The sequence below is a fragment of the Selenomonas bovis DSM 23594 genome, assembly GCF_000381005.1.
Taxonomy (GTDB): Bacteria; Bacillota; Negativicutes; order Selenomonadales; family Selenomonadaceae; genus Selenomonas_C; species Selenomonas_C bovis.
Genome location: NZ_KB908385.1, coordinates 1 through 57,671, shown reverse-complemented (window position 1 = coordinate 57,671; position 57,671 = coordinate 1). Strand labels below are relative to the sequence as shown.

Sequence of the window (57,671 nt, the reverse complement as noted above, 5' to 3'; positions counted from 1 at the left end):
GATGACCTGCTGTCGAGCGGTTTCTTCGGCCTGCTCGATGCGATCGAGCGCTACGATCCGACGCGCAGGAACAAGTTCGAGACATATGCGGGTGTACGCATCCGCGGCGCGATGCTCGATTACCTGCGGGCGAAGGATTGGATGCCTGTGACGATGCGTCAGCGTATCCGCAAGTACAGCGATGTTTCAGCCCAGCTTGCGAGCGAACTGGGCCGAGAGGCAACCGACGAGGAGATTCGCGAGCGCATGGGCATCGGCGAAAAAGAGTACCGCGTGATGCTCCGTGAACTCGGTGCAGCAACACTCATTCCTCTCGATGATTATCTGGCGGGCGGCGGGGAAAAGGCTGCAGAAGACGGTGGCCCGAGCGCGCAACTTGAAGCGACGGAGATCAAAGAGACACTGGCGGCGGCTATTGACCGGCTGCCCGAGAAGGAACGCATCGTCGTCTCGCTTTATTATTATGATGAGTTGACGCTCAAGGAAATCAGCAAGATCCTGCATCTTACAGAGGCGCGGATTTCTCAGCTGCACTCGAAGGCGGTCTTCCGACTGCGCGGCTCGCTGGCCCGCATGAAGGCGAACCTTCTGTAGCTGCACAATGCGGACAAGACGCTGTAGAGGGAAGGATGATGTGCTACATCAGAAAGGGGGTAGGTCACTCATGGAGGAAGAAAAGCATTACCCCGCCGTAGGCAGTGAAAAGGCAGGTTATTTGTTTGAATTTCGTCCGGATGGTGTCTACTTTACCGTCTGCCCGACGACGGGAAGCTCCATTCTCTACGAGCTCTCTGACATGAGGCAGATACTCGCGGACTACGGAGTCGATGATTATGATATCCTGACGCTGGCCAAGACGGTGCGTAAGGCAGACGGCGTGCCGGTCAAACTTTCGAGCCGCGTCGTGAGCAGCGACGGGATTGCCAGCGAAGCTGAGGTCAACAATAAGGCCATCTTGCCGACACATGATGCCGCGGAGGAATATGCGGGCATCGATGTCGATGTCAGCCGTGACAAGATTACGGCGACCATCAGATTCGACCTCAAGAAAGGCACGCGTTGTCCCACAGCCGACATGGTGCGGCAGGCGCTCAAGGAGAAGGGCGTTGTCTACGGTATCGATGAGGCTGCCATCGAAAAGGGAGCGCAGTCACTCGACAGTTTCGTCGCAGCGCGCGGCGTAGCGCCAGTCAATGGAGCAGACGCCCATATCGAGAAGAAATACGACCTCAGTTATAAGGGACGCCCGCGCATCATCGAGTCGGATCGTGTGGACTATAAGGATATGAATCTCTTCGTGCTCGCGAAGGCCGGCCAGCTGCTTGCGGAGCGTATTCCGCAGACGCATGGGCAGGAAGGCAAGGATGTCTTCGGTTTTCCTGTACCGGCGCGCAACGGCAAGCCCATTCCGCTCACGGTCGGGAAAAACGCAGAGATTCGTGAGGAGAACAAGATTTACGCGCTCATCGACGGTCAGATCGTTGAGGACGGCAAGCGCATCGGCATCGATCCGCATCTCTCGATTTCCGGCAGTGTCGGTGTAGGTACGGGCAACATAGATTTTGTGGGCAGTGTCCAGGTCTCTGGCAATATCGACGCCGGCTTCGTCGTCAAGGCGACGGGCGATGTCGAGGTCTCAGGCTTTGTGAGCGGGGCGGATGTCGAGGGACGCAACGTATTCATCTCAGGTGGTATCACGGGGCAGGGGCGCGGCAAGATAACTGCGAAGGAAGATGTCCGCGCTGCGTTTGCGGAGAATGCGCTCGTGGAGGCCGGACGCGATATTTACATCGCTGACGCCGTCCTGCATTCAACCATCAAGGCGGGTAAGAAGGTGGTTGTCGAGGATCGCCGCGGCCTGATTACAGGTGGCTATATCGCGGCAGGCGAGGAGATTCGCGCGAAGGTCGTCGGCAATCAGGCATTCGTCGTGACGAAGCTTGTCGTCGGCGTGAATCCCGCACTCTCGCAGCGCTATCAGCAGGCATGCCGCGAGTACAAGGAGGACAAGCAGCGCCTCTCGCAGATCACGCAGATGCTCAATACGTTCTCCAAGATCGATACTTCGCGTCTGCCAGAGAACCGCATCGCGCAGATTGCGGCGCTCACGCGCTCGCAGTTTCCTCTTGCGGGGAAGATCAAGCGCGAGGAAAAGCTCATAGAGGAACTGCAAGAGGAACTCGGAAAGATGGAAGACGGCAAGATTCGCGTCGCAGATATCATTTATCCTGGCGTCAGTGTCTCTGTCAATTCCATCAAGCGGAGCTTCCAGACGGAGGCGCGCGGCTGCACGCTTACTGTGCAGGATGATGAGGTGACCATCGGTCCTTATTGATGCAGCCAATGCAGGATCAGGCGGCTGCGCGCAGTGGGAGCAGCGCGCAGAGGAGAAGGAGGAATGGCGTATGGATGTCACGCCGCTCAGCATGCAGATGGTAGTGCCGCGCGTCTCAGATGCCCAGCAGGTGCAACATAACCTCAACCAGGCATCCGCCATGCAACAGGATTTTGAGGCGCTGCGCGAGAAGGCGGATGCCAAACGGAAGGAAACACAGGTCCGCACGAAGAATCATGCCGAGGATGGGAAGATCAAGGAGAATCCCGACCGGCAACGTGGGCAGGGTGGCTACAGCGGCCGGCAGGACAGGCAGGAAGAAGAGCAAGATGAGGCGCAGGAGGAAGCGTTCGCCGTCGATCCTGCGCGTGGACACCACCTCGATATCTCGCTTTGAAAAATACGCCGAGAAAATGGTACGCTGAGGAAATGCGTGTCGACGGAAGGAGAATGCCGTTCCTTCCGCAAGCTGGTTCTGTTTGGCATTTGCGCCGAGGCGTGACAAACGTTGCGCGACGATATTTTCTCGAGGCATAGCGGTTCTTTCCGCATCGTTGCAGTATGGAGCGGTTCGCTGCGCATCGCTAGCCTGGCAAGCGGCCGTTCCTGACGTGATGGGAGTTTGATGATTTTGATGACGTACCTTATGGCGCTTCTGATTCTTGTGGGCGCGGCCCTTGTCGGCCTGTCGAAGTTCCTTCAGCGGCGCAAGCAGCTGCCCTATCGACAGAAGGAAGAGCAGGAAGACATAGAGCGTTCTACATTGCAGTTCAAGCAGGAACTCGAGCGCTCCGGCAGCGAAATCATCGGGCGTCTCGGCGAGCATGTCGAACGCTTGGAGGCGCTGATCCGGGAGGCTGACCGGCGCGCGGATACGCTCGATCACCGCCTGACGGAACTGCACACGCTCTCGCAGTCGCTGGACGCGCAGACAGAGGAACTGCGGGCGGCTGAGCAGGAGGCGCGGCGCGAGCAACAGTTCGTTTCGCAGCTCATGGGAGAGCTGCGGGCGGCGGCGGCCGGTGCTGCGGCGGCGCGCGGCGCGGCACTGCCTGCGCCTGTCGAGCGCGTCGATGCTGATGATTTCACGAGCGTCCTCAGGCATTCCATCGCGCGCGATGAAGAGCGGCAGCTCGAGGGGCGAACCGCGCCTGCGACTTATCGGGCGTCCTCGGAGGCGATCCAGCAGGCAGCGCATCTCGCGCAGGCTGTTCATCCGAAGGAAGCAGAGGACACAACTGCGCCGCAAGGGGCGGAAAGTGTACAGGACACGAGTGCAAGTGCAGCACATGTGCGCGCGTTGCTCCTCGCAGGCTGGTCGCCTGCAGATGTCGCCCGGGAGACCGGCGTCGGGCGCGGTGCCATCGAGCTCATGCAGGAGATGATGCGCCGCCAGCTCGTGGGGAGTGACGGCTGAGGAGATGGGGACTCTGACAGGCGCGGTTTGCCAAGGTGCCCCGGCTGGCACGGCGGCGCGTCTGAGACGAAACTGCGTTCAGAACTGCCGCGTGGGCGGTAAGGGAAGCAGGTGGTGCACAGGGCGGATTTGCTTGTGACAGTCCTTTCTTGACATCATCTTTTTGAATGTGTATAATATTCGTTGTGATTTATGCAGCCAACGATCACCGGGATGTAGCGCAGTTTGGTAGCGCGCCTGCTTTGGGAGCAGGATGTCGCAGGTTCGAATCCTGTCATCCCGACCAGCCGCGCCAGTAGCTCAGTTGGATAGAGCAACGGCCTTCTAAGCCGTGGGTCGAGGGTTCGAATCCCCCCTGACGCACCATTTGCAGACAAGCTCCGAGGTTTCCTCGGAGCTTTTTTGATGAGGAGGGATTTTCCATGACGACGGAGGAGCGGCGGGCGCAGCTCTACGCCTTGCTCACGCAGGCGCAGCAACCATTGACGGGCAGCGCGCTCGCGCGGAAGTTCGGCGTGAGCCGACAGATCATCGTGGGGGATATCGGCATCCTGCGCGCCGAGGGCGCAGCCATTCTCGCGACGCCGCGCGGCTATCTCTTGCCGCGGCGGGAGAGGCAGGGGGTGATGGCGACGCTTGCCTGCTGTCACACGGCGGCGAGGATGGGCGAGGAACTCGATATCATCGTCGACGGTGGCGCCTGCGTACGCGATGTGGTTGTCGCGCATCCCGTCTACGGCGAGCTGCGCGCGGATCTCATGCTAGAGAGCCGCAGGGACGTGGCGGCCTTCCTGCGGCAGATGGAGGAGATGGCCGCGCCGCCGCTCTCCCTGCTCACGGATGGTGTGCATCTCCATACGATTGAGGCACCAGATGACGCGGCGGTGACGGATATCCGCGCGGCGCTCGCACGCGCGGGCTTGCTCGCGCCGCCTGCCACAGATGAGCCGTGAGCTCTGGTAGCGCTGAGGAAGCGCCGCCGGAGCTGGCATGGTGTGAGGCGATGCCGGGACGAGGATGCGCGCGAAGCATAGACGCGAAAAGAGTAACGTAGTATAATAGGCGGTATAGCGGTGCAGTCTGCGCGGCAATACCGGAGGGCGGAATGCCCGGGGGATTCACTGGTTCATTCAGCGCTTTCCTGGCGGAAAAGGAGCGTTCTTTTTGCAGCAGTTATTGCGGGAAATGCATACCTGGATGACGGCCTATATGAAGTCGTTCTACACGGCGGACAAGGAAGTCATGCAGGGCATTCTCATCAAGGAAACACATACGGGTTATGTGACGGCGAACATGGTGGCGCTCGCGAAACATCTCGGGCTCGACGCGCATGGGAGGCAGCTCGCGGAGATTATGGGACTCTTCCATGATGTCGGGCGGTTTCGCCAATACAGTCTCTACAAGACATTCAACGACGCGCAGTCAGAGGATCACGCGGCGCTCGCGCTCAAGGTGCTCGCGGAGCTGCCGCTCATGCGGCGTCTTGCTGCGGAGGATCGCGCGCTCGTGCGCTTCGCCATCAAGAACCACAACAAGAAGGCCATCGAGCCGACGGAGGACGCGCGATCTCTCCTCTTTGCGAAGATGCTGCGCGATGCGGACAAGCTCGATATCTACCGCGTGCTCGCGCCATATCTTTCCGCGAGCGGCGCGGAGGCGGCACCGAACTTCGTCGCGTCGTTGCGGAGCCAGGATGTGAGCCCCGCCTTCGTGCGCGCGCTCGTCGAGGGGCGGCAGGCCGACTATCACGCCATCCGCACGCACGGCGACCGCAAGGTCGTGCGCCTGCTCTGGGTCTACGACATCTATTTCAGCTGGACGATGCGCGAGATCGCGCGGAAGGGCTACATCGACAAGGTCATCCATGCCCTGCCGCACGGCAGAGAGCTCACGCTTGGCTTCGTGCGCGTCAAGTCCTATGTGGCGGCGAAATGCGCGCAGGAGGATGTGCCTGTGTCCTGCGAAATGGCTGTGCGGGAGCATCGCCTCCCTGATATAGAAAGAATATCTCAATAAAGGGGTTATTGTCATCATGGTAAATTTCATACAGAATGCGATTGAGGAAGACCTGAAGAACGGGAAATACACGGAGGGCATCCATACGCGCTTCCCACCGGAGCCGAACGGGTACCTTCATGTGGGGCATGCAAAATCCATCTGCCTGAATTTCGGCTTGGCCGAAGCGAACGGCGGCCTTTGCAACCTGCGCTTTGACGACACGAACCCGACGAAGGAGGACACGGAGTACGTCGACTCCATCCAGGAGGACATCAAGTGGCTCGGCTTTTCCTGGGGAGATCGCAAGTTCTATGCCTCCGATTACTTCGACCAGCTCTACGCATTCGCGGAGAAGCTCATCGAGAAAGGTCTCGCCTACGTTGATGACCTCTCGGCCGAGGAGATCAAGGCCTACCGCGGCACGCTCACGGAGCCTGGAAAGGAAAGCCCGTACCGGAACCGCAGCGTCAGCGAAAACCTCGACCTCTTCTGCCGCATGAAGGCGGGCGAGTTCGCGGACGGCGAGAAGGTGCTGCGCGCGAAGATCGACATGGCCTCGCCGAACATGGTCATGCGCGACACGGTCATCTACCGCATCGCACATGCCCATCATCACCGCACGGGCGACAAATGGTGCATCTATCCGATGTACGATTTCGCGCATCCGCTCTCCGATGCCATCGAGGGCATCACGCACTCTGTCTGCACGCTGGAGTTCGAGGAACACCGTCCGTTCTACGACTGGCTGCTCGATGCGCTCGATTTCGATCCGATGACGCGCCCGCGCCAGATCGAGTTCGCGCGCCTGAATCTCACGAATACGGTCACGAGCAAACGCAAGCTGCGCCAACTCGTCGAGGAGGGCTATGTGCGCGGCTGGGACGATCCGCGCATGCCGACCATCTCCGGCCTGCGACGCCGCGGCTATACGCCGGCCGCCATCCGCAGCTTCTGCGAGGAGATCGGTGTCGCGAAGGCGAACAGCCTCGTCGATGTTGCGATGCTCGAGCACGCGGTGCGCGAGGACTTGAATGAGCACGCCGACCGCGTGATGGCCGTGTTGCATCCCCTGAAGGTCGTACTCACGAACTACCCTGAGGACAAGGAGGAGTGGCTGCGCGCGGACAACAATCCGATGCACGGCGGCGCGCGCTATGTGCCCTTCTCGCGCGTGCTCTACATCGAGCAGGAGGACTTCATGGAGGAGCCGCCGAAGAAGTTCTTCCGCCTCAAGCCGGGCGGCGAGGTGCGTCTCAAGCATGCCTACATCATCAAGTGCGAGGAAGTCGTCAAGGATGCGGATGGCAACATCACAGAGCTCCGCTGCACGGTAGATCCCGACTCCAAGACGGGTGGCAAGACGGCTGGCCGCAAGATCAAGGGCACGATCCACTGGGTGGCCGCAAAGACGGCACTTGACGCCGAGGTGCGTCTCTACGACTACCTCATCGAGACGGATGCGGACGGTAACGTGCCGAAGGACTTCATCGGGGCGCTCAATCAGCATTCGCTCGAAACCATCGAGCATGCGTTCGTCGAGCCGTCGCTCCTGCATACGGCGGCGGGGACGCACTACCAGTTCCTGCGCGAGGGCTACTTCGTCGTCGATCCCGATACGACGCCTGAGCACCTCGTGTTCAATCGCGTCGTCGGCCTGCGCGACAGCTGGGCCAAGGCGAAGAAAAAATAAGACAGGCGTCTCGGAAGGAGTGACAGCAATGCCAAAGATACCGAAGAATCTCACGGACAAGGATATGTTCCGGGACTGGGTGGAGGAAGAGACGATGGAGGACAAGTTCCTCCAGGCGGAGAAGGCCGCCGACGCGCGGCGGCGTGCGCAGGCCGGCATCGAGCCGCCCGCCGAGCTCGGGCGCGCGGGCTTCACGCCGAAGCTCACGGAGGATCTCGGCAAGGCGCTCACGGAGCTGAAGCTCCAGCTCGCCATGAAGGGCGTCACGAAGTTCACCTACAAGGTCAAAAAGGATGGGGAGACCATCCTTATCACACCGAAATATAAGGAAAAATAACGCTGAAAATGCGGCATTATGACACAGGACGCCAGGACGCCCTGCGGGAAAAGTCAAGGAACCGCTGATGAAATGAGGTGCTCCGGATTTACGTGGATGCGCTGTACTCTTCGGAGACAAACCGCAGGCGTAGCCGAAGCTACGCTGAGGATGGTCGAGGGCGAGAGGACAGTGCAGACGCGTGAAGACGGAGTGCCGAATGAATCAGTGGTTCCTCAAGGAATAGGAAGTGTAAGAGATGAGTACAACGACGATCGCCGTCATCATCTTTGTGGCGGCGTACGCGCTGATTATTTCGGAAAAAGTTCACCGGACGATTGTCGGCATCTTTGGCGCGATGCTCATGATCCTCTGCGGCGTCATCGACCAGCAGACAGCCATCGGCCATATCGACTTCAACACGCTCGGCCTGCTCATCGGCATGATGATCATCGTCAACATCACGAGTGAGACGGGGCTCTTCAATTTCCTCGCCATCTGGGCGGCGAAAAAGGTCAAGGCGCGTCCGATTGCGCTGCTCGTCGCGCTCTCGGCGCTCACGATGGTCTGCTCGGCCCTGCTCGACAACGTGACGACGGTGCTCCTCACCGTGCCCATCACGTTCAGCATCACGGCGCAGCTCAAGGTCGATGTCAAGCCGTACCTCATATCGCAGATCCTCGCCTCGAACATCGGCGGCACGGCAACGCTCATCGGCGATCCGCCGAACATCATGATCGGCAGCGCGGTCGGCCTGAACTTCATGGACTTCGTCTGGAACCTCACGGGACTCTGCATCTTCATCTTCATCGTCGTCGAAGCGCTGCTCATCGCCATCTACGGGAAGGCGCTCAAGACGCAGCCGGAACTGCAGGAGAAGGTCATGCGCCTCAACGAGCGGAGCCAGATCGCGAATCCCGCGCTGCTCAAGAAATGCCTGTTCGTCATCGCTGTCACGATCTCGATGTTCGTGCTACACGGTACGCTCGGCCTGCAGACGGCGACGGCTGCGCTCTCTGGCGCGGGACTGCTGCTGCTCATCACCTACACGCGCAACGAGTCGATGATCGCGAAGGTCCTCTCGAAGGTCGAGTGGCTGGCCATCTTCTTCTTCGCGGGTCTCTTCGTGCTCGTCGGCGCGCTCGTCGAGACAGGTGTCATCAAGATGCTCGCCGTCGAGGCGATCAAGCTCACGAACGGCAGCGTCAACGCGACGGCCATGCTCATCCTCTGGATGAGCGCCTTCGCCTCCGCGTTCATAGACAACATCCCGTTCGTCGCGACGCTCATCCCGCTCATCAAGGATATGGGCCAGCTCGGTCTCACGAACCTCGACCCGATGTGGTGGAGCCTCGCACTCGGCGCCTGCCTCGGCGGCAACGGCACGCTCATCGGCGCGAGCGCGAACGTCGTCGTTGCCTCGATGGCGGCGCAGCGCGGCAAGCAGATTTCCTTCCTCGGCTTCATGAAGATCGCGTTTCCCGTCATGGTGCTCACGGTCGCGATTTCGAGCGTCTACGTATACATCCGTTATCTCTGATAGGATAGAAAGAGAGTGAAATATGGACAGAAATGAAGCATTGGACAATGCGCTGAAGAAAATTGAAAAAGACTTCGGCAAGGGTGCCATCATGCGCCTCGGCGACGCCAAGGCGAACATGAATATCGAGGTCATACCGACGGGCATCCTGCCGCTCGATGTCGCGCTCGGCGTCGGCGGCGTTCCGCGCGGCCGCATCATTGAAATCTACGGCCCGGAGTCGTCCGGCAAGACGACCGTCACGCTGCACATGATCGCGGAGGCACAGAAGAACGGCGGCATCGCGGCCTTCATCGATGCGGAGCACGCGCTCGATCCCGTCTACGCGCAGAAGCTCGGCGTCGACATCGACAACCTGCTGATCTCACAGCCGGACAGCGGCGAACAGGCGCTCGACATCGTCGACGCGCTCGTGCGCAGCAGCGCCATCGATATCGTCGTCGTCGACTCCGTTGCGGCGCTCGTGCCGAAGGCGGAGATCGAGGGTGAGATGGGCGACAGCCACGTCGGCCTCCACGCGCGCCTCATGAGCCAGGCCATGCGCAAGCTCACGGGCATCATCAGCAAGACGCGCACCGTCGTTGTCTTCATCAACCAGATCCGCGAGAAGGTCGGCGTCATGTTCGGCAGCCCCGAAACGACGACGGGCGGCCGCGCGCTCAAGTTCTACTCCTCTGTACGCCTCGACGTGCGCAAGATCGACACGCTCAAGCAGGGGCAGGAGATCATCGGCAATCGCGCGCGCATCAAGGTCGTCAAGAACAAGGTCGCGCCGCCGTTCAAGCAGGCGGAGTTTGACATCATGTACGGCGAGGGCGTCTCGAAACTCTCGAGTATCATTGATATGGGCGTCGAGCTCGAGATCGTCGACAAGAGCGGCGCCTGGTTCTCCTACGACGGCAACCGTCTCGGACAGGGCAAGGAGAACGCGAAGCAGTCCCTCAAGGACAATCCGCAGCTCGCGGAAGAGATCGAGGGCAAGATCCGCGCGAAGCTCATCGAGAGCCAGCAGCCGGCGGAAGATGCGACGGGGCAGCAACAGGAAAAGGCGCAGGCATCAGCCGCTGTGACACATGATGAGTGAAATGCTGCCGGGTGAGCAGGCGGCGGAAGCAAAGACCGCGAGGAAGCCTCGCGCGAAAAAGACCGCGCTCATGTATGCCGTCGACCTCCTCGCACGCCAGGAGCATAGCAGCGCGAAGCTGCGGGAAAAGCTCCTGCGCAAGGGCTACGCAGAGGAGGAGACAGAGGCCGCCATTGCGCGCCTCGTCGAGAAGCACTACCTAAACGACGCGGACGCCTGTGCGCGCCAGTTCGCCTATCTCTACAACGAGAGCCGCAGCTCCGTGCGGCAGATTGTCATGAAGCTCCTGCAGCGCGGCTTTCCGAGCGAACTCGTCAAGGCCTGCGTGCCCGCGGATACCTACGAGCGGGAGAAAGCGGCGGCACTGCGCGTGCTCGCGCTCAAGTATAAACGCAGTGCTGAGCCGCGCAAGATGATGGCGAACCTCTATCAGAAAGGCTTTGTGAGCGCGGTCTGCCGCGCGGCCGTCGAGGAATACGCCGAAGCTGAGGGCTTTGCATAAAGGAGAACCTATGGCACTTTACAATATCACGCGCAGTGACATCACGATGGAGAACATCCGCCGGGGATTTTTCAGCTGCGAGGGCAGGCTGAACCGCAGGCGCTATATTGAGCGCTTCCTTGCGGTCTCTGTCATCTGCCTCATCCTCGCGCTCTTCGTCTATTCTATTGTTTTCTACGCGACGGGCGACAAGACCGCGGCGGCAGGTATCACGTCCTCCGTCTCCGTGCTCGAGACGGTCGCCGTCTACACGCTCGTCGTGCGGCGTCTGCACGATCTCGGCTATGGCAAGACCATCGGTGTCGTCTATCTCGTCTACGGTTTGGGGCAGAGCGTTGCCGGCCGCTTCCTCGAGGGACTCGAGCCTGACAGCGCGCCGGTCGTCGCCTATGAGCTCGTCTGCCTTGCTGCGATGGTTTTCCAAATCTGTCTCATGGCTCTGCGGGGCGTGCAGGGGGACAACCAGTACGGAAAAGATCCTTTGGCGCATACCGTCGCCTGAGAGGAATCATCCCGCCGTGCAGCCGAAGCAATTCGGCTGCACGGCGGGATTTTTGTCGATATGGAGTCATGTTGTCGCACGGGAACGGCGGGATGTCGGCGATGATTCCCTCAGAAGCGGCGCTGCGTCTCTGCGCCAGGCTTTCTATGCCTTCTATTTAATTTTCGTATATTTTTGCGAAGACGATAATTTTTTATAGAAAATAAGAAGGAAATTTTCGGTCATTGTAGAAATATAAAAACATAAAGGGAAATGCAGAGACATTTTCAGGATGGCATGTATCATCTGTTGGGGTGGTTCTGAGAGGCCGCGGGATGGTATCTTTCTTCGTGATTTTTGCAATTGACAGAAAATTACGAGATGATGCAGCGATGGATGTAACAGAATGTGAACGAATGTAGCTGGATTTGATAATATTTGCAAAGATGTGTGTACTTTTCACGCATCATCTGCTTTGATAGTGTCAAAGATGTCCATGTTCGTAAAGGTGCAGAAAACGATGTGCCGCAGCACATTGCTTTTGATACCATGGGGGGTAATTGTTATGAGAAAGACTGAATGCTTGGCAATGATTTTGGCGGGCGGCCAGGGAAGCCGTCTGGGAGCGCTGACGAAGAACATCGCGAAGCCAGCGGTGCCGTTCGGCGGCAAGTATCGCATCATCGACTTCCCGCTCAGCAACTGCGCGAACTCCGGCATCGACAAGGTCGGCGTGCTCACACAGTACCGCCCGCTGGAACTGCATAACTACCTGGCCTCCGGCAGTTCGTGGGATCTCGACACAAAAGACGGCGGCATCTTCATCCTGCCGCCATACGCGCGCGACAAGGGCGCGGATTGGTACCGCGGCACGGCGGACGCGATCTATCAGAACCTCAACTTCATCGATCTCGCGGATCCAGAGTATGTGCTCATCCTCTCGGGCGACCACATCTATACGATGGATTACTCCTGGATGCTCGAGGCACACAAGAAGAACAAGGCCGAGGCGACCATCGGCGTCATCGAGGTGCCGTGGGAGGAAGCGCCCCGCTTCGGCATCATGAATACGGATGAAGAGGGCCGCATCGAGGAATTCGAGGAGAAACCAGCACAGCCGAAGAGCAATCTCGCGTCGATGGGCATCTATATCTTCAACAAGGCATTCCTCGAGAAATACCTCATCGAGGATGCGAAGGATGAGACGTCGAGTCATGACTTCGGCAAGAACATCATCCCGAAGATGCTCGCGGACAAGGCGCGCCTCTACTCCTACGCTTTCGAGGGCTACTGGAAGGATGTCGGCACGATCGAGAGCCTCTGGCAGGCCAATATGGATCTCTTGCAGGATGAGCCGCCGTTCGAGCTCAACGGCGAGTGGAAAATCTATTCGTCGAACGCCTCGATGCCGCCGCATTATGTCGGTCCGGACGCCAAGATCAAGAACTCGATGGTCAGCGAGGGGTCGATGGTGCTCGGCGAGGTGGAAAACTCCGTGATCTTCCCCGGCGTGCGCATCGGCAAGGGCGCAAAGGTCAAGAACTCCGTCATCATGCCCTATACGACAGTTGGGGAGAACGCCGTTGTCGACTACGCCATCGTAGCGCAGAATTGCGAGATCGCGGCGGAGGCGCGCGTCGAGGGCGCGAAGGGAGCCATCACGGTGGTCGCGGAGGGCGAGTCCGTCCAGTCGGAAGCCGGTTCCAAGCAAGCGGGCTGAGCAAGCCGCGTCGGCTGTGAGGATGAGATTTCTAAGTGGGGTGACGACATTGAAAACGGTCATGGGAATTGTCGATCTTCAGGAGAAGAAAAGCCTGATCCGCGAGCTCGCGGATCAAAGAGCGGTCGAGTCGATTCCTTTCGCGGGGCGGTACCGCCTTATAGATTTTGCGCTTTCGAGCATGGTGAATTCCGGCGTACGGAACGTCGGCATCATGCTTCCGGACGAGCCGCGTTCCGTGCTCGACCATCTGCGCTCGGGCAAGGACTGGGATCTCGCCCGCCGTCACGAGGGGCTGTTCTACCTCCCGTATGCGAAGGACGACGAGGATCAGCGCAAGGGGGATCTCAAGAATTTCTACCACAACCTCGACTACATCGAGCACAGCAAGGAGCGCTACGTGCTGCTCGCGCGCGGCAGTTTCGTCTACAATATGGACTTTAATCCCGTCCTGCGCTTCCACCAGAACACGGGGGCGGACATCACGATGGTCTATCATACGGCGGCAGAGGAGTCCATCGGCAAGAACGTCGTGCTTGAGACAGCGGACAATGGGCTCGTAGAGGATATTTCCGAAAAGCCTGCCGTCTACGACGGCTCGAAGGTCTCGCTCTCGATCTACCTCATGGAGAAAAAGGTTTTCGTCGAGATGGTGCGCTATACCTACGAGCACGGCGGGCAGGATCTCCTCATGGACGGCATCATCCGCCGTGCGAACGAGTATACGATCTACGCTTATGAACATGATGGCTATGTCGCGCACATCGACTCTACGGCGGCCTACTACAAGGCAAATATGGACATCCTGCAGCCGGAGGTCTGGGAGGAACTCTTCATGGGCGAGAACTCCATTTACACGAAGGTCAAGGATGAGGTACCCGTGCAGTACAAGGAGACGGCGGAGGTCAGGAACTCGCTCGTAGCGAACGGCTGTATCATCCGCGGCGAGGTGGAGAACAGCATTCTTTTCCGCGGCGTGACCGTCGGCAAGGACGTGAAGATCAAGAACTCCATCATCATGCAGAAAGGCGACATCCAGGATGGCTCGCTCGTCGAGAATGTAATTTGTGACAAAAATGTTACCATTTCTAAGGATAAATGGCTCAAAGGAGCGCCGAATTACCCTTTGATTGTGACGAAAAACGTGGTAATCTAAAGACATGGGCCGCTGGGAGGTATGGCTCCTGGCGGTCTTCTACGTTTTTTGTATCAGCAAGTGGGGAGTGTTTCATTTGGCAAGGGAGAAAAAGGACGTTCGCAAGGATAGAGAGTATGAGGCGCTCAAGGAGTCGCTCCGCCGCCGTTTCATCAATGCCGCGCATGTGATGTGGGGGCGGGAGATCAACGAGCTCACCAAGAACGAAGTCTACCAGACCGTGGCTGCGACAGCGAAGCAGTTCATTACGGAGAATTGGATCAAGACGAATAGTGCGTATATGGAGCGGGGAGAAAAGCAGGTCTACTATTTCTCCATCGAGTTCCTGCTCGGCCGCCTGCTGAAGTCAAACCTCATGAACCTCGGCATCCAGGATGCCGTGGAGGATGTGCTCGCAGGCCTCAAGATCGACCTGAGTGAGACGTATGAGGAGGAGCCGGATGCTGGACTCGGCAACGGCGGACTCGGCCGCCTCGCGGCCTGCTTCATCGACTCTATGGCGGCGCACCGCCTGCCGGGACATGGCTGCAGCATCCGCTACCAGTACGGCCTCTTCGAGCAGAAGATCGTCGACGGCAACCAGGTTGAGATCCCTGATAACTGGCTCAAGAATGGTTTCGCCTGGGAGTATCGCAAGCCGGATAAGGCCATCGACGTCAAGTTCAACGGCAACGCCTACATGAAGAAGATGGACGATGGCTCGCTTCAAGTCGTCTATGAGGATCCGCTCACAGTCATGGCTGTGCCCTACGATGTGCCGATCGTCGGCTATCATAACAGTACGGTCAACACGTTGCGCCTCTGGAACGCGGAGGTCAATCGTGATTTCTCCGATTACGGCATGCTCACAAAGGAGCAGCGCAAGAAGAAGAGCGAGTACCGTGAGTTCGTCGAGTCCATCACGCAGTTCCTCTATCCGGACGACAGCACCTACGACGGGCGCCGCATGCGTCTTATCCAGGAGTACTTCCTCGTCTCCGCCGGTGTGCAGAGCATCGTGCGCCATTACAAGAAGGCGGGGCTCAACATCCACGATTTCGCGAAGAAGATCGCCATCCACATCAACGATACCCATCCGGCGCTCTGTGTCGCAGAGCTCATGCGCATCCTCGTCGATGAGGAGGGGCTCGAGTGGAACGAGGCGTGGGCCATCACGAAGAACACGATGGCGTACACGAACCACACGATCATGCCGGAGGCTCTTGAGAAGTGGCCGGTCGAGATGTTCAAGACGCTGCTGCCGCGTATCTACATGATTGTCGACGAAATCAACCGCCGCTGGCTCATCGATGTGCGCGAGCGCTATCCGGAGAACGAGGGCAAGGTGCATGCGCTCTCCATCATCCAGGATGATATGGTTCATATGGCGCGCCTCGCCATCGTCGGCAGCCACAGTGTCAACGGCGTCGCAAAGATCCATACGGACATCCTGAAGTCGACGACTCTGCATGATTTCTATGAGTACAATCCACGCCTCTTCAACAACAAGACGAACGGCATCACGCACCGTCGCTGGCTCATGGGCGCGAACCCGGAACTCTCGGCGCTCATCGACAAGACGATCGGCAGCCACCGTTGGCACCGCCATCCGGAGCAGATGGATATCCTGAACGATATGGTAGATAACAAGCCGTTCCTCGCGGAATTAGAAAAAATCAAGAAAATCCGCAAGACGGCGCTCGCCGCTTATATCGAGAAGCACAACGGCATTCGCGTGGATCCCGATACGATTTTCGATATCCAGGTCAAGCGCATCCATTCCTACAAGCGCCAGCTCATGAATATCCTGCACATCATGTACCAGTACCACAGGCTCAAGACGGACAAGACGTTCACGATGCTGCCAACGACGTATTTCTTCGGCGGCAAGGCGGCACCCGGTTATTTCATCGCGAAGGAGACGATCCGTCTCATCAACGCCGTCGCGGCGAAGGTCAACGCCGATCCAGAGACGAATAAGACGCTCAAGGTCGTATTCATCGAGAATTTCGGTGTTTCCATCGGCGAGCTCGTCTATCCGGCGGCCGATGTCTCTGAGCAGATCTCGACGGCATCGAAGGAGGCCTCGGGCACGGGCAATATGAAGTTCATGATGAACGGCGCGATCACGCTTGGCACACTCGACGGCGCGAATGTCGAGATTCGCGAGGCGGTTGGCGGCGATGCGAACTGCGTGATTTTCGGGCTCAAGGCGGAGGAGGTCCTGAACTACTACGCGACGGGCACCTACTCTGCGTGGGATGAGTACAATACCGACCCGGATGTGCACTTCGTGGTCGATCAGCTTACAGACGGTACTTACGGTGACTTCCACTCGCTCTTCGACTATCTTGTACATGAAAATGATGAGTTCTTCATCCTTAAGGATTTTCGAGCGTATGCGAAGGCGCATGAGGAGGTCTATCGCCGCTATAAGGATCGTTATCACTGGCTCAGGAGCTCGGCTGTTAACATCGCGAATTCCGGCGGGTTCTCCTCCGATCGCACGATTGAAGAATACGCGAAGGAGATCTGGCAGGTCAAGCCGGTCGTCATCGGCTGAGCCGCCAAAGGAGATGTACCGCGCGGGATACCTGCGCGGCAAGGGAGCCGCTGGCTGTCGGTATCGCCGAGGCTGACGGCTCTTGGGTATGATGATATGACAGATGAATGTTCCGTTGTCTGGGGACGGAAGCAGGGGGGAGTCCTATGAAGACATCAGATTTGAGTGAGTTCGACCTGTATCTTTTTCATCAGGGAACGAACTATCACGCTTATGAGATGCTCGGCGCGCATTTCATGACGCAGGACGGCAAGGATGGTGTGCGCTTCGCCGTATGGGCACCGCACGCGAAATCCGTGAGCGTCGTCGGCGATTTCAACGAGTGGGACACGCGCCGCCATCCGATGCAGCGCATCGGCGACGGCGAGATTTGGGAGGTCTTCATCGAGGGACTGCAGGAGGGCGACATTTACAAGTACGCCATTGAGCCACAGTGGGGCGGTCCGCACATCATGAAGGCGGATCCCTACGGGTTCTACGCGGAGAAAAAGCCGAACACGGCGTCGCGTCTCTACGACCTCAACCATTACGCGTGGCAGGATGGAGCCTGGCAGGAAGAAAAAAAGACGGAGTCCAGCTACGAGCGACCGATGCTCACTTATGAGGTGCACGCGGGCTCGTGGCGGCGGACGCTCGACGGCGAGTATCTCTCTTACCGCGATCTCGCGGATCAGCTCGTTGACTATGTCAAGCAGATGCACTACACGCACATCGAGTTCATGCCGCTCTGCGAGCATCCCTTCGACGGCTCGTGGGGCTATCAGGCGACGGGCTACTACGCGGTGACGAGCCGCTACGGCACGCCGGACGATTTCCGCTACCTCGTCGACAAGGCGCATGCGGCGGGCATCGGCGTCATCATGGACTGGGTGCCGGGGCATTTCTGCAAGGATGAGCAGGGCCTGCGCCATTTCGACGGCATGACGCTCTACGAGTCGGATAACGAGCAGCGTGCGGAGAACTGGGAGTGGGGCACGACGAACTTCGACTACGGCCGCACGGAAGTGCAGAGCTTCCTCATCTCGAACGCGCTCTTCTGGTTCGAGGAGTTCCATATCGACGGGCTGCGCATCGACGCCGTGGCGAACATGCTCTACCTCAACTACGGCCGCAAGGACGGCGAGTGGACGCCGAACAAATACGGCGAGACGGGCAACCTCGAGGCGATGGACTTCATCAAGAAGCTCAACGAGACGGTGTTCAAGTATCATCCGCAGGCGCTCATGATCGCGGAGGAGTCGACGGCCTGGCCGCTGATCTCCCGCCCCGTCTACATGGGCGGCATGGGCTTCAACTACAAGTGGAACATGGGCTGGATGAACGATATGCTCAAGTACATGAGCCTCGATCCCATCTACCGCAAGTGGAACCACGACAAGGTCACGTTCTCGTTCATGTACGCGTTCAGCGAGAACTTCGTGCTGCCGCTCTCGCATGACGAGGTCGTGCACGGCAAATGCTCGCTCATCGGCAAGATGCCGGGCGACTACTGGCAGAAGTTCGCGAACCTGCGCGCCTTTTTCGGTTACTGGATGGCGCATCCGGGCAAGAAGCTGCTCTTCATGGGCGGCGAGTTCGGGCAGTTCATCGAGTGGAAGTACGACGACAGCCTCGACTGGCACCTCGTGCAGAAATACCCGATGCATACGAAGATGCTCGAGTACAGCCGCGCGCTCAACAAGTTCTACTGCGAGAACAAGGCGCTCTGGCAGGTCGATTTCGATTGGAACGGCTTCCAGTGGATTGATCCCGATGACAATGAGAACAGCGTCATCTCCTTCATCCGCAAGGCGGAGGATGGCGACGACTTCCTCATCGCCGTCTGCAACTTCACGCCGGAGGTGCGTCATGGCTACCGTATCGGCGTGCCGAAGAAGGGCGTCTACTACGAGGTGTTCAACAGTGACGACGAGGCCTATGGCGGCAGCGGCGTGAAGAACGGCGATCTCGCGAGTGAGGACGTGCCATGGCACAATCGCTCGCAGTCCATCGCACTCACGGTGCCGCCGCTCGCGACCGTCTACCTGCGCCTGCGCGGCACGGCCGCCGCGGGCCGTGGGGGTGCATCTGTCCCTGAGGAGGTCGAGGCCAAGGGCGAGAGCAAGGAGGCATCCGAGGCAAAAACGGTTGCCGCCGCGGCAAAGCCCAAGCGCCGCACTGCCGCCAAGACGACAAAGTCCGCCAAGGCGACGAGAACTGTCAAGACAGCCAAGAGCGCTAAGACGACCGCGAAAACGGCCAAGAAACGGGCGGTGACAAAGTCTGCCAAGCCGGTAGCAGAGGAAAAGACCGCCGGTGCTGCTGTCGCAAAAAAGGCAGCAGCAAAAGATACAGAGAAAAAAACGCGCACGCGTACGACGCACAAGAAGGCAGCTGACGCAGGGGAAACGGCAGCGAAAAAGCCTCTCGTGAAGCGCACGCGCGCAGCGTCGAAAAAGATGGCGGACAAAGCGGAAAAGAGTGAGCAAACAGAAGCAACAGAGACTGCCCGCAAGCGCACGACGCGGACGACAAGGAGGAACACGGCAGCTCAGGCCGCGAATGAGTGAGGAGGATGTGTGAGATGAAGATTCTTTATGTTGCAGCAGAGGCTGTGCCGTTTGCCAAGACGGGGGGACTGGCAGATGTTGCAGGCTCCTTGCCGAAGGCACTCAAGGCCGATGGCGTGGATGTGCGGGTCATCATGCCGAAGTTCGGCAAGATTCCCGAGGCGTACAGGAACGCGATGGAGCACGTCTATGACGGCGAGCTCCCCGTGGCCTGGCGCAAGAAATACGTCGGCCTTGACAAGTACGAGCTCGACGGCGTGACGTATTACTTCGTCGACAACGAGGAATATTTCAATCGCGAAGGGTTTTACGGCTACGACGACGACGCGGAGCGTTTCTCCTTCTTCAGCCGCGCGGTGCTCGACCTCTTGCCAGAGATGGATTTCTGGCCGGATGTCATCCATACGAATGACTGGCACGCGGGACTCGTGAATGTGTTTCTCAAGCTCGAGCATATGGGGGATGCGCGCTACGAGCGCATCAAGACCGTCTACACCATCCACAATCTCAAGTATCAGGGCGTCTTTCCGAAGGATGTCATGCCTGATGTGCTCGGCCTCGATTGGAAGTATTTCAACAACGGCGATCTCGAGTTCTACGATGCCGTGAACTTCATGAAGGGCGGCATCATCTATGCCGATGCTGTTACGACGGTATCGAAGACATACGCGAAGGAGATCCAGTATCCGTATTTCGGCGAGCATCTCGATGGCCTGCTGCGGAGCCGCGAGCAGGATCTCTCGGGCATCGTGAACGGCATCGACTATGACGTCTACAATCCGCGCACGGACAAGTACATCTTTGAGACGTATGACGAGGGGAGTCTCGATCGCAAGCTCGACAACAAGACGGAACTGCAGAAGTCGCTCGGCCTGCCCGAGCGCCGCAAGGTGCCTCTCATCGCCATCGTCTCGCGTCTCGTCGAGCCGAAGGGCATGGACCTCGTCGTGCGCATGATGGATGAGATTCTCCAGCATGAGGACATCCAGCTCGTCGTGCTCGGCACCGGTGAGAAGCGCTATGAGGACTGGTTCAAGGGCCTCGCATGGCGCTATCCGAAGAAGGTCTCTGTCAACATCTATTTCTCCAACGAGCTTGCGCAGCGCATCTACGCAGGTGCGGACATCTTCCTCATGCCGTCGAACTACGAGCCGTGCGGTATCGGCCAGCTCATCGCGCTGCGCTATGGTACGATTCCTGTCGTGCGCCAGACGGGCGGCCTCAAGGATACCGTCCAGCAGTACAACAAGTATACGCAGGAGGGCAATGGGTTCGTTTTCGATAACTACAATGCCCATGAGATGATGTACGCGCTCAAGCGGGCGCTGAGCTTCTACGGCAACTATGAGATCTGGCACAAGATCCAGCTCAACGCCGTACAGTCTGATTTCAGCTGGAAGCGTTCGGCAAAAGAATACGAAGCACTCTATAAAAGACTGACCGCAAAGTAAAAAGTTGCCAGGTCAGAAGGCCCGGCACTTGTTGCCGGGCTTTCTTCATGGAAGTTCATGATCTGCACCAGGATACGAAGGAAGAAATTCATTCCAGACAAGGGGAGAGAGCCATGATTGAGAGAGAGCAGGCAGAGCATAATTCCCAGAATATCTATTACCGTTCCACCATCGGGGCTGTCGAGGCCGGCAGCATCCTGCAGCTGGGGCTGAGACTCAAGACGCGCGAGGACATCCGCCAGGTGCTGCTGCGCCTCTGGCAGGAGGGGAAGGGCGAAAAGCTCTACCCGCTCACGACGGACGCCGATATGGAGGCGGAGGAGAAGTTCTACAAGACCAAGGTTCCCATGCCGGAGACGGGCTGCCTGCTCTGGTATTACTTCATCATCGTGACCTCGACGGGCACGCAGTTTTATGGGAACAATCAGGAACAGCTCGGCGGCGAGGGCGCGCTCTACGATCAGGCACCGCCGTCTTTTCAGATCACCGTCTACGATAAGGGTGCGAAGACCCCGGACTGGTTCAAGCACGCCGTCATGTACCAGATCTTCCCCGACCGTTTCTGCCGGGTAGGCGATAAGCTCATCGAGAAGCGCGGCGCGGTCTACCATGCCTCCTGGCAGGACGATCCATGCTACTACAAGGACCCAGATACAAAGGAAATCGTCGCCTATGATTTCTTCGGCGGTAACCTCCGGGGCATCGAGTCGAAGCTGCCATATCTCAAGGAACTCGGCATCAACACCATCTATCTCAACCCGGTCTTCGAGTCTGAGAGCAACCACCACTACGATACAGGCGATTATCTGAAGATCGACCCGATCCTCGGCACGAACGAGGATTTCCGCCATCTTGTCGATACGGCAAAGAAGCAGGGTATGCACATCCTGCTCGACGGCGTGTTCAGTCATACGGGCAGCAACAGCCGCTATTTCAACCGGCAGGGACAGTACGATACGGTCGGCGCCTACCAGTCGAAGGACTCGCCGTACTACGAGTGGTATAACTTCCGCAACTTTCCGAACGACTACGAGTGCTGGTGGAATTTCAACACCCTCCCCGATGTTACGGAGACGACACCTTCCTACATGGACTTCATCATCCACAGCGAGGACAGCGTGCTCCACCACTGGATGCGCGAGGGCATCAGCGGCTGGCGCCTCGACGTCATCGACGAATTGCCCGCGTCCTTCTCGCAGGCGTTCTACAAGGAGCTCAAGGCGACGGATCCCGACGCCGTGATGATCGGCGAGGTCTGGGAGGACGCCTCGCACAAGGTCGCCTATGGGCAGCAGCGCGAGTACCTCTGCGGCCACGAGATGGATTCTGCGATGAACTACCCGCTGCGCAAGCATCTCTTTGACTTCCTCATGGGCTACATCGACGGCGGCCTCGCTATGCGCCGCATGGAGAGCCTGCGCGAGAACTATCCGAAGGAAAACTTCTACGCGATGATGAACCTCATCGGCAGTCACGATGTCGTGCGCGCGCTCACGTTCCTCGGCGAGGCACCGTTCTACGACGGCATGCCGGCCGTCGAGCAGTCGCGCTACCACATGGATGACGACCACTATAATCTCGGTACGGCGCGCCTCTTGATGGCCGTGCTTTTCCAGATGACGTATCCTGGCGTTCCCTCCGTCTACTACGGCGACGAGATTGCGATGCAGGGCTTCAAGGATCCCTACAACCGCCGCCCCTACAACTGGGAGCACGGCGATACCTATGTGCAGTCGCGGTACCGCCGCTATATCAAGGAGCGCAACGAGCATACAGCGCTCCAGACGGGCGAGCTCCTGCCGCTCTATGGCGACGGCGATCTCCTCGCGTTCGCGCGCCTCATCCGCAGCGGTCATGACGTCTTCGGGGCGAAGGCGGAAAACGATGCCTACATCGCGATTTTCAATCGCCACCGCAGCGAGGAAAGGACCGTGACGCTCGATGTCGGCGACTTCGCGGAGGGCGCCTTCGTCGACGCGTTCCATCCCGAGCGCCGCTACGATGTCGTGCGCGGGCAGGTCACGGTGACAGTGAAGCCGCTGCACGGCATGCTGCTGCGCGAGCAGGTCGAGTCGCAGCGCTACGAGCGCGCGGCGGGCGTGCTCCTGCATCCGACTTCCCTGCCGACGAAATACGGCATCGGCGACCTCGGCAAGGAGGCCTATGCGTTCCTCGATTTCCTCGCGGAGGCGGGGCAGAAGGTCTGGCAGATCCTGCCGCTCGGCCCCGTGGACTTTGGCTACTCGCCCTATCAGTCGCCGTCGGCCTTCGCGGGCAACCCGATGCTCATCGACCTCGACGACCTCGTGGAGAAGGGTTGGCTCCAGGCCGCGGAGACGAAGGTGCTCTACCAGGGCGGCGGCTCGTTCGTCGACTTCACGCGCGTCTGGACGTTCAAGCACAAGTGCCTGAAGAAATCGTACGCGCGTTTCCTCAAGGCGGGCGGTGAGGAACTGCCGGAATACCAGGCGTTCTGCGCGCGAGAGGCGGCGTGGCTCGACGACTATGCGCTCTTCGTCGCGGCGAAGGCCGATTTCAAGCATGAGGATTGGACGAAATGGCCAGAGGCCGTGAAGCGCAGGGAGCCGAAGGCCCTCGAAGAACTCGCGGCGCGTCTCGAGGAGCATGTGGGCTTTGCGAAATACATGCAGTTCCTCTTCGACGCGCAGTGGCAGCGTCTTCACGACTACGCGGCCAAGAAGGGCATCCGCATCCTCGGCGACATGCCGATCTTCCTCTCGCAGGACAGCGCCGATGTCTGGGCGCATCAGCCGCTCTTCGACCTCAACATCGACGGCACGCCCAAGACGGTCGCGGGCGTACCGCCCGACTACTTCAGCGCGACGGGCCAGCTCTGGGGCAACCCGCAGTACAACTGGCAGGCGATGAAGGACGAGGGCTACGGCTGGTGGATTGCGCGCTTCCGCAAGCTCTTCTCGCTCGTCGACATCGTGCGCATCGACCACTTCCGCGGCTTCGAAGCGTTCTGGGAGATCGACGGCAAGGCGAAGACCGCCGTCAACGGCCGCTGGGTAAAAGGGCCGGGCAAGGAGCTCTTTGATGCCGTGCGCGCTGCGGTCGGCGACCTGCCCATCGTGGCGGAGGACCTCGGCATCATCACCGACGAGGTCGAGAAGCTGCGCGACGACTGCGGTTTCCCGGGCATGAAGGTGCTTCACTTCACGCTCTTCCTCAATGACAAGGGACGCATTGGCTTTGTCGCGCCGGAGAACAGCGTCATCTACACGGGCACGCACGATAACAACACGACGGTCGGCTGGTTCACGAAGGACATCAACGAGCCGACGCAGGCAGCCGTCGCGCAGCTTATCGGCGCGGACAAGGAAAACCCGCAGGACGTCACGAAGAAGCTCATCCGCTTCGCCTACGCGTCGCGCGCGCGCCTGGCCATCGTGCCGATGCAGGATCTGCTCGGCCTCGACAGCCGCGCACGAATGAATACGCCGGGCACCATCGGTCTCAACTGGAAGTGGTGCCTGAAGCCGGACTACCTCATGGCGCTCGACGCGAAGGCGCTTCGTGCGCTCGCGGAGGAGTATGGGCGCTATTGACGGCGGCGTGGCATACGGTCCGAGACATACGTCACCGAGAACCATGTGCTCTGTGCGATGGCTCATAGGTCATCAGCGCAAGGGGAAGGAGCTGTGCGAGCGCACGGCTCTTTTCTTTTTAAGGAATCTATGATACGATAATGGAACATCTAGGGAAGGAGCATGCATGCATGGGGGAATATACATTTGTCGTTGATAAGCCATGTCCGATCTGCGGTGAAACAACTCGCGTCATCAAGCTGAAATCGCGGATCATCGCGGAGAAGACGGACGAGGATTTCTGCGTTCACTATAAGGGCATCAATCCCTACTATTATCATATCTGGTTCTGCGAGCACTGCGGCTTCGCGGCGGACGAGAAGCATTTCCTCACGCCGCTCCCCGCGCGCAATAAGCAGAAGATCCGCGAGTTCCTGAGCAAGCGTCAACTCGCGCTCGAGTTCACACCGGTGCGCGGCGTGCCGGAGGCCGTCGCCTCCTATAAGCTCGCCATCTACTATGCGGAGCTCATCGACGCTTCGCTCGCGCACCGAGCGGGGCTCTACCTGCATCTCGGCTGGGTCTATCGCTCGGCAGGAGACGAGGCGCATGAGCAGGAAGCGATGCGGCATGCGGCGGAGCTCTATGACCAGTCCATCATGAAAGAGCACTACCCGCAGGGCGCGATGACGGACAACATGGTCATCTATCTCATCGGTGCCATCTATTATCGGCTCGGTGAGATGGAGAAGGCGACGCAATATCTCTCCCGTATCATCGGCGACCAGAATCTGCGCGTCATGGATCCGAAAATCTACGACCATGCGCGCGATCTCTGGCAGGAGATCCGTGAGAAAAAAGACGCAGCGGAGGCTTGAGGCACGCGGCAGTCTCTCATCGGTGCGAGACCCGGCGGGACGACACGGGGCACACGATCTGCATGCTTTCATAAGGAGGAGGTAGCTTTATGGATATGCCGGCAAGCTGGCAGCAGGCGCTCGCGAAAATCGACATCGCGAAGGTCGAACAGGCTGTCAAGGACTACGGACCGGCCATCCAGGTGGTACGCGATACCTGGGACCGTGCGACACTCGAGGAAATCGCGGATGGAAAGCTCTTCGTCTCGGATGAGATGATGAACGATGCCATCGCGAAGTCGCTCGCGGACGCAGGCGACACGGCGCCTGTCAAGGGGCTCAGGCTCCAGTCGCTCGCGAACGGCCGTCTGAAGATCACGGCGGACACGCGCAAGGTAGGCCCTGTCGAGCTTACAGGCACCATCGAGGACTTCGTGCACGATGGGGATAAGTCCTATATGAAATTCCGCGTGCGAGAGAAGAATATCCCGCAGCACGGGCTCATGAGCTGGGTCTTTTCGCGCATCTCACTCTCGATGGCAGAGCGCATGGTCGGCCATCTCGAGATGCCGGAGGATCTGCCTGTGAAGATCAAGCATAATACAATCTTCGTCGATTACAGCGACGTTCTCGCGGCCTCGCGTCTCGGCCAGACCGAGGTGCGAGGCCATCGCCTGCTCGATATGGTAGAGATCAAGAGCGCGACGCCGCAGGAGGGGGGGATCCTCTTCGAGACGCGGCTCGATGTGCCGGACGATGTAAAGGCATCGCTGCTTGAACTTGTGAAGTGATACGAGAGAAACGGAGGGAGGTACCTATGAAACGATGGCTCAGATGTCTCTGCGTGCTGCTCTGCGTGCTGTTCGCCGCGGTGCCCAGCGCGGACGCGCGCCACAAGGAGAAAGCGCCGGATAAAATCATCTTCATCCCGCACGACAACCGGCCGATTTCTGATAAGCAGACGGCGGCCGCCGTCGAGAAGCTCGGCTACGATGTGGTTGTACCGCCGGACGAGCTGCTCGGCAGCCGTCAGAATCTTGGTCATCCAGACGAGCTCTGGCAGTGGCTCGATGAGAACGCCAAGGATGCTAGAGCGGCCGTCATCTCATCGGACGCCATGCTCTACGGCAGTCTCGTCGGCTCGCGCAAGCACGAGTACACGGAGGAGCAGATCCTCGCGCGCGCAGAGAGGTTCGCGGTGTTCCGCAAGGAGAATCCGAAGCTCTCGCTCTACGTCTTCGGCTCTATCATGCGTACGCCGCGTTCCGGCGAGGCCTCGGGCCACGAAGAGCCAGGCTACTATCGGAACTACGGCGCAGATATCTTCCGCTATACTGTGCTCAAGGACAAGAGCGAGGTCGAGGGTCTCACGCGTCGCGAGAAGAAGGAATACGCGTTCCTCGAGAAGCTCATCCCGCAGAAATCCCTCGCGGATTGGCTGGGGCGCCGCGCGAAGAATTTCGACGCGAACAAGCGTCTCATCGACCTCACGCGCGCAAATGATTTTAACTATTTCGTGCTCGGCCGTGACGACAATGCGCCGTACTCGCAGACACATCTCGAGAGCCGTCACCTTGCAGACTATGGCAAGGATCTCGGCAAGACGCGCTATCAGGCCATGGCAGGCATCGATGAGATCGGCATGCTGCTTCTGACGCGTGCCGTCAATGACATCGAGCGCCAGGTGCCGTTCGTCTTCGTGCGCTATAACTGGGGACGCGGCGGCGCGACCGTCCCATCCTACTCCGACGAGCCCATCAGTGCGTCCATCGCCGATGCCGTCGCCGCGGCGGGCGGCATGGCGGTCGATGCACCTGCTAAGGCTGACTTCGTGCTGATGGTCAACACGAATCCGAATGGCAAGACGTATGAGGCGAATGACCGCGCGAACGACGGAACGGCGCGCGAGGGCACGAAGTTCATGGCGAGCATCGTCGAGGATTATGTGAACGCGGGCTATCCCGTCGGCGTCGCGGATATCGCCTACGCGAACGGCGCCGACAATGCGCTCATGCAGGAGCTTAAATCGCGCGGACTGCTCTTCAAGCTCCGTGCCTACGCGGGTTGGAACACGGCGACGAACAGCACGGGCTTCGTGCTCGGCGAGGGTATGCTCACGCATCGCATGAAAGATGACGCCATCGATGATCTCCTGCTCACGCGCTATCTCGATGACTGGGCCTATCAGGCCAACGTGCGCAACGTCCTCGCGCGCCAGCTCGCCTGGCTGCGCGGGGAGGGCGTCTACGGCAGTCTCGACAGCAAGCGCGAGGCAGTCGAGAGCCGTGCGCGGCGCTTCCTGATCCGCTTCGCAGAGGAGAATCTGCCGCCGCTTGACGGTCTCGCGGATCTTACGGTATCGTTCCCGTGGAACCGCATGTTCGAGGCGGATATCACGCTGGGGAAATAACAATACAAGGGAGCACCCAAGGTATCAGTGCTTCCATAAGAAACGCAGCTGCGGACATCTCCGCAGCTGCGTTTTTATTTATGATGATGTCTTGCTTTTGCTAGTGTTATGACTCCGTGTGAGTCCTTGGGGACGCGGGGGCCATCTCAATCTGTACCCCATGCTGCTCGAGTTGCTTGAGCGTGCTGCAGTGCGGCCGTTCATCCGTATAAATGCAGTCTATCTTATCGAGTGGGAACTCCTGCACGAGACTCTTGCGCTCGAGCGTGGCTGCCTCGGCAAGCAGGATGATCTTGTCGGCGCTTTCCGCCATGGCGCGGATGGCCTCCGCCCGCATGAGGTCCGCAGACATGGAGCCCTGCTCACCGAAGCCATCCGAGCTGACGAAAATCTTGTCGGCACTGAACTGGGAGGCGCATGCCCTGACGAGCGGCCCGACGAGCACCTGCGCATCATTCTGGTAGTCGCCGCCGAGCAGGATGACATGTGTCTTCGGGTATTTGCGGATAAAATCAGCTAGGAACGCGGAGTTCGTGATGATGGTCACATCGTTCTTATGGATTGCGAGCTCTTCGGCCAGTAAAGTGCAGCAGGCACCAGAACTCAGCATGACAGTCTCACCATTTTTGACGGACTCTGCCGCACGAACCGCAATCCGTCGTTTTCGTTCATAATTGAAAGACAGTTGATGCAAGGCTTTGTTTGAAACACTCATGACAGCGTATCCATGCTCCCGATGAAGCAGCCCCTTCTGCTCCAAGGCGGTGAGGTCTTTGCGGATTGTGACCTCTGAGACATTCAGCGCTTCCGCGAGATCCGTCACAGAAACCTTCTGTTTGCGGTTGACGATATCGAGTAATTTTGTCTGTCTTATATGCATGATATAATCACCCTTTCCTGCATATAACTAACATTATTATACAAAAAAAGGCGCAAATAAACAAGGAAAGAGCGGTCTCTGTGGAGAAACTCTTTCCTTGTTCTGGACTGCTTTCTATTTTTAGGAAAATAGTCGTTTTATGACCATCAGGCGTGCGTTTTCTGGAAATCTTCCATGAAGGATGCGAGCTGGTCGACGCCCTCATAGGTCATCGCATTGTAGATGGAGGCGCGCATGCCGCCGACGCTGCGGTGGCCCTTGACGCCGCCGAGACCCTGCGCGAGCGCCTCGGCCACAAACGTTTTTTCAAGCTCTTCACTCGGCAGCCTGAATGTTACGTTCATAAACGAACGGCTTTCTTTTTCCGCATGGCCGCGATAGAAACCGTTCGAGGCATCGATGACGCCATAGAGGCGGTCGGCCTTTTTCTTGTTGCGCTTCGCCATCTCCGCGAGACCGCCCTCGGACTTGATCCAGGCAGCGACCTTGCCGACCATGTAGATGTTGAAGGCCGGCGGTGTGTTGTAGAGGGAATCCTTCTTGAAGAAGGTCTCGTACTTGAACATCGTCGGCAGCTTTTCCGGGCTCTTCTCGAGGAAGGATTTCTTCGCGACGACGAGCGTCACGCCCGCGGGGCCGAGGTTCTTCTGCACGCCGGCATAGATGAAATCGAATTTCGAGAAGTCGATGGGACGCGAGAGCATGTCGCTCGACATGTCAGCGAAGAGGGGCACGCCCTTCGTGTCCGGGATGTAGTGGTACTCCGTGCCGTAGATGGTGTTGTTGTAGCAGAGGTGGACGTAGGCGGCGTTCTCATCGATTTTGAGCTCGTCCTGCGTCGGGATGTGGCGGTAGCCGCCCTCCTTGCTCGAGGCGACGATCTCGCCGACGCCGAGATGCTCGGCCTCCTTGTAAGCCTTTTCGGCAAAGCTGCCGGAGAGGACGTAGCTGCCCGGATGCTCCTTGGAAGCGAAGTTCAGCGGGAGAAAGGCGAACTGCGTGCTCGCACCGCCCGTCATGAAGAGGACCTCGTAGTCATCGCCGAGCCCCATGAGTTCCTTGATGTCAGCCTTGGCCTCCGCCTGCATGGCGGCATACTCCTTCGCACGGTGGCTGATCTCGAGGATGGACATGCCGCTGCCGCGGAAATTGAGGAACTCCGCCTGCGCCTCTTTGAGCACGGGCAGGGGCAGCGTCGCAGGCCCCGGGTTGAAGTTGTAGATACGATTTGCTTCCAAGGGAAAAACCTCCTCAGTATGAATAGAGATGGAGCGGAGACACGGTGGAATCTCCGGCTGTCAGTTTGTTCTATTCTAGCGCGAAAGAATGGGAAAAGCAAGCATTCAGACAAAAGATGTTTTTTTCATGCGCACACTTGACGGCTCAAAACGGATGACATATAATAAATGTATTCAAGATACACAGCAAAAGCGCGATGCAGAGGAAACGTCTGGAAACGTCTCAAGAGAGTCGGCGGCAGGTGCGAGCCGATGGCGCGACCAGATCGTTCCGCCTTGAAGCGGTCGGCGAGGAGCCGGACGGGACCGCCCGTTACAGCGGAGATGAGTTGCATTGTTGCATGTAAACTGGGTGGTACCGTGAAGCGAAGCTTCGCCCCAATGGGGCGGGGCTTTTTTTGATAAGACGCCGCGCGGCGCCTCCCGCAATGTCCACCAAAGGAGAGATTTGACAATGAAGGTTTTAGCAGCTGATGGTATTTCCCCGAAAGGCATCGAGCTCCTGCAGAAGGAGTTCGAGGTGGTCGTCAAGGACAAGCTCCCCGCCGAGGAGCTGCTCGAAATCATCCCGCAGTTCGATGCCATCATGGTGCGCTCTGCCTCCAAGGTGACGAAGGAGGTCATTGACCGCGCGACGAACCTCAAGATCATCGGCCGCGCCGGTGTCGGCGTCGACAACATCGATATCCCCGCCGCGACGGCGCGCGGCATCATCGTCATCAACTCTCCGGGCGGCAATACAATCGCGGCGACGGAGCACACGATGGCCATGATGCTCGCGATGTCCCGCAACATCCCCATCGCGAACGAGACGATGCAGAAGGGCGAGTGGAACCGCAAGAAATATGTCGGCGTCGAGCTGCGCGGCAAGACGCTCGGCGTCATCGGCATGGGCCGCATCGGCTCGGGCGTCGCGAAGCGCGCGCTCGCGTTCGAGATGAACGTGCTCGCCTACGATCCCTACATCAACGAGGAGCGCGCGCAGGCGCTCGGTGTCAAGGTCGCGACGTTTGACGAGGTCATCGAAAACGCCGACTTCATCACGGTGCACATGCCGCTCACGCCGGATACGAAGGGCATGATCGGCATGGAGCAGATGAAGAAGATGAAAAAGGGCGTGCGCCTCGTGAACTGCGCGCGCGGCGGCATCATCGTCGAGGAGGATCTCGCGGAGGCCGTGAAGCAGGGCATCGTCGCGGGCGCGGCCATCGACGTCTACACGAAGGAGCCGGTCACGAAGGATCATCCGCTTGTCGGCGTACCGGGCATTGTGCTCACGCCGCATCTCGGCGCCTCGACGGTCGAGGCGCAGATCGGCGTCTCCGTCGACGTCGCGAAGGGCATCCTCGCGGCGCTCCACGGCGAGCCGGTCGCGACGGCCGTCAACATGGCGCCGGTCTCGCCGGAGGTCATGAAGGTCATCTCGCCGTACCTCAACCTCGCGGAGCGTCTTGGCTGCACGGTCACCTCGCTCGCCGCAGGCCCCGTCGACAGCGTCGAGGTCAAATACCAAGGCGACATCACGGAGGTCAATACGAACCTCGTCACGACGGCCGCCATCAAGGGCATGCTCAACCCCGTCATGGAGGGCGAGGTCAACTACGTCAACGCGCCGAGCCTCGCGAAGGAGCGCGGCATCAAAGTCTCCGAGAAAAAGGAAAAGGACGCGGGCAGCTTCGCCAATCTCATCACCGTCACGGCGAAGTCCGGCGATACGGAAGTCGCCGTCGCGGGCACGCTCTTCGGCGATGAGGGACGCATCGTGACCATCAACGACTTCCGCGTCGACGTCGACCCGCACGCGCGCATCCTCGTCATGCCGCACATCAACCGCCCGGGCGTCATCGGCACGATTGGCTCCATCATGGGCAATTCCCATATCAACATCTCCGGTATGCAGGTCGGCGGCACGAAGGATCAGGAGACGAATCTCATGGTGCTCACAATCGACGACGACATCCCCGAGAAAGTCCTCGCCTCCATCAAGGCGCTCGACGGCATCTTCGACGCAAAGCTCGTCAACTTCTACGCCGTTTGAGAAAGGCTCCTATATTAAATAGGTAGAAAACAGCAAATATCATCCAGATAATGTCAAAGGGCTGCCGTGCATCGGCAGCCCTTTACATGTATACAGAATAATCTTTGCAATTTTTCTCTGCCTGCCATATAATAGTCCTCAAACGGAAAACGCAGGGAGGAAACATCATGCAGGGAGAGGAAATGCGCGCTGAGCGCGTGCGGATCATCGCGCTGAGCAGGACGCGCCAGCTCATCGAGGCGGCGGCGAGGACGCCGGAGGCGTACAAGCGGGAGACAGCGGAGTACGCGCGCGCAATGTACGAGATTCTCGATGCACTGCCGAGCGAGCGCCTCGCCTCGCAGGTCGCAGCGCTCGCTGAGAGCTACGGAGCTTTCGGCATGGCGGAGGACGCCTATATCGCCGACTCCCTCATGAATATCGCCCTTTCACTCTATCAGGACGAATGCGGAGAACAGACCATCTGCGAGAGCGGCTGGGATCGCCTCGTCGAGGATTATTTCCGCAGGGACACGGCGAGTGCCTGAGGTTTTGTTTCACTTCCTTATCGCACGCCGCGCAGTCAACATGACTGTGCGGCGTCTTTGTTTTGGGCGGTCAGTATACAAAGATAGTTTTATACAATATAATTTTCAGAAATTATCTTTACGGACGTTCCTTATTTTGCTAAAATAAAAGCAGTATAGAATAAAAATAAGAATCCGTATCAGTACTTTCCGCTGATGCGCTGGAAAGGAATCCTCTATGGCAAAAGAAAAAGAAGACCTGCTGCTGCTGGATAAGCAGCTTTGCTTTCCCATCTACGCCTGCGCGCGCAAGATTGTCGCGGCCTATCATCCCTTCCTCAAGGAGGTCGGCCTGACGTATACGCAATATGTGACGATGATGGTCATCTGGGAAAAGAAGACCGTCTCCGTCCACGATCTCGGGCAGCGCCTCTACCTCGACTCCGGCACGCTCACGCCGGTGCTCAAGAAGCTCGAGCAGTTCGGCTATATCGAGCGCCGCCGCAGCACGGAGGATGAGCGCGTCGTCCTCGCCATCCTCACGGAGAAGGGGCAGAAGCTCAAGCAAAAGGCCGCAAGCGTCCCTGAGGAGATGGGCTGCCACCTGGCGGAGTCCGGCGTCGTTCTCACGCCGGAGGAGGTTACGGCGATGAAGGCAGAGCTCTATAAGATTCTCGAGGGGCTTCGCTGAAAGAAGCATAACACAGGGCCGGTGCCACGCACGAAGAGCATGGCACCGGCCCTGTGTTATCACGGTAGGAAGCGGTTCCTTAAGGCGCGGTCTTCAGGCAGGCCGCGACGCCTGCCTCTACCTCGGACATCGCCGTCGTAGGTTCGAAGCGCGCGACGACGTTGCCCTCGCGGTCTACGAGGAACTTCGTGAAGTTCCATTTGATGGAGTCACCTTCGAGGTAGGAGGGGAAGTTCTCCTTGAGGGCTTTCGTGAGCATCTCCGTATAGGGATGCGCGGGATCGAAGCCCTGGAAGCCCTGCTGCTCTGTGAGGTACTGGAAGAGCGGCTGCGCGTTCTCGCCGCGCACATCGCCCTTGGCGAAAATCTGGAAGGTGACGCCGTAGTTCAGGCGGCAGAATTCCTGCACCTGCGCGTTGCTGCCCGGCTCCTGCCCGGCGAACTGGTTGCAGGGGAAGCCGAGGATCTCGAGTCCCTTGTCCTTGTACTTCAGGTAGAGCTTCTGCAGTTCCTTGAACTGCGGCGTGAACCCGCACTTGCTGGCGGTGTTCACGATGACGAGAACCTGGCCGCGGTAGTCAGCGAGGGATTTTTCCTCGCCCTTGTTCGTCTTGACGATGAAATCATAGATGCTCATGAGAGTACCTCCTTATGTTTCCTTATTTCTTTTCTTTGAAAACGCTCTTGGGCTGGCCGCAGATGGGGCAGACGTAGTCGTCCGGCTCCTCGTTGATGTCCCCCTCGTGCTCATAGCCGCAGACGGGGCAGATGTAGGTTTTCTTCGCCTTGGCGGGCTCTGAGAACTGCGGATATTTGTCGAGAATCTCCCGCATCATGACGCCGTGATGTCCCTCCTGGCGCGCGAAGACTTCCATCTCATCGGCTGCCTCCGAAAGACCGGCTGCGCGCATCTTGTCCGCGATGGCCTGGATCTTCGCCTCACCGCAAGTTTCAGCCTTCTCGAGGGCGCGCACGAGGCTCCAGAAGTTCTGAGGGTATTTGCCGATCAGCGTTGCGTAGAAGCCGGCATGCACGGCCTCCTGGTTCGCAGCCTCGATGAAGATGGGCGCGATGTCATCGTAGCCCTGTTCCTTCGCGAGACGCGCCAGCGCGTAGTACATCATCGTGCCGTTGGCCTCGGCCTGCATCATGTTCCGTGCGAGATCCTCGAATTCTGTTCCTTTGGCGATGTTAAAAATGCTCATGATTTTTCCTCCTATATACTCGTATTGCTCTCCTTAAGGAAGCACTGGGAGACGCTGTCTCAGTTCTCCGGCTGGCTGAAGGCGCCTGCGCTGAAATGGATGATGTACTCCTCGGCACCGATGATGATGACGTCTTTCTGGAGGATTGGTTTCTTCATAGCATACATCATTTCTCCTGTCCAGCGCCTTTTGCGCGGTTATCTCAGTAGGATTCGTTTGGCGAACGCGTAGGCGTCCTCGATGTCTGCCGTATTGGGGCGTCCTCTGTGCAGCAGCTTGAACTGGCCGCGGCAGTAGAAATTGTCCTTTTCGACGCGGCCGACTTTCTTTGGCTACTTCATATCGTATGGCTTTATTATATTTGATAAAATAGATTTTGTCAAATATAATTTTGGAAAAATCATCAATGAAAAGATTTTAGGAAGCGCTGATTCAATGAAGTGCCCTGGATTTGCGCGGATGTGCTGTATGCGCGTGAAGACAGGGTACTGAATGAATCAGTGTTTCCTTAATGCAGGAGATAATGCAGGCAGCGTTTTTTATTTTCGTTTGAAGGATTTTGGGAAGTTCGAGCGAATAATACTAAAGAAGAAAGAAATGTCCCGTGGAGAGCCGCAGGCTGTTGGGGAGTCGCGGTTTGTGATGGGGCGATTATATGAAGTGTATGGAATTGAGGGAGTTGTTGGCATGAAAAAATGGAAGACAGTTTTCCTGCTCGTGTGCGCGGGTGTTTTGGCGCTCGCTGCAGCAGGTTGCGGCGGCAGCGGTGGCAATGATGGGAAAACGATTGCTTATGTTGCGCATGACAAGCAGACGGGCTTTACGAGCGTGCTCTACGAGGCGGTCAGGGCCGCGGGAGAAAAGAGCGGTCTTACGATCGACTTTTATGAAGGCAACCAGGATACCAGTGCCCAGATCGACCGGATGAATGAGGTCATCGCAAAGAAGCCGGCGGCCATCATCCTGTTGCCGAACGATGCGGCGGCGCTGACACCGTCAGTCGAGAAGGCGAACAAGGCGGGCATCCCCGTGCTCGTGACGAACCGCGACATCGCGGGCGGCAAGACGGCGCAGGTGCACTCAGACGAGCGGCAGGCGGGGCGCCTGCAGGGCGAGTATATGGCGAAGCACCTCAAGCAGGGCGCGAAGATCGTCTATTTCTTTGGCGACACCACGTTGGTGGCGGCACATGAGCGCTGGGAGGGCTTCAAGGAGGCTTGCCTTGACAAGCGCCCGGATATCGAGCTGCTCGCCTCTACGGATGCCGCCTGGAGCAAGACGGAGGCCATGAAAGACATGACGCTCTGGCTCAGTGTTTTCCCACAGATTGACGCGATCATTGCAGGCAATGACGACATGGCGCTTGGCGGACTCGCTGCAATGAAGGGGGCGGGCCGCTATCGCAGCGATATCCTCATTTCAGGTGTCGATGCGAGCGACGATGCGGTGAAGTCTGTCGCTGCCGGTGAAATGACGCAGACCATCAAGCAGGATGCGGATGCGTCGGCAGTCGTCATCGTAGACCTCTTGCAGAAGATGTTGCAGGGCGGCCAGGTGACGGATGACGAAAAGGTGCCGTTCATCGAGATCACGAAGGCGAATGTCGCCCAGTTCGTGAAGTGAGCAGGAGGTGTGTCTGTTGAAGAATCTCAGTGTCAGGATCAAGGTTCTGCTGCTCGCCGCTATCATGCTCGTCATCACCTGCATCGTGGCCGCGGTCGGCATTTTCTCCAATCATCAGTCGAAACAGGCGGTTGATGATATGTATCACTACAATCTCATGACGACGCAGTATCTCAATGATGCGACGACGCAGATGAGATATATCGAGAGCGATATCAACTATCTCTTGCTTGCGACGTATCCGCAGGAGAATCGGAAAATCCTCCTGGATGACATGACGGGAAAGACGAAAGCCATCCAAGCGGATATGGATAAGATCAAGGACATTGACCGCAGCGAGCGCGCGCAGAAAGCGCTTGAGGGCATCGCGGAGAGCAGCGACGCGTTCCTCGCGGGCATCCAGGCGTCGGAGGGACTCGGCACATCTCCGGAGGACAAGGCAAAGCTGCTGCAGAACCTTGAAAAGGCGAAAGCCATCAACGCGGGTCTCTCTGAGCTTACGCCGGATAACGTACAGCAGGGCAAGCAGCTCTTCGAGGCGAGCAATGTCGTCTATGACCGCACAATCAAGATTTTCCTCGCAATCCTTCTCGCAGGCCTCGTCATCGGCGTGGTCGTAGCGCGGGTGATCGCGCGCGGCATCGCCGGGCCGCTTGGCGAATCGGTCGATTTGTTGGACGCTGTGGCGGACGGCGACCTCACGCGCGAGGTGTCGCAGGAGCTCGCGGAGCGCCGCGACGAGATCGGCACGATGATCGCCGCGCTCGACAAGATGCAGCGGTCCCTGCGCTCCTTCCTGCATGATGTGCGCACGGAGGCGGAGCGGAGCGCCGCGATGGTCGAGGAGGTCCAGGGCCTCGTCGGCGAGCTCAACGACGGCGCGCAGGATATGTCCGCCGCGACGGAGGAGATGGCGGCAGGCATGGAGGAGACGGCGGCCTCGACCTCGAACCTCCAGCACCTCTCCGACACCGTGAGCCAGAGCATCCTCGCCTCGGCGGAGGACGCGAAGAAGAGCGAGAGCTACACGAACGAGGTCGCCGCGCGCGCGAACGAGCTCAAGAAGAAGATGGACGCGGCACAGGCGAGCGCCCAGGGCGTTTATAACTCCACGAAATCGTCAGTCGAGCAGGCCATTGAGGCGGCGAAGGTCGTCGACCACATCGAGGCGCTCACGAACGACATCACGGAGATCGCCGAGCAGACGAACCTGCTCGCGCTCAACGCAGCCATCGAGGCGGCGCGCGCGGGCGAGGCGGGCCGCGGCTTCTCCGTTGTTGCCGAAGAGGTGCGCAAGCTCGCTGAGCAGAGCCAGCAGACGGCGGAGAAGATCCAGTCGCTCACGGGCCGCGTGACCGGCTCGGTGCAGGATCTCTCCCAGGGCGCGTTCGGCCTCCTGCAGTTCATGGAACAGAACGTGAGCAAGGACTACGAGCTCATCAACAAGACCGCGGACCAGTACCGCGATGATGCCGACTACCTGCGCGATTTCGCGCGCAAGAGCAACGCCTCGTCGCAGGAGCTCGCAGACGACGTCGCGACAATGAACAACGCCATGGGCGAGATCGCCAAGGCGACGCAGGAAGAGGCGACAGGCAACACGACCGTCGCCGAGAAAGTCACGCAGGTCGCGGAAAAGGCGAATGCTATCCTCGCGAAGGTTCACGCCTCGCAGGAGGGCGCCGACAAGCTCAAGGCGCAGGTCGAGCGGTTCAAAGTGTAAGCGCATAGCCAGAGAAGGGCGGGCAAGTTCTCGCGGGAGAGAGACGCCTTGGGATGTCTGGCAGAAAGAGCCGCCTCTTGGCAGGATTCCCCATGGGAAACCTCCAGGAGGCGGCTCTTCTGTTATGTCATTAGTGCTATCCCCGTAGGGAACGGAAAAAGGAGTCTTGCGCTTGTGCAGGACTCCTTTTTGTTGTTCCGATGGCATTACCGGGCGGATGCTTTTGGGTGGCGATGTCGCTGCCAAAGCCAGTAGCAGGCGGCGGTCAGAAGGATGACGAGCGTGCAGACCGTGCCGTACATGAACGCGTAGCCGAACCGGGCGGCGACGCCGCCGAGCAGCAGGGCCGCGAGGCCGACGCTGATGTCGAGCGACCAGAAATAAGTCGCCGTTGCCACGCCGGCGCGCGCGGGCGGCGCGCTCTCCACAGCGAGTGTCTGGAACGCGGGCGAGAGCGCGCCGAAGCCGCAGCCGAGCAGCGCGGCCGCGGCGAGCAGGAGGGCGAGCCCGCTCACCTGGCTGAAGAGCAGCATGCCGAGCGCGAAGACGGCGAAGCCCGGATAGACGGTGGCGTCCGGCCCCTTCTGGTCGAAGCGGCGGCCGATGAGGGGACGTGTGAGGATGATGATGAGGGCGAATACGACGAAGAAGAGGCTCGTCTCCTGCTGCAGGCCGAGGCCCTTCGCGTAGAGCGGGATGAACGTGAGGATGCCGCCGTAGGCGAAGAAGACGAGGCCGCCGAGCAGCGAGGGCGCGAGGGAGCGCGGCTCGATGAAATCCGTCAGCGAGAAGCCACGCTTCCGCTGAGGCGCGGGCGCTGTGACCGCGCGCGGCAGACGGCGCGCGCCCGCCGCGAGCAGTGTGAGCGCCGCGAGCCCCGTGAGGAAGAGGAAGAGCGCGCGGCTGCCGAGGTGGTCGATGATGAGCAGGCCGACGAGCGGACCCGCGACCATCGCGAGATTCGTCGAGAGCGCGAAATAGCCGATGCCCTCGCCCTTGCGCGCGGGCGGCAGCACGAGGGCAGCCATCGCCGCGGCCGCCGTCGTCGCGAGCGCGAAGATGCAGCCGTGCAGCAGGCGCAAAGCGTAGATGGCGCCGAGCGCGTGCGCGAAACAGAATGCGAGCATGATGAGCAGGAAAGCGAGTGACGCGAGCAGCAGGAGGCGCTGTTTCTGCACGGCATCGATGAGCTTGCCCGCGAGCGGGCGGCAGGTGACGGCGCCCGCTTGGAACGCGGTCATCGCCATGCCAGCCTCGACCTCGCCGCCGCCGAGCGTCTCCATGATGAAGATGGGGAGCGCGGCGACCATGATATATTGCGACATGAAAAGCAGCAGATTGCTGCCGCTCATGCCGATGAATTCCGGTGTCCAGAGTTTCTCTTCCTGCATAGGATCATCCTTTCTGCGGTGCTGCTTGGGCGGCACCCTTATAACCATACGAAAGGCAGCGGGGCTGCGGCAAAGATGATGTGCCGCAGCTCCGCTGCTTGTTTTGCTTTCATTTCCATAGGAATCGCTATGAATCAGCCGTTCCTATCGCCGACCGTTTCGTGGCAGCCGTCTGCTGCCGCTGCTTTCAGCGAATGAAATTCGTGAAGACCTTCTTTTCGGCAGCGGGCGGCTCGATGCCGGCCTTCTTCCCAGCCTCGAGGCACTGGAGCACCCAGGCCATGTTCTCGCCGAGCGTGCGCATGATCTGGACGCCTTCTTCGTCGCGGCGCACATCGTCGGGGGTGCTGCCGTGCACCATCGGCCAGTAGTTTGCGTTCACGCCGACCATCTGATGGTAGGCGACGTATTTATTGAGCACGTCGAGCGTAGCCGTCGTGCCCGCGCGGCGTGCTGATGTCACGCAGGCGCCCGCCTTGTGCGCGAGCAGCGCGCCTGCCTTGCCGGCGAGGCGGTCGAGGAAATAGAGCATCTCGCCGGACGGCGAGGCCCAGTAGACGGGCGAGCCGAAGACGACGCCGTCCGCCGTCTTGAGCTTCTCCGCGACCTCGCTCACGGCATCATCCGTGGGGAGCGCGTGGATGATCTCCGTATCGATGCCGTGTTTTCCAAGCGCCTCGGCGACGATGGAAAGCGCCGTATATGTGCAGCCTTTTTCGCGGCGGCTGCCGTTCAAGAGTAAAACCTTCATGGGAAAACCTCCTTTGTCACTATGATATGCCATGAAAATTATAGTTTGCCAAGGACATTTACTGTAAGGACGATGCACAATGTCCGCGAGGTGGACTTTGTGCCTGTAGCTTTGCAGAGAAGCGCGGTCAGCCCTGGCGCTTTGCGGTCAGGTAGCGGTCCATCGCCTCGGCGACGAGCTTGGAGTTCTTGACCGTCTGGATGACGTTCCAGGGGCCGAGCACGACGTCGCCGCCGGAGAAGACGCCCGCGCGGCTCGTCTCACCGTTGCCGTGGACGGCGATGAGCCCCTTGTCGTTGAGGTCGAGGCCTGTCGTCGTGTTGACGATCTTGCTTTTCGTCGTCTGGCTCGCGGCGATGATGGTCGTGTCGGCGGGGTAGAGGGCGGGCTCGCCCTCGCTCGTGACGTGTCCCTCCTCGTCGAATGTGCGCTCGCGGAAGAGCGGCCCGTCTGGCGTGAGCTCCGCGACGCCGAGGCCGTACTCGATCTCGACACCGTCGGCGAGCGTGTAGTCGATCTCGCGCTGGCTCGCGCGCGCCTTCTGCCCGCGGCAGTAGATGGTCACATGCTGGCTACCCATGCGCACGGCTGTGCGCGCGACATCCATCGCGGAGTTGCCCGCGCCGATGACGGCCACGCGGTCGCCGAGCTCGTAGACCTCAGGGTTTTGCAGGTAGTCGACGGCGTAGGCGACGTTGCCGAGGCTCTCGCCCTTGACATTGAGCCGGCGCGCCTTCCAGGCGCCGGAGCCGATGAAGACCGCGTCGAAGCCGTCCGCGAAGAGGTCGTCGAGGTGGAGCGCCTCGCCAATCGTCGTGTTCGGGCGGATCTGGATGCCGAGCGCCTGCAGTTTCGTCTGGTAGCGCTCGAGGATGGACTTCGGCAGGCGGAACTCCGGGATGCCGTAGCGCATCATGCCGCCGATCTTGTCCTTGCGCTCGAAGATCGTGATGTCGTAGCCCTGCTGCGCGAGGCGCACGGCGACGGTGATGCCCGCGGGGCCCGAGCCGATGACGGCGACCTGCTGGCGTTTCGCTGGCTCGCGCTCGAGCACGGCCCAGTCGAGATAGGCGTCGGAGATGTAGTGCTCGATGCTCGAGATCTGTACGGGGCTTCCCTTGCGGCCCTGGATGCAGTGGCCCTCGCACTGTGCCTCGTGATCGCAGACGAGGGAGCAGACGACGCTCATCGGATTGTTCGCGAAGAGCATCGCGCCCGCCTCGCGGCTCTTGCCCGCGAGGAACAGGCGGATCATCTCAGGGATGTTGGTCTGCGCGGGGCAGCCCGCGAGGCGGCAAAGCGGTTTCTTGCATTGCAGGCAGCGGCGCGCCTCGTTGATAACATGTACAGCCATAGTACGTCCTTTCTTTTCAGATTACATGTGCGGATTTCTAGCTTTCATATTACTAATACCTGCTCCTAAAGTCAACTGAAAAAGTTTCGCTTTCCAACCGCTGTATATTATAGTAGAATATAGATAAAATTTGTGCAGGAGGTACATCATGGAGAGACTAGGATTCATTGGCATGGGAAATATGGCGCAGGCGCTTGCGCTTGGCTTTATCCGCTCGGGCAGCATCGCGAAGGAGAATGTGTTCGCCTATGCCCCGCATCAGGACAAGCTCAAAAAAAATGCGGCCACCATCGGCTTTACGCCGCTGGGGTCGCTTGCGGAGCTCGCGGGTGCCTGCGATACGCTCGTCATGGCGTGCAAGCCGTATCAGATCGAGGCGGTCGTCGCCGAGCTCGGTGAGAAGCTCGCAGGCAAGGCGCTGCTCTCCATCGCCGCGGGCTGGGACTACGCGCGCTACCAGGCGGTGCTGCCCGCGAGCACGCGCGTGCAGTTCATCATGCCGAACACGCCTGCGATGGTGGCGGAGGGCGTGCTGCTCTTCGAGGAGACGAACTCGCTCACAGCGGAGGAGCACGCGGCGGCCGTCCGCCTCTTCGCCTCCGTCGGCCTCGTGCAGGAGCTGCCGTCCTCGCTCATGGGCATCGGCGGCACGGTCACGGGCTGCGGCCCGGCGTTCGTTGACCTCTTTCTCGAGGCTTACGGCGACGCGGCGGTCAAGTACGGCATGAAGCGCAGCGACGCCTACCGCCTCATCAGCCAGATGGTGCTCGGCTCGGCGAAGCTCCAGCTCCAGACGGGCCTGCATCCGGGCGTGCTCAAGGACAATGTCTGCTCGCCCGCGGGCACGACGATCCGTGGCGTCGCCGCGCTTGAGCGCGAGGGCTTCCGGAGTGCCTGCATCCGTTCAGTGGACGCGATTATGGAGAAATGAGATACTAGAAATCAATGGCGCAGTCCGGCTCGATGTCGCGGCAGGCGGCGAGCACGCGCGGCATGACATCGGCGGGTGCGGCGCCGTCCTCGAACTCCACCTTCATCTTCAGCAGCATGAAATTCACGGAGGCGTCTTTGACGCCTTCTATTTTTTTCGCGGCGTCCTCCATACGGCTCGCGCAGTTGGTGCAGTCGACTTCGATCTTGTACGATTTCTTCATGGGGCATCATCCTTTCCTATATATGAACAATCATTCATACGACGCTTTCATTATAGCGAAAGGTGCGTCGTTTGGCAATGAAAATTTCTCATGTTCACGCGTGTTTTTTTCGTAGACAGGGGTATCGTTCCGTGGTATTCTTTAGAAGACATCAGGAAAGAATCTGACTGGGCGATCTGCGTCGCTTCCTGAAATGCCTGATGTACGAAAAGAGCGCTGTCCAGGTGTGCGGGAGATCCGCTGGCGAATCGGTGCAGCGCGGGAAGGTTGTGTTACAAGCGCCATGAATGAAAACAAGATGAACAGGGGGCTCAAGAACCGTCACTTGCAGCTCATCTCCCTCGGAGGTGTCATCGGCAGCGGTTATTTCCTCGGTACGGGCTATGTCCTCGAGAAGGCCGGCCCGGCCTCGATCCTCGCCTATCTGCTCGGCGGCGTCATCGTGCTCTGCGTCATGCTCTGTCTCGCGGAGCTCGCGGTGGAGAAGCCCGTCTCGGGTTCTTTCGTCATGTATGCCAAGGAGAACATTTCCTCTACTTGGGCCTGCGGCGTCGGCTGGGCCTACTGGATCACCTGGGTGGCCTATGTGCCGTCGGAGATGATTGCCGCGGGCATCATCATGAGCAATTTCGTGCCGGCCGTCAGTCAGCTCTGGTGGGCGGTGCTCTTCGGTCTGCTCGTGACCGTCATCAACCTGTTCCATGTGGACAAGTTCGGTGAGAGCGAGTTCTGGCTCGCCCTGTTCAAGATCGTGGCGCTTGTCGCGTTCAGCGTCGTGGCGGGGCTCATCTGCCTCGGCCTCATCGGCGATCAGGGCTACATCGGCACGCGCGTGCTGCTCGGCAGCGGCGGTTTTGCGCCGAACGGCTACTGGTCCATCGTCCTCACGATGGTCATCATCCTCGTGAACTTCCAGGGCACGGAGATCATCGGGCTCGCGGCGGGCGAGTGCAAGAACCCGGAGAAGAGCATCCCCATCGCCGTGCGCAACGTGACGTGGCGCATCATCGCGCTCTACATCATCCCGATTTCGCTGCTCATCTCCATCCTGCCCTGGGATCAGGCGGGACTCGATGAGAGCGTCTTCGCAGCGGCGCTCGCAAACTACGGCATGACAGGGCTTGCCTCGTTCTTTGCCTTCGTCATCCTCACGGCGGCGATTTCCTGCTCGAACTCCGGACTTTACGGCGCGGCGCGCGCGATGTATTCGCTCGCGCGTCTCGACATGGCGCCGCATTTCCTCGGCGAGATCAACAAGAACGGCATGCCGTCCAAGGCCATCCTGCTCTCGATCTGCACCTGCTGGGCCGTCATCCTGCTCTACAGCGTCGATCCCGATTCCGCCGTCTACACGTATCTGCTCGCCGTCTCGGGATTTACAGGCGCGATCGCCTGGATCTCCATCTGCTGGAGTCAGTACCGCCGCCGCCGCCTGCTCATGAAGACGGGCGCGGACGCGGCGCTGAAGTTCCGCACGCCGCTCTTCCCCTATGTGACGCTCTTCGGCATCTGGGCGCAGGTGTTCTGCCTCGTGGTCATGGCGTTTACGCCTGATCTGCGCGACGCGCTGCTGGCCGGCGTGCCGATGCTCGTTCTGCCCATGTGCTGGTACCGTCTGCGCGCCCTGCGGCGCAAGGCGCTCGCCGCACACGCGGCGCACTGAGACGGGGCGTTTCCACAGTTATTAGCCATTACGGCCGTTCCACGAACGCTGGTTCGTGGGGCGGCCTTTTTATTGCAAGGACGGGCGCACAATGTCCACGAAGTGGCGTTTTGTGCCTGTAGCTTCGTGTGGGGAAAGCGCGCTTTCTGGGGTGTGAGAAAATGATTGACTATTCGCCTTATTGACATTTTGACTATAAGCGGTATAATAAAAATATACTATAAAATAAAACTATGAATATAGAAGAGGAGTGAGCGCTATGTCCAAGCGTTTTCAGACGAAGCTGGCTGGGGATGGCCAGCGGCAGTACGATGAGTTGTTCCGCCGCTATGAGGACAACCCGATTCTTTCTTCGCATGATTGGCCGTACCCGGTCAATACGGTGTTCAATCCGGCAGCGACGCTCTATGACGGCAAGGTGCTCCTGCTCGCGCGCGTCGAGGACCGGCGCGGCATGTCGCACCTGACGAAGGCCGTGAGCGCCGACGGCTGCCGCAACTGGAAGATTGATGAGGAGCCGACGCTCGAGGCGGATCCGGAGCATTTCCCCGAGGATAAATGGGGCATCGAGGATCCGCGCATCACCTATCTGCCGGAGCTTGCGGAGTACGCTGTGACGTTCACCTCGTACTCAGGCGGCGGGCCGCTCGTATCGCTCGCGCTCACGAAGGACTTCCATCATTTCAAGCGGCTCGGACCGGTCACGACGCCGGATGACAAGGACGCGGCGCTGTTCCCGCGGCGCATCGACGGGAAATGGTGGCTCATCCATCGCCCGGTCAGTCCGATGACGGACGGCACGGGCTGTCATATCTGGGTGTCGAAGTCGCCGGATATGCATTACTGGGGCGAGCCGGAGCCGCTGCTGCTCGCGCGCAAGGGCGGCTGGTGGGACGCGAACAAGATCGGCCTCGCTGCGCCGCCGCTCGAGACGCCGGAGGGCTGGCTGCTGCTCTACCACGGCGTGCGCACGACGTGCGCGGGCGCGATCTACCGCCTCGGACTCGCGCTGCTCGACCACGCGGATCCGATGAAGGTGTTGCGGCGCAGCGACGAGTGGATCTTCGGCCCGCGCGAGGAGTACGAGCGCAAGGGCGATGTGGCGGATGTTGTGTTCCCCTGCGGCTGGGTCTACGACAAGGCGACGGATGAGATCAAGATGTACTACGGCGGCGCCGATACCTGCATCGCGCTCGCGGTCACGACGCGCAGGGCGCTGCTCGACTATCTGAAGACCTGCCCGGTGCCGGAGGCATGAGCAGACGACGCCCGAAAGTCCGGACGCCGCGCGGCGAAACGGTAACATGGCAACATGGCGGGGCGGCGGCTCCGCTGCGATGAAGAGGAGGAGATTTCGATGAAAGCATTGTTTTTGGCTGGCGGCATGGGGACGCGGCTGCGCGAGATGACGAAACAGCTGCCGAAGCCGATGATCCCGATTTTCAGCAAGCCGCTTCTGGCGCGCAATATCGCGCGCCTCAAGGAGTTCGGCGTCGACGAGGTCGTCCTGAGCACCTGCTATATGCCGGATAAGATACGCGATTATTTCGGCGACGGCAGCGGCCTCGGCATCAAGATCGACTATGTGCACGAGGAGACGCCGCTCGGTACGGGCGGCGCGATCCGCAACGCGGCGGCGAAGTTCGACGACACATTCCTCGTCTTCAACGGCGACATCGTGAGCGGCATCGACCTCGGCCGCATGCTTTCGTTCCACAAGGCGCACCGGGCGGAGGTGACGATCGCGGCGACGTACGTGGAGGATCCATCGGCCTACGGCGTCATCGAGTACGACGCGCAGAGGATGATCCGCGCGTTCAAGGAAAAGCCGCAGCCGGGCGAGACGGACTCACACCTCATCAACGCGGGCATCTATCTGTTCGAGCCGTCTGTGCTCGCGCATATCCCCACGGGGCGTCCTGTCTCCGTCGAGCGCGAGACGTATCCGGCGCTGCTCGCCGCGGGCTGCCGCATGGCGGTCTACCATGAAGAGGCGTATTGGCGCGATCTCGGCACGCCGCGCGACTACCTCGCGTTCACCAGCGACCTGCTCGACGAGGAACTGCCGGTCTTCGGCGGGCTCTCGAAGATGTTCTACGGCGTATGCAAGGGCGCGGTCACGAGTCCTGAGGCGACCATCATCGCGCCGTCGTATATCGCGCCGGGCGCTGTCGTCAAGGCACATGCCGTCGTCGGGCCGTATGCCGTCGTCGAGGAGGGCGCGGTCATCGGTGAGGGCGCGGAAGTCGATCACGCGATCCTCTGGCCGGGCGCGCGGCTCGCGCCGGAGACGAAGGCGCGCGATGCCATCGTCGTCGCTGACGCGTCCATCCCCGCGGGAGAGTACGCGCACGCCATCCTCACGGGCAAGCCGGAGGATGAGGAGCAGGCAGGCTGAGAAGGAAAGAGGAGAGCATTATGAAGGATAGGAAACATCATAGCATACAGGAAGAGGAAACAGCAGCTGAGGACGACCTGCGGCTGGTATTCCTCAGCACATATCCGCCGCGTGCCTGCGGCATCGCGACGTTCACGCAGGATCTCGTGCGCGAGCTCGAGAAGGTGCCGGACATCGCCGCGCCCTCAGTCGTGGCGATGGAACGGGAGCCGCTGCAGTACGGGCTGCGCGTGCGCTTCACCATCCGCGAACAGGAGCGCGCGGACTATGTGCGCGCGGCACAGCGCCTCAACAAGAGCAAAGCGGATGTCGTCGTCATCGAGCATGAGTATGGCATCTATGGCGGCGCGGACGGCGAGTATATCCTCGATTTCGCGCGCGCCCTCGAGAAGCCGCTCGTGACGACGCTTCATACGGTGTTGCCCGAGCCGTCGGCGAACCAGCGCCGCATCCTCACGGAGCTCGGCCGCCTGAGCAGCCGCATCGTGACGATGGCGGCGCGCAGCAAGGAACTCCTCGAGACCGTCTATGGCATCGGCGGGGAGCGCATCGAGGTCATTCCGCACGGCGTGCCGCTGTTGAAGCCGTCGGCAGCAAAACAGGCGCTCAAGGAGCGCTGTGGCCTCGCGGGCCGCAGCGTCATGAGCACGTTCGGCCTCCTGAGCGCGGGCAAGGGCATCGAGTACGGCATCGAGGCGACGGCGCAGGTGGCGAAGCGTCATCCGGAGCTCTGCTACCTCGTGCTCGGCAAGACGCACCCGAATGTCGTCGCGCAGGAGGGCGAGCGTTACCGCGAGCGGCTCGAGGCGCTCGTCCACGAGTATGGCATCGAGCGGAATGTCCGCTTCGTCAACCGCTACCTCACGAAACAGGAGATCGTCGACTACCTCGCGCTCTCAGACATCTATCTCACGCCGTACCTCGGCAAGGATCAGGCGGTGAGCGGCACGCTCGCCTACGCCGCAGGCTCCGGAAAGGCCATCGTCTCGACGCCTTACCGCTATGCGGAAGAGATGCTCGCGGACGGGCGCGGTCTCCTCGCGGCGTTCCGCGATGCCGGCTCGATCGCCGCGGCGGTCGAGCGCATCCTCGACCATCCGCAGGAGGCGCGGCGGATGGAGGAAAAGATGCGCGCGCTCGGCCGCGGCATGTTCTGGGATCAGGTCGCGCGTCATTATGAGCAGATGTTCCGCGCCGTCCTGCCGGCGGTGCAGGCGCGCGCTGTCGGCTGAGCGGCAGGGAGGGAGGATACCATGAGACAGACGGACGCAGCGAGCGGCGTCTACCGCGCGGACGCGCTGCTCGCCCTCACAGATGACACGGGCCTCATCCAGCATAGCAAATACAGCCTGCCGGATCCGCAGCACGGCTACTCGGCCGACGACAACGCGCGGGCGCTGCTGCTCGCGGCGGAGCTCTACGCGCGGCGAAAGGAAAGGCGCTACCTTGACGCGGCGGCTCGCTATGCGCGCTTCCTGCGCTACGCGCAGCTGCCAGACGGGCGGTTCCATAATTTCCTCGGCTATGACAGGCATTGGCTCGACGCGGTCGGCTCAGAGGATACGCTCGGCCGCTGTGTCTGGGGACTCGGCGCGGCGAGCGCGGTTCCAGCGCTGCCCGCGGGGCTGCGCGCGGCCCTGCTCGCGATGCTGCGGGTGGCGCTGCCGCAGGCGGGGCGGCTGCACTTCGTCAAGGCGCAGGCGTATGCGCTGCTCGGCGCGGCGACGCTCGCGCTCGCGCGTCCTGGACGCGGCCAGGCGACCCGCGCGGCGGAGCGCCGCCTCGCCGCGGGCGACGCGGTGCGTGAGGAGGCGCTCGCCCGTCTCGTGCGCCAGCTCACGGAGCATCTGCTCGCCGCCTGGGAGGCGGAGCGCGACGGTGACTGGCAGTGGTTCGAGCCGCAGATCACCTACAGCAACGCACTCGTTCCCTGGGCACTCTTGCTCGCGAGCCGCCTGCCGGAGGAGGTTCGAAGGATGAGGAAGGAGGGCGGCGGAGCACAGACGACTGCCTGGGCGGATCTGGCAGATGATGCGGCATGCACACTCGCCGCGAAAGCGCGCAGAGCAGCCGTGCGCGCCCTCGACTTCCTTGCGGCGCATACCATGCGCGACGGCATCTTCGTTCCCGTCGGCTGCCAGGGATGGTGGCCGAAAGGCGCGGCGGAGGGCGCACTCTACGACCAGCAGCCCCTCGAGGCCTATGAGATGATCGCCGCCTGCCGCACGGCGGAGAACCTGCTGCACGAGGACAAGTACCGCCGCTTCGAGGATGCGGCGTTCTCCTGGTATACGGGGCGCAACCTCGCGGGCGTTCCTCTCATCGACGAGGAGACGGGCGGCTGCTTCGACGGGCTCACGCCGGACGGGCCGAACGCCAACCTCGGCGCGGAGAGCCAGATTGCCTGGGGACTTGCCTGCATGTTGCCTTAAGGAACCACTGATTAATTCGGCACTCCGCCTTCACGCGTCTGCACTGTCCTCTCGTCGCCCTGCCATCCTCAGCGTAGCTTCGGCTACGCCTGCGGTTTGTCTCCTAGAGAGATACAGCGCATCCAAGTAAATCCGGAGCACTTCATTTAATCAGCGGTTCCTTGAGCGTTGCGCAGATGGAAAATCCTTGCGAAACAATCTTGAAATGTATATAATGGTAGAGGCTATATATGAAAAAGATATATTTTTTGAAAGAGAGCTGATACCATGGCCATACTGAGTTTCGACATCGGTGGCAGCAGCGTGAAATACGCTGTGATCGAGAAAACGGGCAAGATTCTCGCCAAGGGCAAGAAAACGACGCCGCAGGAGAAGGAGGCGTTCTTCCGCTTGATCGAAAACGTCGCGGCGTCTTATCAGAGGGCTTATACGATCGAGGGAGCTGGGTTCAGCTTCTCCGGTGCGGTGGATGATGTCTCTGGCGTCATCGGCGGCTCGAGTGCGCTTCCCTATATCCATGATTTCCCAATCCGTCAGGAACTGGAACGCCGCCTCTCCCTGTCGGCGGCTCTGGAAAATGACGCGAACTGCGCGGCACTCGGCGAGTCGTGGCTCGGCGTCGGCAAGGAACACGAGGATCTTGTCTTCCTCGTCATCGGCACGGGCATCGGCGGTGCCGTCGTCAAGGGGAAGCGCATCCATCACGGCAAGCACCTGCACGGCGGTGAGTTCGGCTACATGGTCTCTGACGCCTCGCACCGCATCCTTAGCGATATGGGGTCTACCCGCATTCTCGCGGAGCGCGTCGCTGACGCCAAGGGGCTTCCGCGCGAGGAGATGGACGGGCGCAAGGCATTCGCACTCGCCGATGCGGGGGATGCGGACGCGCTGCAGGCCGTATCGGCGATGTATGAGGCCCTCGCCATGGCGATCTACAATCTCCAGTATGCCATCGACCCGGAGATTTTCGTACTCGGCGGCGCGGTGAGCGAGCGTCCCGGCTTTGCGGAGGAGATCGGGAAGCGCGTCGATGTCATCTTGAAGGATGTTGGTGTGGCGCGCATCCGCCCCATCATCAGGCCGGCGCAGTTCGGCAACGACGCGAACCTGCTCGGCGCCGTGCGCGCGCTGCTCAACAAGCAAGACCGCTGATATAACGCAGGATATTGTATCGAAAGGACGGATCATCATGCTATACCCCATGAAACTCATCGCACCGCTCAAGGACTATATCTGGGGAGGTACGCGGCTCAAGGAAGAGTACGGCAAGAAGACGGATCTCGACAAGGTCTCTGAGAGCTGGGAGCTCGCCTGCCACAAGGACGGCAAGAGCATCATCGCCAACGGCGAGGCCGCGGGACAGACGCTCGAGGACTGGCTCGCGAAGCAGGGGAAGGAAGTTCTCGGCAAGCATGTCGAGAACTTCCCCTATTTCCCGCTGCTCATCAAGCTCATCGACGCGAAGGATAACCTCTCTGTGCAGGTGCACCCGGACAACGACTACGCGCAGCGCGTCGAGGGGGAGTACGGCAAGACGGAGATGTGGTACATCGTCGACTGCGAGCCGGGCGCGAGCCTGCTTTACGGCTTCAAGAAGAAGATCACGAAAAAGGAATTCGAGCGCCGCATCAAGGAGAACACGCTCCTCGATGTCGTGAACCGCGTCCCCGTGCACAAGGGCGACGTATTCTTCATCGACAGCGGCACGCTCCATGCCATCGGCAAGGGCATCCTCATCTGCGAGATCCAGCAGAACTCCAACACGACGTACCGCATCTACGACTACGGCCGCGTCGGCAAGGACGGCAAGCCGCGCGAGCTCCATGTGCAGAAAGCGCTCGACGTGACGAAGCTCGAGTCGCCCAAGGCGCATCCGACGCTCGCCTGCGACATCGATATCTTCGCGGGGGCGAAGGCGCGCCTGCTCGCTTCCTGCGAGTATTTCACGACGTACCATATCACCGTCGACGGCAAGAGTGCGCTCTTCTGCGGCGACGACAGTTTCCAGAGCTTCACCGTCCTCGACGGCAGTCTCGTCATCAAGGATGAGGCGGATCACAAGGTAGAGCTCACCAAGGGCGAGACGGTCTTCCTCCCGGCAGGACTTGGCCGCTACAAGCTCAAGGGCCAGGCGGAGATCATCCTCAGCAAGCTTTGAGATATTACAAACATCGGCATGACAGCGCTGTCGTGCCGATGTTTTTGTGGAAATTTGTAAGCAGCTGCTCTTCGATGCCTATGTGTGCACGCCGAGGGAAGCGGTGATAGGTGATATAAAAATTTTAAAATTTGTCATATCATTTTATTGACAAAGTAGAACTCGACGGCGTGCGGTTCTACAACGCCGTCATCGATGAGTTCCTCAAGCAGGGCATCCGCCCTATCCTGAACCTCCATCACTTCGATCTGCCCGTCGAGCTCTATGAAAAATACGGCGGCTGGGAGTCCAAGCACGTCGTCGACCTCTTCACCATCTTCGCGAAGCGCTGCTTCGAGCTCTTCGGCGATCGCGTCAAGGACTGGGTCACGTTCAACGAGCCGATGGTCGTCGTCGAGGGCGAGTATCTCTACGAGTTCCATTATCCGAAGCTCGTTGACGGGAAGAAAGCCTGCCAGGTGCTCTACAACCTCAACCTCGCCTCGGCGAAAGCCATCGAGGTATTCCATGCGTCCGACTGCGCGAAGCTCGGCGGCCGCATCGGCATCGTGCTGAACCTCACGCCAGCCTACCCTCGTTCCGACGCGCCGGAGGACGTCGCCGCGGCGAAGTTCGCGGAGGATTACAAGAATAATTCCTTCCTCGATCCGGCTGTGCACGGCACGTTCACCGAGAATCTCGTCAAGGTGCTCGCGGAGGACGGCGTGCTCTGGGAGTCGACGCCGGAGGAACTTGAAATCATCAAGAACCATACGGTCGACTTCCTCGGCATCAACTACTATCAGCCGTTCCGCGCGAAGGCGCGCGAAACGCCGTTCGACGCGAGCTGCGGCTGGCTGCCGGAGAAGCATTTTGAAAGCTACGAGATGCCGGGCCGCCGTATGAACCCGTATCGCGGCTGGGAGATCTATCCGAAGGCCATCTACGATATCGCCATCAACGTGCGCGATCGTCTCGGCAACATCCCCTGGTACATTTCCGAGAACGGCATGGGCGTCGAGGGAGAGGAGAAATACCGCAACGCCGACGGCTTCATCGAGGACGACTACCGCATCGACTTCATCAAGGAACATCTCGAATGGCTACACAAGGGCATCGCGGAGGGATCGAACTGCTTCGGCTATCATCTCTGGACGCCGATTGATTGCTGGTCCTGGTCGAACGCTTACAAGAACCGCTACGGCTTCATCGCGCTCGACCTCAAAACACAGGAAAAAACCATTAAAAAATCAGGCTATTGGATCCGCGATGTCATTGCGAATCATGGATTTTGAACATCTTTTCCTGAATCATAAGAACTGACAATAGTATTTTATCGAAATTCCGTGTATAATAATATCGACATTGATTCAGGAAGAAGGTTCGTACATGCTAAAATACGAGGCAATCGCATCAGATCTGCGCAAGCAGATCACGGATGGCGTTTTTGTACCTGGGCAACAACTGGCCCTCGAGAAAGAGATGTGCACTCAGTACAATGTGAGCCGCATCACCATCAAGCGTGCCGTCGACGAGCTCGTCAAGGAAGGGCTCGTGGTCAAGCGCCGGGGCTCTGGGACATTCGTAAAATCCCTTGAGGATGAGGATGTCAAAGAACTCAGTATGGCCAATCAGTTCAACGGCTTTGCGGCGACCTTCAAAGGGCGCAAGGTCGGAACAAAAGTCCTGCGCTTTGACATCGTTCACCCGGAGGAGGAGGTCGCGGCGAAGTTGCAGATGAGTGTCGATGATTTTATCTATGACATCGTGCGTGTACGTTCACTGGATGATGAACCAATCGTTGTCGAGTATACGCAGATGCCCATCCAGCTCATCCCGGGCATCAAGCGGCAGGTGCTCGAGCATTCCATTTACGGTTATATCGAGGAAGATCTGAAGCTCAAGATCCAGTCGGCGCACCGCACGGTGCGCGCGGTTATGCCGACGGATGAGGAGAAGCAGGAACTCGATATCAAGGGGATCCTGCCCCTTCTAGAGGTGACGCAGGTCGCCTTTCTCGATGACGGTCGTCCGTTCGAGTTCTCCATCGCACGTCATCGCGGCGATCGGAATGTATTCCGTTCCGTAAGCATCCGCTGACGTGTGGGTGAGGCTCACATGGATAAAAAACTGCTTCCCTTTTTGGGAGGCAGCTTTTTCTATGTAAATCCCCAAGAGCGCAAGCCGCAGGCGCAGCGTGATTGGCTGGAAATCCTCTAAGGGCGGGCGCACAATGTCCACAAAGTGGACGTTGGTGCATGTAGCTTTGTGACTTTCTCAGGTCGTCAGGCATCGCTTCCCTCGCCCTCCGGCAGGGAAAGGAGCTGTTGGATCTCTTTGATCTCGCCCGCAGTGAACAATCCGACGGGGGACTCTTTCTCCATGACGGTTTGGAGGGCGCGGCTCTGTTCCTCCTGGTCGTCGGAGGGGAGGAAGCGCGGCTCGCTCGCGGCGCGCGTGAGTGTGATGGCATTCTGCTGGGCGGCGGCATAGGCCTTCGTCTTCTCGAAAACGGCCGTGGCGAGGTCGTAGCAGGCATCGTGCAGCGCGAGTGGCGGTGCGTCGTTCGCGATGGCAGCCGTCAGCGCCTTTTCTTCCTCTTCGAGCTGCTTGAGCCGCACATGGGCCGTCTGGATGCTGATGTTGTCTTCCTTGAATTCTTCGAGAATCTGATGATACCAGCGCCAGTTGTGGTCGAGCTGTTTGAGATTCTTCTGGTATGTTCCGTACCAGACAGCGAAAATCTGCTGCTGCTGCTGGATATCGTAGCGCTGCTCCTCACTGAGCTCGGCCGCAGGCTGCGTCCCCGGCCAACAAGTATAGGTGATGAGACCGGCGAGGGCGAGCGTGAGACAGAAGCACGCGAAAGCGCACCGGTTCGGGAGATAGCGGTAGAGGAGCACGAGGAGTGCGAGGAGCAAAAGGGCGAAAAGATAGACGAGCATGAGTTCCCTCCTAGATGGCGATGTGTTTTCTCTAGTATTCTAGCACCGGCAGGCCGCGGCGTAAAGGAGCGGGCGGTTCTCCTGCTTGAGGAACCACTGATTAATTCAGCACTCCCTCTTCACGCGTCTGCACTGTCCTCTCGTTGTCGACAAACCGCAGGCGTAGCTTTGGCTACGCCTGCAGTTTGTCTCCTAGAGAGATACAGCGCATCCACGTAAATCCGGAGCACTTCATTTAATCAGCAGTTCCTTGAAGGACGGTAAGGAAAAGCATATAATATAAGGAAATTGTTTCCTGGGAGGTTGAGCTCTTCATGAAGAAAAATTTTGCCAGAGCGTTCTGGCATCTATTCCGCGGCTATTGGAGCTCGGAACATAAATGGCGCGCGCGCGGGCTGCTCGCGTTCGTCATCGGCTTGAATTTCGCGTCGGTCTATCTGCTCGTGCGCATCAACAGCTGGTACAATGAGTTTTACAACGCGCTGCAGGCGTACCAGGCAGGGAGTTTCTGGCCGCTCGTCGGAGAGTTCACAGCACTCGCATTCCTCTACATCATCATCGCAGTCTACGCTATCTATCTGCGGCAGATGCTGCAGATCAAGTGGCGGACTTGGATGACGGAGCGGTATCTTTCCGGTTGGATGAAGCATCAGGTTTATTACCGCCTGCAGGTGCTCGGCAGTGACACGGATAACCCCGATCAGCGAATCAGCGAGGATATCAACCAGTTCGTCACGCTGACGCTGCAGCTCCTGCTCGGCTTCCTCAAGCAGCTCACGACGCTCGCGGCGTTCGGCGTCGTGCTCTGGAATCTCTCGGGGGCGCTCACGGTGCCCATCGGCAGCCATGAGTTCACGATCTACGGCTATATGTTCTGGTTCTCGTTCCTCTATTCCGTCGCGGGCACGTTCTGCGCGCATCTCGTGGGACGGCGGCTCATCGGTCTGAATTTCGACCAGCAGCGTTTCGAGGCGGATTTCCGTTTCAACATGATGCGCGTGCGCGAGAACAGCGAGAGCGTTGCGTTCTACCGCGGCGAGCCAGCAGAGGATGTCGGCTTCAAGGAGCGCTTCGCGCGCGTGATTCAGAACTACTGGCTGCTCATGCGCCGGACGAAGCTCCTGAACTTCTATGTGAACGGCTACGGTCAGCTCGCAATCATCGTGCCGCTCGTACTCGCCGCACCGCGCTATTTCGGCGGCGCGATGCAGCTCGGCGGGCTCATGCAGACCGTGAGCGCGTTCGGGCGCGTGCAGGATGCGCTTTCCTACTTCGTCGATTCCTACGATACCATCGCGCAGCTCGCCGCGGTCATCCGCCGTCTCGCGAGCTTCACGGAGCACATGGAACGGGCGCAGTCGCTTACGGACGGTGTCGCGCGCGAACGCGGCGGCAAGGATGCGCTCGCGCTCAGCGGGCTCGATGTCGCATTGCCGGATGGACGGCGCCTCATGCGCGACTGCACGCTCACGCTGCCCGCGGGCAGCCGCGTGCTCGTGACGGGCGCCTCGGGCAGCGGCAAGAGCACGCTGCTGCGGACGCTCGCTGGTATCTGGCCCTACGGCAGCGGCCGCGTGACGCTGCCCGCGGGCAGCCGCATCCTCTTCCTGCCGCAGCGCCCGTATCTGCCGCTCGGTACGCTGCGGCAGGCGCTCGCCTATCCGCAGACGGCAGCGGCGGCGGGCAGCCAGCAGGCGATGGAGGCCGCGCTGCACGACGTCGGGCTCGGACAGCTTGCGAGCCGCCTCGACCAGACGGACGACTGGAGTCGCATCCTCTCCCTCGGCGAGCAGCAGCGCCTCGCGTTCGCGCGCGTCCTGCTCGTGAAGCCGCAGTGGGTCTTCCTCGACGAGGCCACCTCGGCGCTCGACGAGCCGCGCGAGCAGGAGATGTACGACCTCCTGCGCGAGCGCCTGCCGGGACTTAGTATCGTCAGCGTCGGCCACCGATCCACACTCTTCGCGCAGCACGACGAGGAGCTCCATCTCGCGGGCGACGGCAGCTGGGATGTGCGCGCCATTGCGGCGGTGGCAGACGCCTGAAAACGGATCTTGAAGCCCGGCCTATATAGCATGCCTGCGCTGAGTAACTGAGAATAGCAGAGCAACTGGGAATAGATCAACCGACACCTCCACGGAGAGCCAGGAAACGCCTGGTGTCTTCGTGGAGGTGTTTTTGCGTGCAGGGCGCAAACCTTTGCAAGCTTGCGGGTGAAGAGAGTATACTTTCAGAACAGACACTCGTCTGCAGGCAACGCGGGAAGAAAATAGCGGATGGCGTCAAATACATGGCAAGGGCGCGATCGACAAGCTCGCCGCGGAGTTCGCTGAGGAACTCAACAATCTCGGCGTGAGAGTTGCAAATCTTGAGAAAAATGCCGACAATGTGCATTGGTCGGGTTCCTTCACGCAGAAGTATATGAATAACAATATTGGCAGGGGCGTTGGCAGCACGGGATCAACTGCTTGGTGGGAGAAAGAGCTCTGGCTCGGCCTCGATGCCAAAGTGAACGACCAGGGCTGGGGCGTACACTCCGGTATTGATACGAAATGGGGTACGAGCAAAGGCTTCAATGAAGAAGAGCCCTTGGAAGGTGATGCTGGCGACCAGTATGGAGGGAATAGTGACAATAAGCACGATGTGACATTCTCGCTCTATACGCTGAATGCTTCCGGACCGATTTTCAAAGGCGCAGACCTGACTTTCGGCCTTTTCCAGCCTGGCCTGCAGAATGGCTACATCTCCAACGCTCGTACGAAGGGTGCGAAGCTTTCCTATCACAATGGCAAGACGCAGTTCCATGTCTATGGCGGCCGCGTCTATGGGAAGTATGGCGATCTTGCGAGCACGTGGAGTGCATTCCGCCGCGGCGGTGCAGAACTGAATGGCGGTGCTGATTCCGCAACTGGACATGGCCTGGCACTCGATAATTGGGGCACGTCCATTGAGTATCGATCTGATGGGCGCACGTCGGCAGGCATCGGCTACTATGCACTGAAGCATTCGGATGCTTATGAGAACGGCGATACACTCGGTATCGTGGGCGTGAACTTCTCGCGCAAACTTCTCCCGAATCTCGATCTCTCCGGTTTTTATTCCCATGGCAACAAGCACTATCAGAACAAGGCCTACGACATCCGCCTGACGTACAACGGCAGTGAGTGGGGCCAGAAGCCTTGGGGCGCATGGTTCGGCTATCGCTATCTCGGATCTGATGCGCAGATTATGTCTGGCATTGACAATGCAGCCGAGCATCCGGGAATCAAGGGTTTTGATTTCGAGAGCTATTACGGCGACGGCAGCCTGCTGAAAGGCGCGTACTCGACGAACTGCGGCGCTGGCTGCGCGGCGGAGCCGCTGCTCTCGGAGCGCTGTGAAAACGGCGAGGCGGGACTCGACTTCCACTACACGATTAACAAGGGCGGCTACGCGGGCGTCATCAAGAGCCTCAAGGGTGTCAACTGGTCGGACTACAATGCCATTCAGTTCTGGATCACGCCGGACGGCAAGGGACAGAAGCTCATCATCCAGACGAACAGCAACGGCGAGGACTTCGAGGTCGATCTCACAGAGCTCGCGAAGAAAACGGAGCCGCAGCTCGTGACGCTGCCGTTCAGCCAGTTCAAGGGCAAGAACGGCGGGGCGTTCGACAAATCCGTCGTGCAGCATTTCGCAGTCTACTGCAACGCAATCGGCGATGCGCCTGTGGATTCGCACATGTATTTCGATGATATCCATGCGGTGAAGTAACCTGCTGCCCGCCATGATTCGGCAGGCGTTTCTTTCCGCAGGGCGGTTCCTGGAGGCCATACCATAAGCGAAGGGGGCTGTCTCACGAAAGCATTTTCGTGCGGATAGCCCCGTTTTCTTTGACCTCAATCACGGTCATCTGACACTGGCGATAATCATGGCATAAAAAACAGTACAAGAAACAGGCGGTCAC

47 protein-coding genes and 2 tRNA genes (1 of these 49 running past the window's edge) are annotated in these 57,671 nt (G+C 59.5%); 40 read left to right on the top strand and 9 right to left on the bottom strand.

Features of this window, described 5'->3' with window-relative positions; translation table 11 throughout:
* The 23 genes from F599_RS0105125 to F599_RS0105015 form a co-directional block, all read left to right on the top strand.
* A protein-coding gene (locus F599_RS0105125; RefSeq protein WP_019542451.1) for a FliA/WhiG family RNA polymerase sigma factor crosses the window boundary here: on the top strand, positions 1 to 594 show its 3' portion. The gene continues 189 nt to the left of window position 1, outside the view; 594 of the gene's 783 nt are visible here — the last part of the coding sequence; its start codon lies off the left edge, out of view; its stop codon occupies positions 592 to 594.
* Between the two features lie 70 nt (positions 595 to 664).
* The gene (locus F599_RS0105120; RefSeq protein WP_019542450.1) at positions 665 to 2,335 is read left to right on the top strand and encodes a DUF342 domain-containing protein; all 1,671 of its coding nucleotides are present in this window, start codon (positions 665 to 667) and stop codon (positions 2,333 to 2,335) included.
* 70 nt (positions 2,336 to 2,405) lie between these two features.
* Positions 2,406 to 2,732: a hypothetical protein gene (locus F599_RS0105115; RefSeq protein WP_019542449.1), complete on the top strand. Its 327-nt coding sequence runs from the start codon at positions 2,406 to 2,408 to the stop codon at positions 2,730 to 2,732.
* 234 nt (positions 2,733 to 2,966) lie between these two features.
* Positions 2,967 to 3,752, top strand: a complete 786-nt coding sequence (locus tag F599_RS0105110) for a hypothetical protein (RefSeq protein ID WP_020700502.1) — start codon at positions 2,967 to 2,969, stop codon at positions 3,750 to 3,752.
* 209 nt (positions 3,753 to 3,961) lie between these two features.
* Positions 3,962 to 4,038, top strand: a tRNA-Pro gene (locus tag F599_RS0105105).
* A gap of 3 nt (positions 4,039 to 4,041) precedes the next feature.
* Positions 4,042 to 4,118, top strand: a tRNA-Arg gene (locus tag F599_RS0105100).
* Between the two features lie 56 nt (positions 4,119 to 4,174).
* Entirely contained in the window at positions 4,175 to 4,705 is a 531-nt protein-coding gene (locus F599_RS0105095; RefSeq protein WP_019542447.1) for a transcription repressor NadR, read from the top strand.
* A 211-nt stretch (positions 4,706 to 4,916) separates the two neighbouring features.
* Complete coding sequence (locus tag F599_RS13645; protein ID WP_081626332.1) at positions 4,917 to 5,768, top strand: HD domain-containing protein; 852 nt, start codon at positions 4,917 to 4,919, stop codon at positions 5,766 to 5,768.
* 16 nt (positions 5,769 to 5,784) lie between these two features.
* Positions 5,785 to 7,440: a glutamine--tRNA ligase/YqeY domain fusion protein gene (locus F599_RS0105085; RefSeq protein WP_019542445.1), complete on the top strand. Its 1,656-nt coding sequence runs from the start codon at positions 5,785 to 5,787 to the stop codon at positions 7,438 to 7,440.
* Between the two features lie 28 nt (positions 7,441 to 7,468).
* The gene (locus F599_RS0105080) at positions 7,469 to 7,777 is read left to right on the top strand and encodes a hypothetical protein (RefSeq protein WP_019542444.1); all 309 of its coding nucleotides are present in this window, start codon (positions 7,469 to 7,471) and stop codon (positions 7,775 to 7,777) included.
* A gap of 238 nt (positions 7,778 to 8,015) precedes the next feature.
* On the top strand, positions 8,016 to 9,296 hold the full coding sequence (locus F599_RS0105075; RefSeq protein ID WP_019542443.1) for an ArsB/NhaD family transporter: 1,281 nt from the start codon (positions 8,016 to 8,018) through the stop codon (positions 9,294 to 9,296).
* A 22-nt stretch (positions 9,297 to 9,318) separates the two neighbouring features.
* Positions 9,319 to 10,380 carry a recombinase RecA gene (gene recA / locus F599_RS0105070; protein WP_019542442.1) on the top strand — a complete coding sequence of 354 codons (1,062 nt, stop codon included), beginning with the start codon at positions 9,319 to 9,321 and terminating at the stop codon, positions 10,378 to 10,380.
* Positions 10,373 to 10,882 (top strand): regulatory protein RecX, encoded by a 510-nt coding sequence (locus F599_RS0105065; RefSeq protein WP_020700500.1) that lies wholly within the window; start codon positions 10,373 to 10,375, stop codon positions 10,880 to 10,882. Before recA ends, F599_RS0105065 begins: the two co-directional genes overlap by 8 nt.
* Before the next feature lie 10 nt (positions 10,883 to 10,892).
* Positions 10,893 to 11,384: a DUF805 domain-containing protein gene (locus F599_RS0105060; protein ID WP_019542440.1), complete on the top strand. Its 492-nt coding sequence runs from the start codon at positions 10,893 to 10,895 to the stop codon at positions 11,382 to 11,384.
* A gap of 544 nt (positions 11,385 to 11,928) precedes the next feature.
* Complete coding sequence (locus F599_RS0105055) at positions 11,929 to 13,083, top strand: glucose-1-phosphate adenylyltransferase (protein WP_026327832.1); 1,155 nt, start codon at positions 11,929 to 11,931, stop codon at positions 13,081 to 13,083.
* A 49-nt stretch (positions 13,084 to 13,132) separates the two neighbouring features.
* A complete protein-coding gene (glgD, locus tag F599_RS0105050) occupies positions 13,133 to 14,239 on the top strand; it encodes a glucose-1-phosphate adenylyltransferase subunit GlgD (RefSeq protein WP_019542438.1) in 1,107 nt (368 codons plus the stop codon).
* Positions 14,240 to 14,315: 76 nt separating this feature from the next.
* A complete protein-coding gene (locus tag F599_RS0105045) occupies positions 14,316 to 16,781 on the top strand; it encodes a glycogen/starch/alpha-glucan phosphorylase (RefSeq protein WP_019542437.1) in 2,466 nt (821 codons plus the stop codon).
* Between the two features lie 146 nt (positions 16,782 to 16,927).
* Positions 16,928 to 19,330, top strand: coding sequence for a 1,4-alpha-glucan branching protein GlgB (gene glgB, locus F599_RS0105040; RefSeq protein WP_019542436.1), 2,403 nt, complete (start codon positions 16,928 to 16,930; stop codon positions 19,328 to 19,330).
* Between the two features lie 14 nt (positions 19,331 to 19,344).
* Positions 19,345 to 20,781, top strand: coding sequence for a glycogen synthase GlgA (gene glgA, locus F599_RS0105035; RefSeq protein WP_019542435.1), 1,437 nt, complete (start codon positions 19,345 to 19,347; stop codon positions 20,779 to 20,781).
* A 113-nt stretch (positions 20,782 to 20,894) separates the two neighbouring features.
* The gene (gene malQ, locus F599_RS0105030) at positions 20,895 to 24,353 is read left to right on the top strand and encodes a 4-alpha-glucanotransferase (RefSeq protein WP_019542434.1); all 3,459 of its coding nucleotides are present in this window, start codon (positions 20,895 to 20,897) and stop codon (positions 24,351 to 24,353) included.
* Between the two features lie 170 nt (positions 24,354 to 24,523).
* Positions 24,524 to 25,210 carry a DUF2225 domain-containing protein gene (locus F599_RS0105025; protein WP_019542433.1) on the top strand — a complete coding sequence of 229 codons (687 nt, stop codon included), beginning with the start codon at positions 24,524 to 24,526 and terminating at the stop codon, positions 25,208 to 25,210.
* Positions 25,211 to 25,299: 89 nt separating this feature from the next.
* Positions 25,300 to 25,980, top strand: coding sequence for a hypothetical protein (locus tag F599_RS0105020; RefSeq protein WP_019542432.1), 681 nt, complete (start codon positions 25,300 to 25,302; stop codon positions 25,978 to 25,980).
* A gap of 26 nt (positions 25,981 to 26,006) precedes the next feature.
* Positions 26,007 to 27,599, top strand: a complete 1,593-nt coding sequence (locus F599_RS0105015) for a DUF4127 family protein (RefSeq protein WP_019542431.1) — start codon at positions 26,007 to 26,009, stop codon at positions 27,597 to 27,599.
* A gap of 106 nt (positions 27,600 to 27,705) precedes the next feature.
* Here the strand turns inward: F599_RS0105015 and F599_RS0105010 are convergent, their stop codons facing one another.
* Both F599_RS0105010 and serC read right to left on the bottom strand, forming a co-directional pair.
* Positions 27,706 to 28,479 carry a DeoR/GlpR family DNA-binding transcription regulator gene (locus F599_RS0105010; RefSeq protein ID WP_019542430.1) on the bottom strand — a complete coding sequence of 258 codons (774 nt, stop codon included), beginning with the start codon at positions 28,477 to 28,479 and terminating at the stop codon, positions 27,706 to 27,708.
* Positions 28,480 to 28,625: 146 nt separating this feature from the next.
* Positions 28,626 to 29,717 carry a 3-phosphoserine/phosphohydroxythreonine transaminase gene (gene serC, locus F599_RS0105005; RefSeq protein ID WP_019542429.1) on the bottom strand — a complete coding sequence of 364 codons (1,092 nt, stop codon included), beginning with the start codon at positions 29,715 to 29,717 and terminating at the stop codon, positions 28,626 to 28,628.
* Between the two features lie 454 nt (positions 29,718 to 30,171).
* Here serC and serA point away from each other — a divergent pair, with 454 nt between their 5' ends.
* The 3 genes from serA to F599_RS0104990 all read left to right on the top strand — a co-directional run bounded on the left by serA (position 30,172) and on the right by F599_RS0104990 (position 32,952).
* Positions 30,172 to 31,755 (top strand): phosphoglycerate dehydrogenase, encoded by a 1,584-nt coding sequence (gene serA, locus F599_RS0105000; RefSeq protein ID WP_019542428.1) that lies wholly within the window; start codon positions 30,172 to 30,174, stop codon positions 31,753 to 31,755.
* A gap of 167 nt (positions 31,756 to 31,922) precedes the next feature.
* Positions 31,923 to 32,282 (top strand): hypothetical protein, encoded by a 360-nt coding sequence (locus tag F599_RS0104995; RefSeq protein ID WP_019542427.1) that lies wholly within the window; start codon positions 31,923 to 31,925, stop codon positions 32,280 to 32,282.
* Between the two features lie 217 nt (positions 32,283 to 32,499).
* Entirely contained in the window at positions 32,500 to 32,952 is a 453-nt protein-coding gene (locus F599_RS0104990) for a MarR family winged helix-turn-helix transcriptional regulator (RefSeq protein WP_019542426.1), read from the top strand.
* A gap of 79 nt (positions 32,953 to 33,031) precedes the next feature.
* Here the strand turns inward: F599_RS0104990 and F599_RS0104985 are convergent, their stop codons facing one another.
* A complete protein-coding gene (locus tag F599_RS0104985; RefSeq protein WP_019542425.1) occupies positions 33,032 to 33,589 on the bottom strand; it encodes a glutathione peroxidase in 558 nt (185 codons plus the stop codon).
* Positions 33,590 to 33,611: 22 nt separating this feature from the next.
* Entirely contained in the window at positions 33,612 to 34,157 is a 546-nt protein-coding gene (locus tag F599_RS0104980; protein ID WP_019542424.1) for a ferritin family protein, read from the bottom strand.
* 687 nt (positions 34,158 to 34,844) lie between these two features.
* Between F599_RS0104980 and F599_RS0104970 the strand changes: the two genes are divergently transcribed.
* Positions 34,845 to 35,780, top strand: coding sequence for a sugar ABC transporter substrate-binding protein (locus F599_RS0104970; protein ID WP_019542422.1), 936 nt, complete (start codon positions 34,845 to 34,847; stop codon positions 35,778 to 35,780).
* Between the two features lie 16 nt (positions 35,781 to 35,796).
* A complete protein-coding gene (locus tag F599_RS0104965; RefSeq protein WP_019542421.1) occupies positions 35,797 to 37,503 on the top strand; it encodes a methyl-accepting chemotaxis protein in 1,707 nt (568 codons plus the stop codon).
* A 206-nt stretch (positions 37,504 to 37,709) separates the two neighbouring features.
* Here the strand turns inward: F599_RS0104965 and F599_RS0104960 are convergent, their stop codons facing one another.
* The 3 genes from F599_RS0104960 to F599_RS0104950 form a co-directional block, all read right to left on the bottom strand.
* Entirely contained in the window at positions 37,710 to 38,894 is a 1,185-nt protein-coding gene (locus F599_RS0104960) for an MFS transporter (RefSeq protein WP_019542420.1), read from the bottom strand.
* Between the two features lie 187 nt (positions 38,895 to 39,081).
* A complete protein-coding gene (locus F599_RS0104955) occupies positions 39,082 to 39,645 on the bottom strand; it encodes a flavodoxin family protein (protein ID WP_019542419.1) in 564 nt (187 codons plus the stop codon).
* Between the two features lie 127 nt (positions 39,646 to 39,772).
* Positions 39,773 to 40,999: an NAD(P)-dependent oxidoreductase gene (locus tag F599_RS0104950; RefSeq protein WP_019542418.1), complete on the bottom strand. Its 1,227-nt coding sequence runs from the start codon at positions 40,997 to 40,999 to the stop codon at positions 39,773 to 39,775.
* Positions 41,000 to 41,147: 148 nt separating this feature from the next.
* Here F599_RS0104950 and proC point away from each other — a divergent pair, with 148 nt between their 5' ends.
* Positions 41,148 to 41,930: a pyrroline-5-carboxylate reductase gene (gene proC / locus F599_RS0104945; protein ID WP_026327830.1), complete on the top strand. Its 783-nt coding sequence runs from the start codon at positions 41,148 to 41,150 to the stop codon at positions 41,928 to 41,930.
* Positions 41,931 to 41,934: 4 nt separating this feature from the next.
* Here proC and F599_RS0104940 read toward each other — a convergent pair whose 3' ends face one another.
* On the bottom strand, positions 41,935 to 42,153 hold the full coding sequence (locus F599_RS0104940) for a cation transporter (RefSeq protein WP_019542416.1): 219 nt from the start codon (positions 42,151 to 42,153) through the stop codon (positions 41,935 to 41,937).
* Between the two features lie 283 nt (positions 42,154 to 42,436).
* On the opposite strand from F599_RS0104940, the gene F599_RS0104935 reads away from it, so the two are divergent.
* The 9 genes from F599_RS0104935 to F599_RS0104895 all read left to right on the top strand — a co-directional run bounded on the left by F599_RS0104935 (position 42,437) and on the right by F599_RS0104895 (position 52,883).
* A complete protein-coding gene (locus F599_RS0104935) occupies positions 42,437 to 43,816 on the top strand; it encodes an amino acid permease (protein ID WP_019542415.1) in 1,380 nt (459 codons plus the stop codon).
* 259 nt (positions 43,817 to 44,075) lie between these two features.
* Positions 44,076 to 45,074 carry a glycoside hydrolase family 130 protein gene (locus F599_RS0104930; RefSeq protein WP_019542414.1) on the top strand — a complete coding sequence of 333 codons (999 nt, stop codon included), beginning with the start codon at positions 44,076 to 44,078 and terminating at the stop codon, positions 45,072 to 45,074.
* 99 nt (positions 45,075 to 45,173) lie between these two features.
* On the top strand, positions 45,174 to 46,214 hold the full coding sequence (locus tag F599_RS0104925; protein WP_019542413.1) for a nucleotidyltransferase family protein: 1,041 nt from the start codon (positions 45,174 to 45,176) through the stop codon (positions 46,212 to 46,214).
* A 20-nt stretch (positions 46,215 to 46,234) separates the two neighbouring features.
* A complete protein-coding gene (locus tag F599_RS0104920) occupies positions 46,235 to 47,446 on the top strand; it encodes a glycosyltransferase family 4 protein (RefSeq protein ID WP_019542412.1) in 1,212 nt (403 codons plus the stop codon).
* 21 nt (positions 47,447 to 47,467) lie between these two features.
* Entirely contained in the window at positions 47,468 to 48,646 is a 1,179-nt protein-coding gene (locus F599_RS14750; RefSeq protein WP_019542411.1) for a hypothetical protein, read from the top strand.
* A gap of 267 nt (positions 48,647 to 48,913) precedes the next feature.
* Positions 48,914 to 49,798 (top strand): ROK family protein, encoded by an 885-nt coding sequence (locus F599_RS0104910; protein WP_019542410.1) that lies wholly within the window; start codon positions 48,914 to 48,916, stop codon positions 49,796 to 49,798.
* A gap of 37 nt (positions 49,799 to 49,835) precedes the next feature.
* The gene (locus tag F599_RS0104905) at positions 49,836 to 50,804 is read left to right on the top strand and encodes a type I phosphomannose isomerase catalytic subunit (protein WP_026327828.1); all 969 of its coding nucleotides are present in this window, start codon (positions 49,836 to 49,838) and stop codon (positions 50,802 to 50,804) included.
* Between the two features lie 131 nt (positions 50,805 to 50,935).
* On the top strand, positions 50,936 to 52,078 hold the full coding sequence (locus F599_RS0104900) for a glycoside hydrolase family 1 protein (RefSeq protein WP_019542408.1): 1,143 nt from the start codon (positions 50,936 to 50,938) through the stop codon (positions 52,076 to 52,078).
* Positions 52,079 to 52,172: 94 nt separating this feature from the next.
* Complete coding sequence (locus F599_RS0104895; protein WP_019542407.1) at positions 52,173 to 52,883, top strand: GntR family transcriptional regulator; 711 nt, start codon at positions 52,173 to 52,175, stop codon at positions 52,881 to 52,883.
* A gap of 185 nt (positions 52,884 to 53,068) precedes the next feature.
* Here the strand turns inward: F599_RS0104895 and F599_RS0104890 are convergent, their stop codons facing one another.
* Positions 53,069 to 53,728 (bottom strand): hypothetical protein, encoded by a 660-nt coding sequence (locus F599_RS0104890; RefSeq protein WP_019542406.1) that lies wholly within the window; start codon positions 53,726 to 53,728, stop codon positions 53,069 to 53,071.
* Between the two features lie 314 nt (positions 53,729 to 54,042).
* Between F599_RS0104890 and F599_RS0104885 the strand changes: the two genes are divergently transcribed.
* Complete coding sequence (locus F599_RS0104885; RefSeq protein ID WP_019542405.1) at positions 54,043 to 55,770, top strand: ABC transporter ATP-binding protein/permease; 1,728 nt, start codon at positions 54,043 to 54,045, stop codon at positions 55,768 to 55,770.
* A 376-nt stretch (positions 55,771 to 56,146) separates the two neighbouring features.
* A complete protein-coding gene (locus F599_RS13635) occupies positions 56,147 to 57,478 on the top strand; it encodes a CIA30 family protein (protein WP_156021938.1) in 1,332 nt (443 codons plus the stop codon).
* Positions 57,479 to 57,671: the final 193 nt, after the last annotated feature.

Bases quoted from the DNA above. Each gene is read 5' to 3' on its own strand.
- F599_RS0104970 (WP_019542422.1), top strand. From the start codon at position 34,845: ATGAAAAAATGGAAGACAGTTTTCCTGCTCGTGTGCGCGGGTGTTTTG.
- glgA (WP_019542435.1), top strand. From the start codon at position 19,345: ATGAAGATTCTTTATGTTGCAGCAGAGGCTGTGCCGTTTGCCAAGACG.
- F599_RS0105055 (WP_026327832.1), top strand. From the start codon at position 11,929: ATGAGAAAGACTGAATGCTTGGCAATGATTTTGGCGGGCGGCCAGGGA.
- F599_RS0104920 (WP_019542412.1), top strand. From the start codon at position 46,235: ATGAAGGATAGGAAACATCATAGCATACAGGAAGAGGAAACAGCAGCT.
- glgB (WP_019542436.1), top strand. From the start codon at position 16,928: ATGAAGACATCAGATTTGAGTGAGTTCGACCTGTATCTTTTTCATCAG.
- F599_RS0105060 (WP_019542440.1), top strand. From the start codon at position 10,893: ATGGCACTTTACAATATCACGCGCAGTGACATCACGATGGAGAACATC.
- F599_RS0104890 (WP_019542406.1), bottom strand. From the start codon at position 53,728: ATGCTCGTCTATCTTTTCGCCCTTTTGCTCCTCGCACTCCTCGTGCTC.
- F599_RS0105120 (WP_019542450.1), top strand. From the start codon at position 665: ATGGAGGAAGAAAAGCATTACCCCGCCGTAGGCAGTGAAAAGGCAGGT.
- F599_RS0104925 (WP_019542413.1), top strand. From the start codon at position 45,174: ATGAAAGCATTGTTTTTGGCTGGCGGCATGGGGACGCGGCTGCGCGAG.
- F599_RS0105075 (WP_019542443.1), top strand. From the start codon at position 8,016: ATGAGTACAACGACGATCGCCGTCATCATCTTTGTGGCGGCGTACGCG.
- F599_RS0104940 (WP_019542416.1), bottom strand. From the start codon at position 42,153: ATGAAGAAATCGTACAAGATCGAAGTCGACTGCACCAACTGCGCGAGC.
- F599_RS0105025 (WP_019542433.1), top strand. From the start codon at position 24,524: ATGGGGGAATATACATTTGTCGTTGATAAGCCATGTCCGATCTGCGGT.
- F599_RS0104910 (WP_019542410.1), top strand. From the start codon at position 48,914: ATGGCCATACTGAGTTTCGACATCGGTGGCAGCAGCGTGAAATACGCT.
- F599_RS0105095 (WP_019542447.1), top strand. From the start codon at position 4,175: ATGACGACGGAGGAGCGGCGGGCGCAGCTCTACGCCTTGCTCACGCAG.
- F599_RS0104885 (WP_019542405.1), top strand. From the start codon at position 54,043: ATGAAGAAAAATTTTGCCAGAGCGTTCTGGCATCTATTCCGCGGCTAT.
- F599_RS0105080 (WP_019542444.1), top strand. From the start codon at position 7,469: ATGCCAAAGATACCGAAGAATCTCACGGACAAGGATATGTTCCGGGAC.
- F599_RS0104950 (WP_019542418.1), bottom strand. From the start codon at position 40,999: ATGGCTGTACATGTTATCAACGAGGCGCGCCGCTGCCTGCAATGCAAG.
- F599_RS0105020 (WP_019542432.1), top strand. From the start codon at position 25,300: ATGGATATGCCGGCAAGCTGGCAGCAGGCGCTCGCGAAAATCGACATC.
- F599_RS0104930 (WP_019542414.1), top strand. From the start codon at position 44,076: ATGTCCAAGCGTTTTCAGACGAAGCTGGCTGGGGATGGCCAGCGGCAG.
- F599_RS0105115 (WP_019542449.1), top strand. From the start codon at position 2,406: ATGGATGTCACGCCGCTCAGCATGCAGATGGTAGTGCCGCGCGTCTCA.
- F599_RS14750 (WP_019542411.1), top strand. From the start codon at position 47,468: ATGAGACAGACGGACGCAGCGAGCGGCGTCTACCGCGCGGACGCGCTG.
- F599_RS0104905 (WP_026327828.1), top strand. From the start codon at position 49,836: ATGCTATACCCCATGAAACTCATCGCACCGCTCAAGGACTATATCTGG.
- F599_RS13635 (WP_156021938.1), top strand. From the start codon at position 56,147: ATGAATAACAATATTGGCAGGGGCGTTGGCAGCACGGGATCAACTGCT.
- malQ (WP_019542434.1), top strand. From the start codon at position 20,895: ATGATTGAGAGAGAGCAGGCAGAGCATAATTCCCAGAATATCTATTAC.
- F599_RS0104955 (WP_019542419.1), bottom strand. From the start codon at position 39,645: ATGAAGGTTTTACTCTTGAACGGCAGCCGCCGCGAAAAAGGCTGCACA.
- F599_RS0104990 (WP_019542426.1), top strand. From the start codon at position 32,500: ATGGCAAAAGAAAAAGAAGACCTGCTGCTGCTGGATAAGCAGCTTTGC.
- F599_RS0104995 (WP_019542427.1), top strand. From the start codon at position 31,923: ATGCAGGGAGAGGAAATGCGCGCTGAGCGCGTGCGGATCATCGCGCTG.
- recA (WP_019542442.1), top strand. From the start codon at position 9,319: ATGGACAGAAATGAAGCATTGGACAATGCGCTGAAGAAAATTGAAAAA.
- F599_RS0104980 (WP_019542424.1), bottom strand. From the start codon at position 34,157: ATGAGCATTTTTAACATCGCCAAAGGAACAGAATTCGAGGATCTCGCA.
- F599_RS0104895 (WP_019542407.1), top strand. From the start codon at position 52,173: ATGCTAAAATACGAGGCAATCGCATCAGATCTGCGCAAGCAGATCACG.
- proC (WP_026327830.1), top strand. From the start codon at position 41,148: ATGGAGAGACTAGGATTCATTGGCATGGGAAATATGGCGCAGGCGCTT.
- F599_RS0105010 (WP_019542430.1), bottom strand. From the start codon at position 28,479: ATGCATATAAGACAGACAAAATTACTCGATATCGTCAACCGCAAACAG.
- F599_RS0105065 (WP_020700500.1), top strand. From the start codon at position 10,373: ATGAGTGAAATGCTGCCGGGTGAGCAGGCGGCGGAAGCAAAGACCGCG.
- F599_RS0104935 (WP_019542415.1), top strand. From the start codon at position 42,437: ATGAATGAAAACAAGATGAACAGGGGGCTCAAGAACCGTCACTTGCAG.
- serA (WP_019542428.1), top strand. From the start codon at position 30,172: ATGAAGGTTTTAGCAGCTGATGGTATTTCCCCGAAAGGCATCGAGCTC.
- F599_RS0105015 (WP_019542431.1), top strand. From the start codon at position 26,007: ATGAAACGATGGCTCAGATGTCTCTGCGTGCTGCTCTGCGTGCTGTTC.
- F599_RS0104960 (WP_019542420.1), bottom strand. From the start codon at position 38,894: ATGCAGGAAGAGAAACTCTGGACACCGGAATTCATCGGCATGAGCGGC.
- F599_RS0104985 (WP_019542425.1), bottom strand. From the start codon at position 33,589: ATGAGCATCTATGATTTCATCGTCAAGACGAACAAGGGCGAGGAAAAA.
- F599_RS0105085 (WP_019542445.1), top strand. From the start codon at position 5,785: ATGGTAAATTTCATACAGAATGCGATTGAGGAAGACCTGAAGAACGGG.